Consider the following 50731-nt stretch of genomic DNA (forward strand, 5'->3'; position numbering starts at 1 on the left):
GCTGCCTAAACAGTTCACCACCTTCGGCTTTACGCCAAAAAAATGGGACCCGTTTGATGTGGCGATGGTGTTTGTTGGCACCATGGCGAACCGTTTTTCCGACGCGACCAGCGAAATCGACAACCTGGCGCTGCTGACCGCACTAAAAGATCGGTACGGTGAAAAAGGAATGGCGGTATTTAACCAGCTGAAGTGGCTGGTAAACCCGGCTGCGCCGACCACCATCGCCCCGCAGGAGAGTCAGTATCCGCTTAAGTTCGATCTCAACACCACGCAAACTGCCGCCCTGTTACCGCGTTACGATAAATCCCCGCCAATGCTGGATCGACCGGCGAAGGGCGACGACGGCGGCTTACTGGCATTAACCACAGCGAAAAACCGCGAGACGATCATGGCCCAGTTTGCTCACGGCGGGGCAAATGGTCTGGCGGGCTACCCGACCACCAGCAATATGTGGGTGCTGGGCAAGGGCAAAACGCAGGACGCGAAAGCCGTTATGGTCAATGGCCCGCAGTTCGGCTGGTATGCCCCGGCCTATACCTACGGCATTGGGTTGCATGGTGCGGGCTACGATGTCACGGGCAATACGCCGTTCGCCTATCCGGGGCTGGTATTCGGCCACAATGGCACCATTTCATGGGGAGCTACCGCCGGTTTTGGCGATGATGTCGACATTTTCGCAGAGCAAATCTCGGATAAAAAGCCCGGCCAGTACCTGCATAACGGTGAGTGGAAAAACATGCTTAGCCGCGAAGAGCGCATCGTCGTCAAAGACGGGCAGCCGGAGACCTTTACCGTTTACCGTACCGTGCATGGCAACGTCATTAACATCGACCCGAAAACGCAGACGGCCTATGCCAAAGCGCGTGCCTGGGATGGCAAAGAGGTGGCGTCCCTGCTGGCCTGGACCCATCAGATGAAGGCCAAAAACTGGCCGGAGTGGACGCAGCAGGCGGCGAAGCAGGCTCTGACTATCAACTGGTATTACGCGGATATCGACGGCAATATTGGCTATGTGCATGGCGGCGCTTACCCGCAGCGCCAGCCCGGGCACGATCCGCGTCTGCCCGTGCCGGGCACCGGGAAATGGGACTGGCAGGGTTTACTGCCGTTTGATCTGAATCCGAAGGTCTATAACCCAACATCGGGCTATATCGCCAACTGGAACAACTCTCCTCAGCAGGGATATCCGGCCTCGGATCTGTTTGCCTTCTTATGGGGCAGTGCGGATCGCGTCACCGAGATCGACCAGCTTATCGAGAAACAACCGACCTTCACCTATGAACAGGCCTGGGATCTGATCAAGCACACCAGCCGTCAGGATCTGACCCGTCGACTGTTTTTACCTGCGATGCAAAACGCTACCGCCGGGCTGCCTGCCACGGATCCGCGCCAGCAGCTGGTGAAGCTGTTAAGCGACTGGGATGGGGTGAATCACCTCAATGAGGACGGTAAAACGCTGCAACAGCCGGGCTCGGCGATTTTAAACGCCTGGCTCAGTAGCATGCTGAAAAAGACCGTCGCGGCGGCGGTGCCGGAGCCGTTTAATCAGTGGTATAGCGCCAGCGGCTACGAAACCACTCAGGACGGGCCAACCGGTTCGCTGAATATCAGCGTGGGGGCGAAAGTGCTGTATGAAGCCTTGCAGGGGGATAAATCCGCCATCCCGCAGACGGTGGATCTGTTCGGCGGCAAGCCGCAGCAGGAGGTGATCCTTGCCGCTCTGCAGGACGCCTGGCAGACCCTGTCGAAGCAGTACGGCAACGATATCGCGCAATGGAAAACCCCGGCGATGGCGCTGACCTTCCGGGCAAACAACTTCTTTGGCGTGCCGCAGGCGGCACCGGAAGAGGCCGTCCATCAGGCGGAATACCAGAACCGCGGCACGGAAAACGACATGATTGTCTTCGCGCCAACATCACAGAAAGCGCCCGTCCTGGCGTGGGATGTGATGGCGCCCGGACAGAGCGGTTTTATCGCCCCGGACGGTACGCCGGATAAGCACTATCACGATCAGCTGAAACTGTATGAATCCTTTGGCCGCAAGGCGTTGTGGTTAACCCCACAGGAGGTGGCGGCGCATCAGGAGTCGCAGGAGATTTTGCAGGTGCAGCGGTAAGAACCTGCCATTCCCCGGTGGCGCTGCGCTTACCGGGGCTACATGACTAAGTGGCTTTGTAGGCCTGATCAGCGCAGCGCCATCAGGCTTTACGCAACCCCGCAAACCCCGCCCTGATCTCGTCTTCGGGCAGCTCAATACCGATAAACACCATCACGCTGTGCGGCGTTTCGTCGCCCCACGGGCGATCCCAGTCGGCGCTGTACAGGCGCTGCACGCCCTGGAACAGCAGGCGGTTCGGCTCGCCGTCGATCCACAGCATGCCTTTGTAGCGCAGCAGTTTGTCGGCAAACGACAGCAGCAGGTTCTCCATCACTCGCGACACGTCGCTGATGTCCACCGGATAATCCAGCTCGACCACAATCGACGAGACGTCGTTTTGCTTGTCGGCCATAAAGTGGAAGCGCGGTTTAGACGTGACGTTCTCTTCCAGCATAAAACCGTTGGTGTTGAACAGCTGCGCCAGGTCGATAGCGCCATGAGTGACGGTGTAAATCGGCGCGCGGGCGTTGATCCGCGTCAGGCGCTCGCGCAGCTTTTCGCTGTCGCCCGCCACGTCGGTTTTGGTCAGCAGGATGCGGTCGGCGTAGCCCACCTGCGACTGGGCGATGGTGAACTGGTTCATCTGCTCGTCGGCGTGTACCGCGTCAACCAGGGCGATGACGCCGTCCAGCAGGTAGCGTTGGCAGAGGATTTCGTGGGAGAAAAAGGTCTGAATAATCGGACCGGGGTCGGCCATGCCGGTGCATTCGATCACCAGGCGGTCGAATTCAATGTCCCCACGATCGCGGCTGTCGAGCAGGTCGAGCAGGGCGTCTTCCAGCTCGCTGGAGCGGGTACAGCAGATGCAGCCGTTGGTCAGGGTTTTGATCTGGGTGGCGCGATCGCCAATCAGCTGGTCATCAACGGATACTTCACCGAATTCGTTCTCGATGACGGCGATTTTAAAGCCGTGCTGTTCGTTGAGGATATGGCGCAGCAGGGTGGTTTTGCCCGCGCCAAGAAAACCGGTAAGTAGGGTAACTGCAATCGGTGTCATGGTGTCTCCTTTAGCAGCAGCGCACGCCGCCTTCGCCACTTCCGCCGTAGCGCGCTTCCTGGCGCTCGCGGAAGAATTCGCTGTAGGTCATGTACGGCTTGTCCGGATGGTTGGCCTTCATATGTTCAACGTAGTTGTCATAGTCCGGAATACCAATCAGCATTTTCGCCGCCTGACCGAGGTATTTTTTTGCTTCGCCTAAGTTACCAAACATTGTGCTTTCCAGATAGAAAAAGCCCGGTGGCGCTACGCTTACCGGGCCTACAAGCCCTCTCCCAATGGGAGAGGGGGAAGTGGCAGAGATTAATGGTGTGAAGAGGTCTTCACGCCGCCTTCCGGTATCGGAACGTAAGGTGTTTCGTTATCGGTACGACCGTCGGCGTTACGCACGTTGATCCAGGTTTTGACCCCGTAGTAGATGATGCTGTACACCACCACCAGGAACAGGATGCTTAACGCGGCGTTGGTGTAGTTGTTCACCACGATATGGTTCATGTTGGCAATCTGCTGCGCGGTCAGTTCACCGGTATTTGCAGCAATCTTCTCTTTGTACTGGCTGGCCATATAGAAGAAGCCTTCCAGCTGCGGGTTGGTGCTGAACAGCTTCAGACCCAACGCCCAGGTGGTGCAGAGCAGCAGCCACAGAGCAGGCACCACGGTCACCCAGATGTACTTCGTGCGCTTCATTTTAATCAGCACGACGGTGCCGAGCACCAGCGCCACAGCCGCCAGCATCTGGTTAGATATACCGAACAGCGGCCACAGGCTCTTCACGCCGCCCAGCGGGTCAACAACGCCTTGATACAGCAGGTAGCCCCACAGTCCGACGCAGCCCGCGGTACCCATAATACCGGCCACCAGCGAATCGGTTTTTTTCAGGAACGGTACGAAGTTACCCAGCAGATCCTGCAGCATAAAGCGGCCTGCACGGGTACCGGCATCCAGCGCGGTGAGGATGAACAGCGCTTCAAACAGGATCCCGAAGTGATACCAGAAGCCCATGTCGGCCATCGGCAGCACTTTGTGGAACACGTGGGCGATACCTACCGCGAGGGTCGGTGCGCCGCCGGCACGGTTCAGAACCGACGGTTCGCCGATGTCTTTGGCGGTCTGCATGATCTGTTCAGGCGAGATCACAAAGCCCCAGGAGCTGACGGTCGCCGCCGCATGGGCGCTGACGTCTTTCAGCTGCGCCATGATCATCGCCGCGTTGTCGCCACCCATCTCATGCAGGTTCGGCATGGTAATGCCCAGGCCTGCTGGCGGGGTGTTCATTGCGAAGTACAGACCTGGCTCAATGATGGACGCCGCCACCAGCGCCATGATCGCCACGAACGATTCCATCAGCATTGCGCCATAACCAATGAAGCGCGCGTCGGTTTCGTTGGCCATCAGCTTCGGCGTGGTGCCGGAGGCAATCAGCGCATGGAAGCCAGACACCGCACCACAGGCGATGGTGATGAACAGGAACGGGAACATCGCGCCTTTCCACAGCGGACCGGTGCCGTCAATGTACTGCGTTACCGCAGGCATTTTCAGTTCCGGGTTGATGATCACGATGCCGATCGCCAGACCGACGATCACGCCGATTTTCAGGAAGGTCGCCAGGTAATCACGCGGGGCCAGAATCAGCCACACCGGCAGCAGGGCGGAGATAAAGGCATAGCCAATCAGCGCAAAGGTGATAGTGGTGTCTTTGAAGGTCAGCGCCGGGCCCCAGTACGGGTCGTGGGCGATGATGCCGCCAAAGTAAATGGAGGCCACCAGCAGCACGATGCCAATCACCGACACTTCACCCACGCGGCCAGGCCGCAGGAAGCGCATGTAGATGCCCATAAACAGCGCAATCGGCACCGTCGAGCAGACGGTAAACACGCCCCACGGACTTTCGGCCAGCGCTTTCACCACGATCAGGGCCAGCACCGCGAGGATGATTATCATGATCAGGAAGCAGCCAAACAGGGCGATGGTGCCCGGCACGCGGCCCATCTCTTCTTTGATCATCTCACCCAGAGACGCACCGTTACGGCGAGAAGAGATAAACAGCACCATAAAGTCCTGCACCGCACCCGCCAGCACCACGCCAGCAAGCAGCCACAGGGTACCCGGCAGGTAGCCCATCTGCGCCGCCAGCACCGGCCCCACCAGCGGGCCTGCTCCGGCAATCGCCGCAAAGTGGTGACCAAACAGCACGTAGCGGTTGGTGGGAACGTAGTTCAGGCCGTCATTGTTAATGACCGCCGGAGTGGAGCGCGTCGGGTCAAGCTTCATGACCTTCTGGGCGATATAGAGACTGTAGTAGCGGTACGCCACCAGATAAACCGATACGGAAGCCACGACGATCCACAGGGCACTGACGTGCTCACCGCGGCGCAGGGCCACCACCGACAGGCAGAATGCGCCAAGGATCCCGAGAAGGGCCCAGGGAGCATGTTTAAGAAGTTTTTTCATGTCCATTATAAAACCTGGTTTTTTAGCGGGTAAAAGGGTCAGGGTTCGCTGTGAGAAATGTTGATTAATGCTGAGGCGATCTTGCCAGAGTGGCGCGCGCGTAAAGGAAGGTAAATCTGTGAGAGGTTATATGGCGGGATGAACGGTCAACAGCGACGGCGAGTGGTTCAGGCTCGCCGCCAGCAGGGGGTTTTATGTGATTGAGGTCACGGTCTCAGGGGCGGGCTGCGGCTCCTGTTCGACCACGGTTTCCGGCGTTGTCACGGTGTAAGGGGTATCGAGCCAGTCGGACTTACCGTAAAACACGGCGTTGATCTGCGTGTCGTGCAGCAGGTGAGCGCGAAAACGCTTGAACAGTTTTTTATCCGGGGCGAAGTCAGCCTGCCAGAACTGGGTGAGCGGCCCCTGCCAGGTCAGCCCTTCGATGTCGTACAGCGCTTTGCCCATCACCATCAGCGGCTTGTTGTGGATCAGCGCCGACAGACCTGCGGTGCTGTTCACGGTGATCACTCCCCGGGTGTGGGTCAGCAGCGCGGGCAGATTAACATCGTGCACATAAATCACCCGCCCGGTAATACCGTATTTCTCGGTCAGGGTGTTGATTAAGGTGCCGTAATAGCGGTGACCACGATCCATCGGGTGATGCTTAAACACCAGGTGCCGCGCTTTCGGCGCATGGCGGGCAAAAGAGCGGATCACCGTTTCGATATATTCACGCACGTCTTTATACGGGCTGTGGAACAGGATCTGGCTGTCGTTATAGACCTGCAAAATAGCGAGGTAATATTCGTTATCCAGCGTGCCGGTAATATGGCGCAACATGTTGCGCTGCTGCCAGCGATACCACACCTTGCGCCGTCCGGCGCGCAGCCAGCAGCGCATCTCATACCAGGGCGAGAACGATTTATGGTGACGATAGCCGGGATAGCGATGGCGACCAAACCAGCCCGCCGCGTAATAGAGCATGGCGTGCGCAGAGCGCTTAAAGGTGCTGGGTTTCCACGCCGTTGGCGGCTTCGACTCCGGCAGCGGCTGCTCGAGATAATACTTTGCGCTAGTGGGCATCGAGGAGAATGCGTTCACGCCGCCTTTTTCGAGGGTGATATAAAACGGCCGGAAATAGCCCTCTTCAAACGCCAGGAAATTAATGGATTTGCTGCGCGCCCACTTTTTCGCTTCCATGTGCATCGGGCGACAGTCGCCAAAGCAAATCACGGTGTCGAAGGCATAGTCTTTGTGCAGTTCGCGCAGCCAGTAGGTAAAGTTTTTCACCGAGCCGGTATAGTGCAGCGCACTATTTTTATCGCTATACCAGGCATCGCCCGCATTAAAGCAGACCTGCTTGACCTCACGATGGCTATCCTGCAGCCAGGTCGCCAGACGCGAAAAACAGGGGCCCATAGGTCCTTGTAACAACAGATATCGACGGCCATTCAGTAAATGGCGGATAGCTTGTTCGTCCATTGTATTTCCCAGATCGGTTCTGTTGATGAATCACGCTAATGAGAGGTTTTATTACCGTCTTTCTTTGATAAAGCGGGAAATAGCGGCGTGGGGCTGCAGGGTCTGCGCAAGATAGCTCAGCTTGATTTGCCAGCGCTGCCAGCGGCTCGATTTTTGCGATGAGGCGGTTTTCTGCCCTGCCAGCTGGCGGATCAGCTGCTCCGGGCTCATCCACAGACCGCTTTGCCAGTCGATATACTGCGGATAGGCCACCAGCGTCATATACACCAGCGCCGCCAGCGGCAGGCTACGCTCCCGGCGTGGTGCGGGGTGGATATCTTCAGTCAGTCCCCAGCCGCTGTAGAACGGCTGGCCCCACGTAGTGACCTTCACGCCTTGCACCAGGGCTTCGAAGCCACTGAGCGAGGTCATGGTGTGCAGCTCGTCGACGTGCGGATACAGGCTGGTCAGGCCGAGATCCAGCACCTGACTGTCGACGCACTGCGCCAGGCAGGCGGCGGAAATCGCCCCGGCGCGATTGCCCGCCACTACGTCCGGATGCGGTTTAAACAGGATATGCGCCTCGGGTCTGGCTTCGCGCACCGCCCACAGCAGCTGTTCGTTGCTGCGGATCACCGGGCTGCCGGTCAGGATCGAGGCGTCGCCATCGACCTGACCCACCACCAGCACCAGCGGGCGGCCATCGTCAGGCGGCGTAAACTGCTGCGCGGTGCCGACGTTGTACTTGCTGACGCCGTGCTGCTGGAGCAGTTCCACCAGCGCCGCGCCGCGCGCCAGTACCTCATTCGTCAGCGGCTGGGCGTTGAGCTGCTGCTCGAGCAGGCTCGGCTGACGGCTGTCAAAATAGATCCCCACCGGGTCGATGGAGAGCGACGACGGGCGGCACAGGTTAGAGCCCAGCCCTCGGGATCGGATAAAACCGTCTTCTACCCGAATCGCGTTTGTCAGCTGCGGATGGCGCGCACCCCATACCAGCACCTGCTCGTCTGCCGCAAGTGTTGCAGGCGGCGTACGCACAAAGCACAGCTCGGTAGCCAGCGGGTGGCAGAAGGCGTGCATAAAGGCGCGCTTCCACAGCGAAAAACCGACCAGATACAGGCGGCGATAGCGCGGCGCGGTACGCTGCTGGCGGGCAACAATCGCCAGCACCTCTTCCACTTCGCAACGCTGGCCGAGCACCGGATCCAGATAGCGGGGATAGAGGATCAGCGCGGCGGCCACCAGCTGCGCCAGGCTGACCTGCGCCTCGCGACGCGGGCATTTTTTATGATCGTGGGTCAGCCCCCAGCCGGCATAAAATGGCATCCCGAAGCAGTGCACCGCTTTGCCCAGCAGCAGGGCTTCAAAACCCATCTGTGAAGAGACGGTATACACCGCTTCAACTTCATTCAGCAGGGCGTGGGGATGGCAGTGATCGGCGACCACTTCCACATCGTCCAGCTCCAGACGCGCCAGCACGCCGTTTTTCTTACCGAGGCGCGTGTCCGGGTGAGTGCGCAACAGCAGGCGGGCGGTGGGATGGTCGCGCCGGGCGGCGGCCACCATCGCCACAAAATCGTCTTCCGTCGCCAGCGCGCCGGGAATCGACATATCGCCCGCCACCTGGTCGATCAGCAACACGCGCGGGCGCGGGTCGTTGTGCAGGCGTGCGGCCAGCGCATCGGGCAGGCTGCTGCCAGCGGCATAGCAATTGTATTTGGTGATGCCCAGACGCAGCAGTTCTTCAATCAGCGATTCAGCACGCGCCAGCATTGCGGTGTTGCAGGGCGCGGCAATCAGCTGTTCAAGCTGACTCGGCTGGCGGGCGTCGTAATAAATACCCACCGGGTCGGCGATCAGCGAGACCGGCAGCCCCCCGCGAGCGGGATGGCCGATATAGCCGATAAACCCGTCTTCCAGCTGCCAGTAGGGCAGGCCGAGGTCGTGGGCTTTTTGTTTGATTTTATGCGTATTGGGTTTTTGGCCCCAGCCAACCAGGACATCGTCGTCGGCAAGCCGAAGGCCGGTCTTGAAAAGATGTAGCGGGCGGCCAAGCAGCGGTTCAATCTGCGCTCTTCTGCCCAGGATCCCTGTTGAACCTGTATAAAATTTCATTTTTGCTCTGTGCAGGAGAAATCGCCCCGCGTGGCTGCGGGGCGTGGAACTCAGTTGAAGTACTCTGCGTCCGCGAAGGATTTGGCAATGCTGTCTTTGGCGGAAGTGAGGATCTCGCTGTCGATTTCTGGCCATGCAATAGCAATGGTCTCGTCGTTCCAGCGGATGCCGCGGTCACTTTCCGGCGCATAGTAGTTGGTGGTTTTGTACAGGAATTCTGCGGTGTCGCTCAGGGTCATAAAGCCGTGGGCGAAGCCTTCCGGGATCCACAGCTGGCGCTTGTTTTCGCCAGACAGATGCACGCCCACCCACTGACCAAAGGTCGGGGAGTATTTACGGATATCGACCGCGACGTCGAACACTTCACCGGCCACACAGCGCACCAGTTTGCCCTGCGCATGCGGCGCCAGCTGGTAGTGCAGGCCGCGCAACACGCCTTTAGAAGACTTGGAGTGGTTGTCCTGCACGAAGGTCACGCTGCGGCCAATGGCGGTTTCAAACTGCTGGTGGTTAAAGCTTTCGAAGAAGAAACCTCGGTCATCGCCAAACACTTTTGGCTCAAAAATAAAGACGTCGGGAATTGCGGTCTGAATAACATTCATGATTACGGCCTGATTGAGAAATGGGGCGAGACGCCCCAGGTAAACGGTGACTACTTCAGCATTTTCAGCAGATATTGGCCGTAAGCATTCTTCGCCAGCGGGGCCGCTAATTTGCGCACCTGCTCGGCATCGATGAACTTCAGACGGTAGGCAATCTCTTCCGGACAGGCCACTTTCAGCCCCTGACGGGTTTCGATGGTCTGAATGAAGTTGCTGGCCTCGATCAGGCTTTCGTGGGTACCGGTATCCAGCCAGGCATAGCCGCGGCCCATCATCGCCACCGACAGATCGCCTTGCTCAAGGTAGATACGGTTAACGTCGGTGATCTCCAGCTCGCCGCGTGGCGATGGCTTCAGGCTCTTGGCAATCTCAACGACGCGATTGTCGTAGAAGTAAAGACCGGTCACCGCGTAGTTGCTCTTCGGCTCCAGCGGCTTCTCTTCCAGCGAGATGGCGGTGCCTTCGTGGTTGAACTCCACCACGCCATAGCGCTCAGGATCGTGCACGTGATAGGCAAACACGGTGGCACCCGCTGTTTTAGCAGCAGCATCGACCAGCTGTTTTTGCAGGTCGTGACCGTAGAAAATGTTATCGCCCAGTACCAGCGCACAGTCGTCTTCGCCGATGAACTCTTCACCGAGGATGAAGGCCTGCGCCAGGCCGTCCGGGCTTGGCTGCACGATGTACTGCAGGTTCAGGCCCCACTGGCTGCCGTCGCCGAGCAGTTGCTCAAAGCGCGGTGTATCCTGCGGGGTGCTGATGATTAAGATGTCGCGGATCCCCGCCAGCATCAGGGTGCTGAGCGGGTAGTAGATCATTGGCTTGTCATAAATCGGCAGCAGCTGTTTGCTGACTGCCATCGTGACAGGATACAGACGGGTGCCGGAACCACCGGCCAGGATAATACCTTTACGTTTAGTCATGATGCTTCATTCTTCTGTGTTCATTACAGGGAAGGGTGGCGTGGCCACACCTCGACGTTAGTCCATGTCGGTAAAGCAAGGCTGTCCTTGCTCATCACTTATTTCCCGAGGATCTCGGTCAGCATACGATCAACGCCAACCGTCCAGTCCGGCAGCGTCATCCCGAAGGTGCGCTGGAACTTGCTGGTATCAAGACGTGAGTTATGCGGACGTTTTGCCGGTGTCGGGAAGGCACTGGTCGGCACTGCATTCACCTGGGTCACGGCCAGCTCAACGCCGGCGTCTTTCGCGTTGGCGAACACCCGTTGAGCATAGTCGAACCAGGTGGTGGTGCCTGAGGCGATCAGGTGATAAAGGCCTGCTACCTCTGGCTTATCCTGAGCGATGCGGATCGCATGGGCGGTGCAGTCGGCCAGCAGTTCTGCACCCGTCGGGGCACCAAACTGATCGTTGATGACCGACATCTCGCTGCGCTCTTTACCAAAACGCAGCATGGTTTTGGCAAAGTTGGCGCCACGGGCGGCGTATACCCAGCTGGTGCGGAACACCAGATGACGGGAACAGAGCGCGGCGGCCTGTTCGCCTGCCAGCTTGGTTTCGCCGTACACGTTCAGCGGGGCGGTCTGGTCGGTTTCAACCCAGGCTTTATCGCCGCTGCCATCGAACACATAGTCGGTGGAGTAATGCACCAGCCACGCGCCCAGCGCGTCGGCTTCTTTGGCGATGGCGGCAACGCTTGTGGCGTTAAGCAGCTCAGCAAAGTCGCGCTCGCTTTCGGCTTTGTCGACGGCGGTATGCGCAGCGGCGTTGACGATCACGTCTGGCTTCAGCAGGCGCACGGTCTCGGCTACGCCCGCAGGGTTGCTGAAATCACCGCAGTAGTCGGTAGAGTTGAAGTCCACCGCTGTCACGCGGCCCAGCGGTGCCAGTGCGCGCTGCAGTTCCCAGCCGACCTGGCCATTTTTTCCGAACAGCAGAATATGCATTATTTACGCTCCTGGTAGTTCTGCGCGATCCAGTCCTGGTAACTGCCGCTCTTAACGTTGTTGACCCACTGCTGGTTATCCAGATACCACTGCACGGTTTTACGAATGCCGGACTCGAAGGTCTCCTGCGGCTGCCAGTTGAGCTCGTTGCTCATTTTGCTGGCATCGATCGCATAGCGGCGGTCGTGGCCTGGGCGGTCGGTGACGTAGGTGATCTGGTCGCGGTACGAGCCTTCTTTAGGCACGATTTCATCCAGCAGGTCGCAGATGGTGTGGACCACATCGAGGTTTTGCTTCTCGTTGTGGCCGCCGATGTTGTAGGTCTCGCCGATCACGCCAGTGGTTACCACGGTGTACAGTGCGCGGGCGTGGTCTTCAACATACAGCCAGTCGCGGATCTGATCGCCTTTGCCATAAATAGGCAGCGCTTTACCATCCAGCGCGTTCAGAATAACCAGCGGGATCAGCTTCTCAGGGAAGTGATACGGGCCGTAGTTATTGGAACAGTTGGTGACGACAGTTGGCAGACCATAGGTACGACGCCAGGCGCGAACCAGATGATCGCTGGAGGCTTTGGATGCAGAATACGGGCTGCTCGGCGCGTACGGAGTGGTTTCCGTAAACAGCGGCAGTGCTTCGCCGGTGCTCACCTCATCCGGGTGCGGCAGATCGCCGTAAACTTCATCGGTAGAGATGTGGTGGAAGCGGAACGCCTGCTTGCGGGTTTCATCCAGCTCGCTCCAGTAAGCGCGAGCGGCTTCGAGCAGCGTATAGGTGCCGACGATGTTGGTTTCGATAAAATCGGCCGGGCCGGTGATGGAGCGATCCACGTGGCTCTCGGCGGCGAGGTGCATGACCGCATCCGGCTGATGCGCGGCAAAGACCCGATCCAGCTCGGTACGGTTACAAATATCAACTTGCTCAAAGGCATAACGGTCACTTGCTGCGACGTCGGCCAGCGATTCCAGATTACCTGCATAGGTGAGTTTGTCCAGGTTGATCACGGCATCCTGGGTATCACGAATAATGTGGCGAACCACTGCAGAACCGATGAAACCGGCGCCGCCCGTTACTAAAATTTTCATAAGTGAGAGTGACTTTTTTTATTGGTTAATAGGATCACCCGTACAATACCTTTTTTTGTCCATTCAGGCATTGTTCGGCTGCCGGCAACATGTGAATAGCAGGCCTGAAACACGTTCAGAGTTGACGCTTCCCTGTGCCGTTCTGTTTTAATTCATTAAAGAATAGGTAAATTCTCGGGCATTATTGGCCAACTGCTGACGCCGTTTATCGGAATTAACCAGCAATGATAACGCCTCGATCCACTTCTTCGGATCGTTATTCAGCAGCACGCCATTATTATTTTGTTCGATAAACTCACTGTATGGCGCGCAGTTACTGTAGATCCCCACCGCGCCCATGCGAACAAAATCATAAAATTTTACCGGCCCTCTCGCCAGATTAAATGCTGACTCCAGCAACGGCGCCAGGCCGATATCCACCCGATGATGACGGGTGTAATCGAGATAGTTCTGCCAGCTCATCGGATGCAAAACTGTGACCCGGGGCAGATCGCGATAAAGTTTATAAATCTCGTGTTCGCCAAAGATCTCAAAACTGGCTTGTGGGCACTGCATCAGCACCCCTTCGACCACCTCGCGCAGCCAGTACTTCTCTGCCTGATGCGAGCTGGAACCGTGGTAGGCGATTTTTACAGGTCGTCGCACTTCAAGCAACTCGGAAGTGGGCATCGCGGCCACAACATCCGGGTTGAGGTGCGCATACTTGCTTGCCAGATACGGCGTCGAGACCCAAATGTTATCGCAGTGAGAGGTGATCCAGCGGTGCTGGGCCGCAGAGCGGCGGATGATTTTGGTCCGGTAGGCTTTAGGTAACGCCTCTAACGCTGTCGGATCAAACAGGTCATCATCCATAAAGTAAACCACCTGCGAGAGGTCATCGATGTTGCGCGCAATCTCGCGCTGCCACTGGGTCGAAATAAAGCGGATCACCACCAGCGCGGCACCTTTATCAACGGTAATGGCGGGCGTGGTTAACGTATCCACCAGCTGACATTCAGCTCCGGGAAAACGGTTTTTAATCGCCTCTTCAAAATAGGCCAGCGTCGGCGTGATGCCCTCATGCAAAATCAGGAGCGAGCGACATTCCGCCCAGCTGTCGGGCTGAGTGTCGCTTTGCTTGTTCAACTTCAGATACGGTTTAAAGAGTGCCTTTCTGATCAGTTCGTCCATGGCAACACCACATTAGGAGCATGACTTAATGAGAAATCAGGTCGGTCATAGCTCAGGTTGGGATTGTAGGCAGGATCGTGCTGGAGCCGCTTCGCCCAGCGCTTTTTCATATAGTTCAGTTCACCCTGTGCGCGTGCCAGTTGCTGCGGGGTGATGTCTTTGCCGCGGGATACCGACTCATGGTGGTACAGCTCGGCATACGGGGTCCAGACGATACGCCAGCCCGCTTCACCGACGCGCAGACAATAATCTACATCGTTAAAGGCCACCGGCAGATTGACCTCGTCTAATCCGTTAAGGCGCATATACAGCGCGCGATGGGTCAACAGGCAGGCCGCCGTGACCGCAGACAGCTCCTGGGCGCTTACCGCTCTACGCTGGTAGCCAGGCTCATCGGCAGACAGGCCCGCGTGCAGGTGATCGGCACAGCCCCCTGGCCCGACGGCATCGCCGGCATGTTGCACCCGGCCATCGCCATAAAACAGCCGTGCGCCCACCACGCCAACGCCGGGGCGAAGCAGATGGGCGACCATCTCCTCCAGCCACTGCGGGTTCATCACCTCGGTGTCGTTGTTCAACAGGCAGATAAGCTCGCCCGTGGCTTCGCGCACTGCGGCATTGTTAATGGCCGAGTAGTTAAACGGATGATCCCAGGCGATAACCCGCACCCCGTACTGACGGGTGATGTGGGCGAGATAGGCCAGCGTTTCAGGATCGTCGCTCTGGTTATCCATCACCAGGATCTCCAGATCGGGATAACGGGTTTGCTGCACCAGGCTCTCGACACAGGGCCGCAGATGCGCCAGCCCGTTGCGAGTGGGGATCACCACCGAGACGCGCGGCAATACCGACGGAAGCGGCCAGCGCCAGCGACAAATGCCGTGCGGCGCGGGCTCCAGCGTGACGCCTGCCGGGAGCAGCGGCAGCTGATCCGCGAGGGTGTGATAATCATCCTGCAGTAATCCGGTTTCCGGCACGTGCATCAGCAGGGCAGGGATGTGCGCGATCTGTTTGGCAGCGTGCTGGTGGGCCAGCTGTAACCACCGGCGATGGCACTCGGCCGCGTTCTGTGGCACGTCGACATGCCCTTGTTCCCGCCACAGCCCGCACCAGCCAATGTAGTTCTGGCTGTGGAGCAGGGTTTCATTCCAGTCCGGTTTGAAGTTAGGCGAGTGGCGCTTGCCTTTTTCATCCAGCAGGTCGTGATCGCCATAGATCCATTGCGCATCTGGCGTCTGACGCAGCTGGTGCGCCAGCCACACTAACGCCGCCGGTGCGAGTACGGCTCCGGCAGGGATTGCCCATTGCCACTCCCCGGCGGGTCGCGGAGTCGCGGATTCCACCACGGTGAGATGACTTGCCGGGTAATGCAGGGCCTGGATGCTGGCAAGGGTGCGCTGGCGCGCCGCCGCATCGGTGACGTTGACCAGATGCAGGCAGACGTGAGGCAGATTGTGCCAGCGGGCCAACTGGCGGGCGATCATCCGCTGTTCGCCAGGCTGCACGGCATCAAAATTTGCCAGCCAGTGTTCGTAGGCGTGGAGTGGCCGGTCATCGCGGATCTTGCCGACCAGCTGGTAAGCCTGCTGTAAATCGGTGAGCCACAGATGCCACGCCAGCCCCAGCCGCTTGCGCTTGTGCGCGCTCAGACGCTGATAAAAAGGCCAGACCCGGCGCAGGCGACGCCAGCGACTTTCTCCAGCCGAGACCCGTGCAAAACGCGCGATCGCCAGATCACACTCTACCCCTTCACTGCTGGCGAGCAGCCCCAGTTGGCTTACGCCCATCGGTAGCCAGACCAGCTCCTGCAGCGTGCCGCGACGCGTAACCGGGAGGATCTGCTCGTGCCAGTTCCCCTGGAGGTTCTGCCAGCGCAGCCGGGTTTCTCCCCGCGACTGGCGGGCACGCAGGGTGCCCTGGATCAGAAACCAGCCCGCGCGGAAAGAAGGTGAGTCAGGCAGCGTCAGAGGCTGCCAGTGGCCATTGCTTTGCATAAGAAAATTTACAGCTCACAGGGGCAAACCCGTCCTGGCGTTTGTCGAAAATGATAAGTAGAAGCGAATGTGATGCAGGTCTAGCCGATCAGTTTTTTCACTCGGGAAGCCAGCCAGGAATCGTTTTTCTGCGGGCTTTCTTCTTCTGGCAGGGCATCGAGTTGCGCTTGCAGCGCGGCCATTTCTGCTTTGACTTTGGGCGCGAGAGAAGCAGCCAGCAGGCAGGTCTCGTCGTTGCGGTCATGGGCTTTAAAATAGGCTTTGTGTTTGACCCGGTTAGCGGTGGCGGCACTGCCGCGCAGGTGCTTACCGAGTAAGAACTCTTCGAGCGATTTGACCGCGTAATGGTTAACCCGGACACCGTTCCACAGCACTTCAGCGCTGACGCCATTACCGTGTTTTGGGTGCAGGACCAGATCATTTCCTGAGGCATCGATATAACGGCCAAAACGCAGGTTGGCGTGATGGGGGTTATTAAAATGATTCACGCGTTCAGGTTTCACCACGCTTTTAAAGTTGTGGTGAACATTAAATTTTATCGGTGCTCGTTGGGTGAAGCGCTCGGTAACCAGCCCTTCTTCGGCAAAGAGTTCGCCATTGGAGCCAAAATTAGACCAGTTCAGGGCAATGGCACTGACGCTTTCATCGTTGAAATGCGAGCTTAAGTAATCGACCAGATTCACATCAGAAGACAAAGGTAATAAAAATTCATCAGCATCGATAAAGGCAAGCAGGTCAATGTCGCGAGCACAGCTACGCAAAATGCACTCGTAGGCTGGAAGCTGCGGTTTTTGATTTTCTACATCCGGTTGATCGATAACCATCACAATCCCCAGACGCGCCAGGGAAGAGAGCAACTCACGGGTACCGTCACGACTGCTATTATCTGCAATCACAAATCCTTTTACGCCTAAAACCCGGTGATACGCTATCCACTCAAGCAGGCCTGCATATTCATCTTTTACGATGGCGGCAATATAGAGGTTCAAATTCTTATCCAACCGATTATCAGTGCCCAGTGCCAGGCATAAGCAACGGACACTGGGTGAAACATTTGCCTTATCAGGCTGGGGAGAAGTTCAACTCCGTCAACCAGGTAATCAGACCATCAGACTCCAGTCCGAGGGTGATCTGAGCCGAGAAGGGCACATTGATTTTGAACCCACAGTTTAAACGGGGGTGATTATCCGCTGGCTGCTGCAAGATGGCAGCTATTACATCAGGGCGTTTGACATTGAACGGGTAGCTATAGGTCGCGTAATCATTCTTGATGGCAAGCCGTGGAGAGCGTCCATCTTCTGCCAGCAACCAACCACAAACTTCAACACGGCCGTGGCTCAGCGTGATGGGCTCCTGGTTGGAGGACGAATCAATGTTCCAGCGTAACTGGTCATCAGGCGCAACCAAAGGTCTTGCAGAAAGCGAGTAACGGTTTGTCATTCTGTTTCAGCACTCAAGTTATTATAAGTATCGTTAAGTTGGATAAATCACTTATAAAGTATGCGGCAAAATTATAGAAAACTTTAGAGATTCGAATGCGCTGATTAACGCCCTGTTACATGCTTATTCAGTCAGATCAGCGGTTTAGTGTCACTTAGGGCAAGAAAAACATTGTACTCAGAATGCGTTCCCACAGTACTTTCGATTCTAATATATCTATAAATCAATGAGATGAAACATATATTGTGTGGCGTTTAGCCGTTATATCGCTTAGTTCTCCCGCCATTCGGTTGCACTGCATCCAATCATCAGCGATTAGATAAACCACTTGCAACGCAAGTGGCGGGGAACAAAGTGCAAGTCGAGTGTTGAAAATGATGACGCCGGCAGCAGGGGATTACTTAGGAGCAACCCAATACTTATGGTGCTCTGTTGCCTGGATCTCTTTCACTTCGCTTCCAACAATTCGTTCAGCTTTGCGAACATCAGTCACAAACCGGGTAAAATCGCCATTAACAAGGTCAATCGCTACTTCATCGAAGTGAGACCAGGCGACGTCGCCAAACTTGACGTGCTTCTCAATCATTCGGGCACCCGCTGCGATCGCCATCATAGAACACAGGCTGCCGATATCATGGCTGGAAAAGCCCGGGATAATGCGCGGTTCTTTTTTCGACAGGTTGTAATAGTGTCTAATCACCCCGATCTGGGTATCTTCAGTCGGTGTTGGATAGGCAGAGGTACACTGTAACAGATAGATATTTCGAGCTTTTGTGAAGCTATTAAGAATGAACCCTTCATAAGCCTCATCGGTATAACCGGTCGAAATAACAACATCTTTGGTAAAGTCTGCTGCCACGGCAGCCAGGTAATCTTTATGCTCAGAGATCGTCGACGGTAACTTAATCATGTCTGGCTCAAACTGCCTGATAAAGTCATAAGAAGGCATATCAAGAATCGACGCAAACCAGCCAATGCCAATCTCTTTACAGAACGTATCGACAAAAGCAAATTGCTCTTTATTCAGCTCGATACCATGACGGTATTCACGGAAGGTAGTACCGAAAGGTGAATTGTACGGAGAGTCTAACTTTTCTTTGCTGTAGAAACTTTCAACGTCGCGTTTCTGCAACTTGATGTAATCAGCACCTGCCTGTTTGGCCGCGACAATCATCGACTTCAAGCGGTCCATATCACCGAAGTGGTTGGTGGTGATCTCGGCAATGACTTTTACGTCAAACTTCTGCGCTGAGCTTTGAGCTGAGGTGCTTTGCGGCAAGGTTACGCCACGGTGGCGAGCGGTAAATACCTGGTTAAAAGCATCGACGGAATAGACGCTATAAGGTTTGTTACCCACGTGGCTGATATTAATATTCAGACGTGATTTTTCAGCCAGCAGCATCTTCAGCAGTTGTTCCTGGCTGCTGATGATTCGTTCCTGATATTCAGGTTCAGCGTGCATGGCTGCCGAGGGGATTTTGTTGGTGAAGCCGTCTTTAGTGGTGAAATCAAACCCAAGCAGGTAAACGTTTTTAGTTGCGTTTTCTTGTTTAGCTATTTGGTTTGCAATTTTCAGTGCCGAGACCACGATGGCACTTTCAATATAGATGGTATCTTCGAAGAAACGATGAATCAGGAAGTCCGCTGTTTCTGGAGTATAAGGTACGTACTCAGCAGGTAAATGACCAACACCTTCCGGCAGATAACGATCAGAGATATATAATTTGCACTGAGGTGCTTTCTCATCAAAGATATCGAGCACCCAGCCATGGTGGAAGACTGCGATGTCACCCGGATAAATTAACTCAGAATCATTGGTGTTAATAACGATGCAGTTCTTAAGTAAAGAGAGGTCGATTTTATCGACGCTAGGCCCTTTACCAATAATAACGATGTCACATCCCTTTTTTGATGCGACAACTTGTTGCAATGCCGAATTCATGCAAGAGCCTCATGTCTTTTTTTAATGTTAATTTTATACTTTTGCGTAGGGAAAAGAATTTGCCCTTGGTAAGCAACGCCGTCTACCAATGCTTCGCAGTTGTGCTCCAGTGCGAAGTTCAGACCGGGTAAAATATCCCAGCAGTTCACGCCTTTAACATTTTCAAAGCTTGCATACGCCCCACGGACTGCGGCAAGCATGTTGTACATTGAGCAGCCAATAATTCGGTATTCAAAGCCCTCTTCCAGTTGCAGCAGATCCTGCTTAGTCAGCGAAGAAGAAAGACCACGAATACGTGAACGATGGTGAGTCATTGTCATACCAGTGATATGCAAATCATTCAGTTCAGGCAGGTAGATACAAGACTCTTGATGCAGGCCATGGGTGTAAATACTGATGCCAATACCCCATTCCTTGAGCCCAGAGACGAAATTTTCTGTTCCATCGATTGGATCCAGCACGACATAACTGCCGTTCTGATCCCAAATGACATCTGTGAACGGTGCCAGTTCTTCCGAAATGAGTTGGTGCTCAGGAAGTTCTTGCTGCAAGTAATCTAACACCAGCTTTTGTACTAGCAGATCACCTTCACTGACGTAGCTGTTATCAGGCTTAAGGTTAATATTTCCCCTTAGCGAAACGATACGTTCAAGGTGCTGTTTAATGATTTCAGTAATTTCATAGCAATGCTGTTTCATTATTGATCACTTCTTTTTTTAAGGATGTGAGTATAAACCGCATCGGCAATATCAAAATCTAACGGATTATTTATATCAAGACTCTCAATGCTGGAAACTTCAATGAGATATGGGCGGTCACCGATTCTGGCATTACGCTGAGTTATCAGGTCGTGCGTGTAAATGTACAACCCCGTAGTCTCGATAAATAATGGGTCTAAGTCTTGGGTTCTGGGCACTGCAGCCAGGTCATAGTTCATAGGTTTGCCGTCTTTCCAGACAAATTCCTGCATCTTATGCACGGTTAACGCGGAATCATAGTCGCCTGATTGAACCTTATCGATACCGGTCTGAATACTTTCTGTTTTCAGGAATGGCGCGGTGGCATGTGCCAGAACATATATGTCAGCTTTGACATCTCGCGCAAATGAGCCTAATACTTCATTAATCTTTGTTGTTGAAAGATCGAGTTCAGTCGAACGTTTTAAAAACTTAACGCCCTCCGGTAAGTGTTTAATTACTGAATCATCGCTGCAATAAACATATACATCATCAACACCATTAACTTGTCGTAAGGCACTGAGAATGAGTTCTAATAGAGGTGTGCCATCACTTAATTGTTTAGTATTCTTCTGCGGCAAACGTTCGTTGTTTAATTTTAGCGGGACAAATGCAACTGTTTTTTTCATGCTACCATCTCTTCTGAATAAAATTATGTTGTCCTAAATGCAAAATCATTGCATTGTATATATCTTCCCAATTAATATGGTAGCTTGTAGCATCAATTCTACTATCTTTATCTATGACGTCGGTGACATATTCATCGGCGATATGGTGCGCGTCTTTATGAATATGCTGACTCCTGGCTGGACTAAAACTATTGTTCATGTGAGTAATGCAGGGGCGACCACATATACGTGATATATTCATAGAGCCAGTAGAATAGTTTACTACCGCGCAATCAATCATCGAGCCAATATGAATTTTTTTGTCAATGGTTGCGCCAATTAAATCAATAATCGTAATATCAGATGCTATCCGATTTTTAATCTCACTAATTATTGAGCGATCATTTTCAATTTCTGTTTTATCACGCTGAATTGTTACCAGGGAGGAAGTCCACCCATCAAAAACAACTGCCATTCCAGGGAAGGATTCATATAGTTTATTTATTATATTAGAATACCCTTCTGTTTGTTCTAACCAGGCGCGTTTTTGTCCGGTAACACCTAGCCAGATAATAGGGAAGTGTTTCTTTAACTCAAGAGTTTCAACGTTATTGTCATCATACTTATCTTTAGCATAAGAAATGATTTTTTTATCAAGCTTTTCAAATTTGTCAATAATAGCGGGTTCTTTAGCACCACTACCAAATAAGGCACCGATCTTAATAAATACATTGCCTTCTTGCTCAAGTCGAGTTAAGTCTTTGTTATTAATGAAATTGGCTTCTTGTTTGGGATTGTATACTTTGGGTGCATCAATAAATGCATTGCTTTCTAAGGTATAAAACCGAACGTCAGCATCAATTTCTTTAACGTGATGATGTATAGTTTCAAGGCCTAACATTCCGTCATACATGAAATGATAGGGGCGACCATGACCAATTAGGAACGCTTTTTGTTCTGTTTTTGTAGGTTCGAAATAATTATTTTCGCTTAAAAGCATCTCAATTATTGTGGCTAGTCTATTTTGAGACCCATGGCATAAACTGTAATATATTCCTTTTCTCGGGTAATAAACCCCATCAATTGAAGTGACATGTTGATGAACGATAAATTCTATTCCGCTTTCATCACAACAAAACAGGAAGTTATGGTCATTAAGTGATTTAGAGCTGCATAGCTCAAAATTTAAATCACTTCTAACACAATCTATTTGACCATTCTTTGATTTGTAAAGCGAAACAATAAACTCATCATTACTTACTGCTTTGCGTATTTTTTTTAAATGTGAATGAATTATTGATGGGTGATAAAATTCAAAGTTGTGAGAATGTATTAATTTGGTATTTGAAACAATAGAATCAATGTTGATCTTATTGGTTGGCTTCTCATTGCTTAGATCTAGTTTTTTAATGAAAGTAGTTAAATGATTATCTACTACTACATTTATTTTATACCAGGTTAACTCCTGTCCATCTTTGATGATGATGATTGATGCTGTCGTACTAAGACTAAATGGAATTCTAACTGAGAAACCAACTTGCATTACTGATTCTGGGTACTCAATATCTGATAATTTAGCCTTAAATACATCAGGTCGTTGGACTTTGTTAGTCTGATAATCACGGGGCTTCTGCTTGTCGTCAACTCTGACAATAACTTGAATATCATTATTCAATGGATCTGTAGGCAGAACCCATCCAGCTATCAATATAGTGTTGCCATTATAATATCCACACGCTGGATAATCTAAGCACCCCTTCAGGTCACCTAAATTACTGCAACTTTCCGTATGAATATCTACATATTGTATCATGTTTAATTCTCAATCAAATTGAAAAGTCTTCGCGTTCTTTTGTCAAGTTCCGACTATAGAAGGGATCAATTTCCAGTTGTTTACCCCATTTAGATTGCATAAAGTTCACCTCCCCAGTAAAACGAGCTATTTTCTCTGGTGAATCTTCTGCCCCGCGACTTATCGACTCATAGTGATAAAGTTCTGCATATGGGGTCCAGAGATTGCGATAACCCGCTTCACGAACTTTGAGACAAAAGTCCACATCGTTGAAGGCAACCGCGAGATTTTCTTCATCCAACCCATCTACGGCATCAAAGATTTCTTTACGAATAAGTAAACATGCTGCGGTTACTGCTGAGTAATTCTGTATGCAGATAAGCCTTGCGAAATAACCAGGATGAGATCGAGAGAAATTTTTATGCGAGTGGTTAGCCACTCCGCCAATCCCCAATATTACACCGCCGTGCTGAAGAGTATCGTTACTGTAATAAAGTTTCGCTCCGACGCAGCCAATCTCAGGACGAATACAATGGCTGACCATCTCAGTTAACCACTCGGGGTTAATGACCTCTATGTCATTGTTAACCAAACCAATAATGTTACCTTTGGCATGACGAGCACCAAAGTTGTTAATAGCCGAATAGTTAAATGGATAATCGTAAGCGAGCACTTTTACGCGACGATCCTCCTGCTGAATTTGTTTGAAAAACTCTAAGGTTTCGGCTTCTACACTACCGTTATCCAGAATAAGGATTTCGTAATTTGCATAGGTACTTTTTTCAAGAATACTACGCACCGCAGTCTCGGTCAGGGCGCGTCGGTCACGTGTGGGAATAAGCAAACTCACCAATGGTGCAGGTTCTGGTATCGGATAACGTACACGGTAGGTATTGGGTACTAGTCCGGCTTCAACTTCTGCACCGATTTCCTGGCTTGCAAAATAGTCGCGCAATGATTTTATACCCGCATCGGTAGTATAACTTTTCTCGCCAGATGCCAGTGCTGTCGACCCCTCGACCATACGCCAGTGATATAGCACACGTGGAATATGCACAATTTGATCTGCTTGAACATGTGGCAGGCAACGTAGCAGCAGATCTTGATCCTGACTTCCTTCTACACCCAGACGGAAACCGCCAATTTTTTTTAGCAGGTCGTGATGATATACACCAAGATGAGAGACATAATTTTGTGAAAAGAATAGATCGGGGTTCCAGTCACTTTTGAAATGCGGTTCAAAACGTTCGCCCCTCGCATTCAATTTGTCTTCATCGCTGTATATTATCTTAGTTTCAGGTCGGTTATGGATTGATTGGGCCATAAACAGTAGAGCGTGTTCCGGAAGTGCATCATCATGATCAAGTAATGCAATATACTCACCTGTAGCTAATTCAAGCGCACTATTGGACGCGGCTGAAATATGACCATTTTGTTGGCGATATACGACTTTTATGCGCTGATCTTTAGCCTCATATTCTCGTAACACACGCTGGACATGTTCTTTCGGCGATTTATCATCGGCCATACAAAGCTCCCAGTATGGGTAACTCTGAGCCAATACTGAATTTATGCAAGCACGTAAGTAGATCTCTTCTGGGTTATAAACGGGCATGACTACAGAGATTACTGGTGGTTTATCCATCGTTGCCAGGAAGGCTGCAACATCATCCTTACCTGGTAGGGATGGTAGTTCAACTGTTTCGATCCACTCTTCATAATTCAGTGAAGGTAAACTGAAAGTTTCATTGTAGATAGTAGTCATGCGACTAATTGAAATGCTGCCATTATTATCGGTGAAAGATTCTTTCAGCGAAGACAATGTACTATCACGATAACTTTGATGTTCTTTCTGAATACGCGATAGTAATGCTTGTTCAATTTGAGTATCGCTTATTGCAGTAATGTCAAACTCACTAACTGAAAATGCACATTCTTGATCCAATGGATCGAAACGTAATGCAATGAGAGGAGACTCCAGGTAGAACAAGCGACTAGCAGGGAGTGACTTTCTATAAGGAAGTGTAATGGTTTCACTTTCACTAAACCCTTTCCCGGTATCCAGATAAAATTTTGCTAACCCTTGTTTACCGGGGCAATCCAGCGTCAGGTTAAATTGATACCAGCCTTTTCCTGTCGGTGGTAGTTGCCCTAAATCAATAATAAAATAAGGGTCATTTCCTTCAGACTGCCATCCATGTGAGCGGCTATTATCGACCGAGAGCTGATTCAACGCTAACCAAGGCAAATTAACCGCAGTTGTTTTTGGTGCCTGGACTGTAAATGAGTTAGCACAGGGCTTTCTGCCCAGCAGCGCGCCGTAACGCTTATAATGCTCTTTTGCTGAAATGCCAGTCTGGCTGACATCCTTATAGGTGTGTAGATACCATTGCTCATCAAAATGGATCAGCGAGTCTTCCTCTTCATACTGAACTGTCATTGTTATTTTCTCATATTGTCTGGCAGGCAATGACGTTGCTCTGCCTTTCCGTGCAGGATGTAATGAAGCAACGGGTTGATGGTTCCCTCGGCCACGTCCGCATAAGTTTGTATATACCAACGCGTATCAAATAACTCACTCGGGCTGTACCCTTTATCGGCACCTATCTGAATAAAGTGCTCAATTGCAGAGAGGCCAGAATCCGCAACCTCTGGGTAACGATGCTGATACCAGAGTTCATCAAACAAACCAGACGTAGCGATACGTTCTGCATTGCTCACAGTTGTTAATGTATTTTTTGGACTTTCTTTGAACGGGCGGGCCAGCGCGCGCACAGGCGCGGTCAGTTTCCATGAGACGGTTTGTTTCAGGCTCTGCGCCCGGTCTTTCGCTTTTTGCAATTGCAGTTCTTTCTGTTGCAGCTCACGGGTCAGTTGCTCGGTGTGGCGTGTCATGATCGCCAGCTCACGAAAACGCTCAGCGACATTCGCTTCCATTTCTTCGCTGCGCTGATCCATTTCACTGATATGCACATTGAGTTGAGCTGCTTGCTGCAGGCTCACAGCGAGTTGCTGTTGCAGGTTTGTCTGGTGTTTTACCATCTCAGCCTGTTCAGCGTTCCAGAGCTGCTGATGAGCGTAATGCTCTTCTTGTTGTTTTTGTTTTTCGTTTTCAGCATCGGCCAGGGACTGATCACGTTCTTCCAGCCAGCGGGTCAACATCGCTAACTCGGTAAAGCGTTCATCCAGTGTTTGTTTCAGCCGGCTCAACTGCTCACCATGCTCAGAATGTTCCGCACGGTATTTCTGTTGCAGGGTGGCTAACTGGTCACGGACTTGCCCAAGCTCATCACCCTGTTTCTCACTATTCTGTACGCTTTCAGCCAGCTTCTGATTCAGATTATCGATTTCGACTGAACGTGCATCTAATGCAGTATTCAGGCTTAGTTGGGTTGATTCGTATTGCTCAAGCTCTACCCGACCAGCTTCCAGCTCGGTGGTTAAGAGGTCACATTGCATTTGAAGCTGATGATGCGTTTCAGCCAGCGCCTGCTTTTGTTCCTGCCAGTGAGTGGCTTCCTGCGTTTTATTTGCAAGTGCCCTGGTCAACTCGTCCTGCTGCTGCCGGGCAACCGTCACGGCTGTCACTTGTTCATCAATCTGCTGCTGTAGCAAGCCGAGCTGATGTGATTGCTCAGTTAGCGCCAGGTTACTTTTACTGAGTGCGAGAGTCAGTTGAGCTGCGCGCTGCGTCTCTTCGTTCAGGCTTAGCGCCTGATCGTGAAGCCTCTGCTGCTGCACGTGCTGGTGTTCACCCATCTCTGTTTTTTGCTCAAACAGGGCCTGCTTTTCCTGTGCAATCAGGTCGCGTTCTGCCGCTGTTTGCGTTAATTGTTGGCGGGTGTCTTCCAGTACATTTTCCAGGGTGTGCTGACTTTCCAGACTCTGGTCACGCTGTTGCTCGCATAAAACAAGGGCAGTCTTGCCATCAACAACCTGTTGTTGGCACTGCGCTAATTCAGCAGCAAGCGCATTGGCCCGCTGGTGTTGAGTGGCGAGTTCAACGGCTTGTCCATTGAGCTGTTCAAGTTCACTTTGCAGCGCCGAAAGAGAGTGATGTTGGGCGGTGATTCGCTCCGCCAGACGACCTCTTTCCAGCGCATGTTGCTCCATGGTCTGCTGGGTTTCGGCCTGCAGGTTGCCTTGCTGCACAGCCATCTGGCGCTTTATTTCACCGTTTTCCCAGCTGTCACCGCAGGCTTTACCCAGGCGAGAGAAGACTTCATGTACTTGCTTGGTGGCATGTGCATTTTCTGAAAGACCATACAGACTCAACATCTCAGCGGTCTGCTCACTGCCTACACCAATTACGCCCAGTCCATGACCGTGGGCAAACTCAAAATGGGGATACCGCTGCTTGAGTTCGTCCAGCAACTGAAATACCCCAAAGCCGCGTTCGCGCACATTGGTATCGTGCATGATAACCACGGCTTTATCAGAGAGCTTAGGTAACCAGCTGTCAAAGTCGTGGCGCACCGCTTCAAGGGTATGCAGGCCGTCGATATGCAGTAAATCAATACTGCCCGGCGAGAAGTGTTCCAGCGCCTGGTCGAATGTGCTGCGAACGAGGGTTGAAAAGCTGGAGTAGTGTTGCTGGTTATGTTCAGAAATCTGGCGATAGACCTCTTCACCATATTGACCGGCGTGTTCGTCGCCACCCCAGGTATCCACCGCGTAGCACTGCGTCTCCAGATCTAACTTTGATACGGCCTGGCAGAATGAAAAGTATGAGCTGCCATAGTGGGTGCCCAGCTCAACAATTTTTCGTGGACGCAACGTCGTCATCAGCCAGAAGGCAAACGGAATATGTTCAAGCCACGCTGACTGTGCAATATAGGCTGGGCGCCAAAAAATAGGGCGTTGAAAAATAAAGTCCAGGTCGATGTTGGAGTGCGCCACTGGATGGCTGTTTTGTGGACTGATCATGGAAGATATCCCTTCAGAAATAAATGTATAAGTCAGCGAAAATGGCCCGCAGCGGGCATGCTTTAAAAATCGATGGCGAAAGACCGAAAGCCAGAAATATTCTCACCACAAATGGATGTATTTCTGAAAGTGGGCTGTCAGTCCTGATGTTCTCGTAAGGTTGCCAGGCCCATTACAATCAAGCCGTATAACAAGCACAGAAGTACGCCGGTGGTGATCAGGTTATAAATACGGCGTGGATATTCTGCATCTTCAGCACGTGTCGGTTGGCTGATGACCAGAAGATGCTTAAGCTTCCGATACGCCTCCACTCTGGCTTGTTCAAGGCTGATAAGTCCCGTTTTATAGAGGTCTGCTGCCAGGGTTGCCTGAGTTTGCACATCCATATATCGGGCATTGATCTCGTTCATCGCATCTTTATTCTCACCCGTCAGCCGGCTTTGCTCCTGAGAAAGCTGTTGAGTTAAAGCATCAACTCTAGCCTGCACGGAGATTACGGCAGGTGCGGTTTCTCTCATATAGCTCTGTAATTGTTTCAACTGCGCCTGCTGACGAGCGAGTTCGCCTTCGATCTGGCTGACTACGCCCAGCCGGGCCGAACTGGTTGATTCCGGGCTAATCAGATGGTGGCTGTTTTGAAACTCCAGCACTTTAGTTTTCTCGGTCTGTACGCGTTGGTAGGCACGGTCGACCTCTTTTTCGACAAAGGCCAACTGTTCCAGTGCTACCTGATGTCCTAGTTTATTAATAAAAAGGTCAGACTCTTTGAGCATCAATCCAACAACGCGTTGACCATATTCAGGATCAAACGCTTGCAGCTCAATTGTCAGCACCCCTGATAACTCATCCAGATGTAATGACAAATGTTGGCGGTAATACTTAATGAAGGCTTCCTTGCTTACATCTCCTGGCAGCCGGGAGAAATAGTCCACTTTGTGGCTCTGATAATGAGCTTTTAAACCTAGCTCCTTGTCCAGTTTATCGAGCAGATCCGGTGATTTGAGATAATCCTGGATTATCAGGACATCTTCATGATTGCTTCCACCCAAACCTAACATTGATAGGGCATCGGGTAGCATTTTGATCTGGTCTGCTTTCTTAACGACTAATTCCGCCCGGCTGACGTAGCGGTCTGAAGCAACAAAGCCAAAATAGATAACGGCGATGGCAAAACATGCTACTACCCACATAAAACTGCCGAGCTTCAGGCTTTGTTTCCATGAGCGGTGGGCGAGCTTATAGCCGCTTGAATCGACAATAAAATGTTTAGGTTTGGTTTTTAATTTGTGCAGCTTGCGCATCAAACCGGAGGATTTGTTGGAGCGGATTGGCTGGGTCATGATTTTAGCTTGTTATAGTTTCTGATAAATGCGGATTGCGTCTTCGATGTCATCGAACATTTCGAGGGAGCTGTTACGCAGCAAAATTCCCATGTCGCATTGTTGACGTAAATTCTTCATATCGTGCGAGACCATGATTAAGCTGGCGGTCTCGCGCTTTTGGGTAAAGACATCAATGCACTTCTGTTTAAAGCGGGCATCCCCTACTGACATAATTTCGTCGGTTAGGTAGATTTCAAAATCAAAGGCCATACTCACAGCGAAGGAGAACTTAGACTTCATGCCGCTGGAATAACCTTTAATTGGCAGCTCGAAATGCTGGCCAATCTCAGCAAATTCCTTTACCCACTCTTCGATGGCTTGGGTGTCACGTACGCCATGGATACGACAAACAAAGCGAGTGTTCTCCCGTCCGGTCATGCTCCCCTGAAAACCGCCACCAAGAGCGAGGGGCCAGGAGACGCGACAGTGTCGCGTCAGCTTTCCTTTATTAGGCATATCCATCCCGCCCAATAAGCGCAGCAATGTCGATTTACCGGCTCCGTTAACACCTAAAATACCGATATTGCGGTCACGGGGTAACGTGATACTCACGTCACGTAAAACGTAGTTGCGACCAAATTTTGTGGGGTAATACTTCGATACGTTATCCAGAGTGATCATGCTTCTTCTACTTTAACTGGCAATCAGGCGACGATGGCTCAGGCGATAACAGCTCATCGCAAAGGTCAGGAGTACCAGTGTTACTAACGACAAATAGGCCCCACTGACATCCGGGCTGACATAGCCGGAGATCCAACTGCCTCGGATCAGCTCAACGGCATGCACCAATGGGTTCCACAAAAACCAGTGTTGATACTGTGACGGTATGGTTGCCAGGGGGTACATCACGCAGGAGATAAACATCAAAGGCATCATTAACAAACTTAGGAACTTATCGGCTTCTTTAAATAAATTACCCAATACGCAAAAAATGATGCCAAGTGAAAAGGAAAAGATCATCAAAAGGAAATAGATAAGAACAACTTCTAAGGGATCGTTGGGGATGGCATCAAAACCAAACCACAGTAAGCCTAAGACCAATACACAGCCCACAACCATGCCAATAACCATTTCGAGAATAAAACGGGAAACAAAGGTAGCGAAGGGTGTGACCTGTCGATAGCAAAACAATCCTTTGTTAGCATTAACAGCTGATTGCAGCTTACTCACCACATTCCTGAAAAAGAGAAAAGGAAGGTAACTTGCAGTAATAAACAGGGGTGCAGGCGCTCCGCCAAAGCCACTATGTCCGCGCATGCCAAAAATCAAACTAAAGGCACCAATCATCAACAGCGGATCCAACAGCGCCCAGGCATATCCCAGCCGGTAACTACCAAACCGGGTTTTTAACTCGCGAATAAGCAGGCCAAACGTTACATCGCGCAGCACCTGGAACGGGCTGCGGGGCGTTTGATTGAGAATGGGTTTAAACATGGATAATCGTTACCGTACGTCAGGCTCGCCCGCAGGCGAGCCTGTCTTTAAGGATTAATTCAGGACCACGTTGGCCGCCACGGCAATCTGATAGACCACCTGGGTAATGTCTTTGATCGACTGCATCATTTTGCTGTCGATCTTCGGCATGACCAGAATCTGATCGCCCGGCAATACGCTTCCCCGTTCTGTAAACTCCATCAGCCCGTTGGCATGCACCACCGCAATGCGCTGGTCGTTGGCGCGCTCGGTAAACCCGCCCGCCCAGGCTACATAGTCGTCAAGTTTGGCATTTTCGTTGTAGACCACCGCCTGCGGCATCATCACTTCGCCACCCACCTGAATCAGGTCGGTCTTGTTCGGGATCACAATCTGGTCGCCCTGTTCCAGCAGGATGTTGGCAATCACGCCCTTATCCGACACCACCACTTTACCCAGCGGCTGGATCTTGCGGGCCTTTTCCACAAAGCGCATGACCAGCTCGGCTTCTTTCGAGCGAATGGTCGCTTCGCCATCGGAGTTTGCCGGCGCGGTAAACACGCTGCGCTCCAGACGGTTGAGAGAGTCGTCCAGCATCTCTTTCTGCCGGGCGGCCACGCTCTTACGCATGATGTAAATCGAGCCGTAATCCGCAAGCTTAGGATCAATCGGGATATGGTTGAGCAGCTCGTGCAGGCGAGTGTCTTTACGCACGGTGAAGTAAGACGGCCCACGGTAGCTGCCCATCACCTGCACATCGTAAACCTGCGCATGCATGTCGTCGTTGAACAGGACTTTGTCGCCATCGCTCAGCTGGATGTTGGCGAAATCTTTGTACGGCATATACACCGAGAACGGGCCGGAAGGGCGATCGCCAATCACGCCCACGTGGCTCACCTTGGCGAGCGGCAGGGCATAGTCGATCAGTTCAGAGGCCTGGGTGTTGTTGGCTTTTAACTCGAAGCGGAACGGGTTACGCACTTTACCGGCCACGTTGATCATCGGCCCCTGCGGATCGACCAGAATCACGTCCTGATCTTTCAGCGCGAGCTTCGGCATTTTGCCCTGCTGCATAAACGCATACAGGTCGATCTGCTGGATCACCCGGTTCTGGCGTAGCACCTTAATATGACGATAGCTGCCGCGATCGGAGTCAATACCCCCTGCGCGTTTCAGGAAATAGAGCACGCTGTCGGAAGATTGCCCGGCATATTGCCCTGGGCGGATCACCGGCCCGGTAACAAATACGCTCACCGGCGTGGCGGTAAGTAAATTTACGTAAACATTTACATTATTGGTAAACACTTCGCTGATGTGGCTGGTGACCAGATTATTCACTTTGCTGGCGGCCACATTCTTGACATTAATCGGTCCAACGTCAGGAATAAAAATATTACCCTGATTGTCGACCGTTACCACGTTAGAGAAATTAACCGCGCCCCAGATCCAGATATTCAGCTTATCGCCGGGGGCAATCAGGTAATTGTCGGTCAACCCGTCGCTACGCTCGGTCTCGTAGCCACCGGCAAACAGGTTTGCGCCGTACGGTGGCGGCAGGCCGGACTCGGATTGGGGCAGCAGTTTGCGGACATCGGATTCGCCAGGCAGCAGCATGCCCTGTCGATTTTGCTGGGCAAAAGTGCCGGTGACGGAGGAGGTGTTGGCCTCGCCGCTTAAGGTTGACTGCGCGCCAAGCTGGGGCCGGGCGTTGTCATCCGTGGGGGCATTAAAACCAAATGCCTGCGCCTGTTCTGCGGTTGGCGCGGCGAAAGACGTGCAGGAGAAGCAGGCCAGCAGCAGCAGCGCGGGCAATTGCCGAAATTTCAGTGTGTTCACAACAGTTCTCTTCAATTAGTACGCGGCAAGCAGGTTGCTGGTAGTGGCCTGGCCCAGTTGCGGGATCAGATACCACGTCTCGCCGCTCTTGCAGGTGACGCCCTGCTGGGACTGACTGTAGTTACGTTTCTGGAGCAGTTCGACGCACTCAAGACCAAGGGCAGAGACATAGCGCTGGCCCAGGGTAAAGGTGGTGCCATTAGCACTGATCGCCGCACCCATCGGCAGCGTGTTCAGCGGCTGTTGCAGGGTTGCAGTCATGGCCTGGAGGTCGGTGGAAGCGGCCTGTTCAACGAGCGGGCGTGAGGCTTCTACCTGCTTGGGTGAATATGCGCAACCGCTAAGCGTGATAGCGAGCGAAATCACCAGAAGACGGATGGCGTTGTTCATTTGTAAATATTTTCCATGTATTCAAAACCAGGCATGCAAATATAAAAAACACGCGGGTGCCCCGACGGATTATATTGCCCAAAGAGTGGACCAGAGAGGTAAAGCGCAAAGCAGTATGCTGAGGAAGTGAAGCAAAAAAGGGCAAAAAAAGGGTAGGCTACCGCACGGAAAATGACAATTCCGGTTAAAAAGTGTTCAATTTGGTTTAGGGTCTGCCATAAAAATACTATTCAGTAAACCACTAAATTGTTTTTTAATTATTCACGAAAATGTTTTGTGCGCGAAAGGTTACATAAATTCGCAGATTAAGTCATTCCAAATCGATAGAAAATTCACATGAAATACAGGAAAAATCCTAAAGGCTATTAACTCTGGGGGGTTTACTAAAAGCATATAATTAGCACTAGTTCCCCTTAGTGATTGTTTCATATAGATAGAGTTGAAGAGCGAATAAGTGCCAGTAAAAGAGATCGACCGATTTAGGCTATTAAATGGTCGTTTTTCGTACGATTGGCATAGGGTAGAAATAATGCCTGGTTTGAAAAGCCACCCCTTTCAGAAGACCTCATCCTTCATCAACCTGTGACAGGCACAATAAAGAGGCGATCGGGGCAACTATCAGTACGATTTAGGTAAAGTTTTCGTTTTCCAGGCCGAAAATTCTGTACCTGTCTGGTGGGAAAGAGAAAACATGTTAAATCGTATAAAAATTGTTACCAGCTTACTGCTGGTGTTGGTTATTTTTGGACTATTACAGCTCACATCCGGTGGTCTTTTCTTCAATGCCCTGAAGCATGACAAAGAAAACTTCACTGTTCTGCAAACTATTCGTCAGCAACAATCCACGCTTAACGGCAGCTGGGTGGCATTGCTGCAAACCCGTAACACCCTGAACCGCGCGGGCATCCGCTACATGATGGATCAGAACAATATCGGTAGCGGTGCCACCGTAAATGAACTGATGCAGATTGCGACAGTTTCCCTGAAGCAGGCGGAGAAAAACTGGGCGGACTACGAAGCCCTGCCGCGCGATGCGCGTCAGAGCGAAGGCGCCGCGCTGGAAATCAAACGCAACTACGACATTTACCATGGCGCGCTGGCGGAACTGATCCAGCTGTTGGGGGCAGGCAAGATCAATGAGTTCTTCGATCAGCCGACCCAGAGCTTCCAGGATGGTTTTGAGAAGCCGTACGTGAGCTATCTGCTGCAGAACGACCGTCTGTACCAGACTGCCGTTGATGACAGCAACAGCTCCTACAACCAGGCAATCTGGATCCTGCTCAGCATTCTGATTCTGGTGCTGGTGGTGATTATCGGCGTCTGGTTGGGTATCCGTCAGACCCTGATCTCCCCGCTGAACCGCCTGGTTGACAGCATTCGCCATATCGCCAGCGGCGATCTGGTGAAGCGCATCGAAGTCGAAGGTTCCAACGAGATGGGCCAGCTGGCCGACACGCTGCGTCATATGCAGGGTGAACTGATGCGCACCGTCGGCGACGTGCGTAATGGCGCGAATGCCATTTACAGCGGCGCGAGCGAAATCTCGATGGGCAATAACGATCTCTCTTCACGTACCGAGCAGCAGGCGGCCTCGCTGGAAGAGACCGCAGCCAGCATGGAAGAGCTGACCGCAACCGTGAAGCAGAACGCCGAAAACGCCCGTCAGGCGAGCCATCTGGCGCTGAGCGCGTCGGAAACCGCCCAGAAAGGCGGGAAAGTGGTGGATAACGTGGTGCAGACCATGCGCGACATCGCCGGCAGTTCGCAAAAAATTGCCGACATCATCAGCGTGATCGACGGCATTGCCTTCCAGACCAACATCCTGGCGCTGAACGCGGCGGTAGAAGCGGCGCGTGCCGGTGAACAGGGTCGTGGTTTTGCTGTGGTTGCGGGTGAAGTGCGTAACCTGGCGCAGCGTAGCGCCCAGGCGGCACGTGAGATCAAGAGCCTGATTGAAGACTCCGTCGGTCGCGTCGAACTGGGTTCTACCCTGGTCGAAAGCGCCGGTGAAACCATGGGTGAAATCGTCAGCGCGGTTACCCGCGTGACCGACATTATGGGCGAGATCGCCTCTGCATCTGATGAGCAGAGCCGCGGTATCGACCAGGTGGGTCTGGCGGTGGCCGAGATGGATCGCGTGACGCAGCAGAACGCCTCGCTGGTGGAAGAGTCCGCCGCAGCGGCAGCAGCCCTGGAAGAGCAGGCGAGCCGTCTGACGCAGGCAGTGGCGGTGTTCCGTATTCAGCAGGATCAGCAGAAAGCGCGTGCGCACACGGCGGCGAAAACCGTTGTGACCCCGGCGTTGGGGCGTAAAACCCCTGCTTCTGCATCGGGTGATAACTGGGAAACCTTCTGATGTAAAAAGGCACCCTGTTAATGCAGGGTGCCGGTATTTTTGCCGGGTGGCGCTGCGCTTACCCGGCCTACAAAACCTCCTTGTAGGCCCGTGCAAGCGAAGCGCCGCCGGGCAATGTTACTGCTGGCGAGGATCGCTTATCGGTTGACGCACCAGGAAGATGTACGCCAGCGCCCCCAGCGCCGTGACGCAGCCGCAGATGATCAGCGCCAGGCGGAACGAGTGGGTGGTGTCGAGGATAAAGCCCGTCACAATCGGCGCAAACGAGGCGCAGATAAAGCTGGCGAAGTTTTGAATGCTGCCCACCGAGGCGGTCATGCGCGATGCCACGGCTACGTGGATCAGCCCCCAGCAGGACGTTCCCGCAAAGTGGATGCAGAACAGCGCCATCCCAATCAACAGTACCGCACTCATCGCCGTCGTGGCTTCTGGCACCACAAAGGTAAAGGCCGCGGAACATAACATCCCGCTGATGATACACAGCTTGCGGCTGCGTACCGGTGCCATCCCGCGTTTAACCAGCGCGTCCGTCATGAAGCCATTCACTAACATGCCCGCTGCACCAAACAGGAATGGGATCGCCGCCATCAGGCCGGTGCTTTTGAGATCCAGGTTATACGATGTTTGCAGGTACCCCGGCAGCCAGGCCAGATACAGCCACGCGGTGTAGTTGATGCCGCTAAAGCCCAGCATCATTCCCCACATGGTACGGTTGCGGAACAGGCTGCGCCATTCGGCGAAGCTTAACGGATCGCGTCGGGCGTTGACGCTGCCCGCGTTCAGGTACGCCTGCTCAACGCCGCTCAGGGCAATTTCTTCGCGGTTGCGATAGAGCATGTACCAGCCAATGGCGAGGAAGATACCGAGCACGCCGATGGTGATAAACATCCCCCGCCAGCCCATTACCAGCATCATCGCGGCCAGCAGCGGCGGACTCAGCGCCACGCCAATGGTCGAGGCAGCATTAAAAATGCCCATTGGACGGCCGCGCTCTTTGATATTGAACCAGTCGTTGATCACCTTCACGCCGCACGGGTTCATCGGTGCTTCGCCAATCCCCATTCCGATACGCACCAGTACGAACTGGGTGAAGGTATGCACCATGCCGGACATCGCCTGGAACAGCGACCAAAAAAACATCCCCAGCCCCAGCATCAGGCGCGGGCCTTTACGATCCAGCAGCGGGCCGCAGGGCAGCTGTGCAATGCCGTACGCCAGCGAGAACACCGACAGCAGGGCTCCGATCTCCGTGGCGCTTAGCCCTAACTCCTGGCGGATGGTTAAATTCGCCACCGACAGGGAGCTGCGGTCGAGATAATTAATCACCGCAGCAAAAAATAATAACAACATTGCCGTGGTCTGAATGCGTTTAATTCTTGGGGAACGTTCAATAGCACCGTCTGGCGGTACGGGAATATCTATCGTTTTATCTCTGTCAAAAGTTGTCTGCGGGTCGAGAGTTATATTGCTTTTTTCCACGCCGGACTCCTGAATTATTGTTGGGTTTTTTCTTTATTAGAGAAATATCAATAACTATTAGTGATGGAATAAAGCACGCATCACCGCTCACGAATAATAACTACGAATAGTCGACTCCTCGTGAGCATAGGCAGACGTGATTTTCCCGCGCGAGTCAGATAGCGGAAGCGTGCAGTCAGTACAGATTTGCTGTTTTTAATCGGTACTTAATAGAATACCGTCGCGCTCTGTTTGATGGAGCGGATCATCGACTGCTTGGCAGTATGCAGGTGGTTGCGCATCGCCAGATTGGCATCCAGATCGTTGCGGCAGATAAGCGCGCTGAGGATGGTCATGTGCTCGTCGATGGCGATGATATTGCGCTGCTTCAGGTCGCTCTCGTCCCACTGGTAGTGGAAGTGGAAGATAAACGAGATGATCTCCAGCGACTGGTTGAAGAAGATATTGTTGGCGGCGGAGAGCAGCAGCGAATGGAAGTCGCGATCCAGCCGGGAGAACTTGCGAAAGCTGTCGCCGATGCTGTCGCGCAGGGCGCGGTGCTCCTCCAGCAGGGTTTTGGCCTGCAGCCAGCGCGGGTCGCTGTCAGGCAGGTTCAGAAAATGCTGCAGGGCGTGGGTTTCGAGCATTTCGCGCAGCTCAAACAGCTGCTCGGCCCACGACTGGTCGAACTGCTTCATCCGCCACTGGCCGCGTTTTTCGCTCTCGATCAGGTTGTAGCGGCTGAATTTAAGTAAGTACTCCCTTACCACCACAGGACTGACACCGGCCGCACGGGCCAGCTCCAGCTCGGAGAAGGCTTCTCCTGCGCGCAGCACGCGCTGGTTGATCATCATGAGAAAGCTCTGTTCAAACAGCCGGGTCTGCTCGGCCAGGGGCGCGATTTCGCAGGTGAAGCCGTCATCCACAACGGGCTTGCGATCCATCACGTAATCACTGTTCACCCGCGTCAGAACGCCGCAGTCGCACAGGTGAGCCAGAATATGGCGCACGGTGGTGCGGCTGATGTTGTACATCTCCGCCAGCGCGCTTTGCGACGGCAGCGGCGAGGGGATGTGGCCCCGGGACATATCGTCGATGACCTGGTTAATCACGTTATGACGTAAGTTTTGTGAGCGGCTCATGGGGGTTCCTTTTGACCAATTCAGGGCATTAAAACCGTATTTAAAACGGCTTTATGCGGGGCTATTCACAATTTCAGTTTTTGCCTGACCGTTATTTCGCATTTTCATCAATATCTGAAACCACTAAAGAACAGGAGAACGAAAAAATGACGACGATGAATGCACTGGTGTGTCAGGAACCGAAAAAACTGATCTGGACGATACGCGATATCCCCGCACCGAAAGAAAACGAAGCGCTGATAAAAATAAAGGCGGTCGGTATCTGTGGTACCGATATACATGCCTGGGGCGGCAATCAACCTTTTTTTAATTATCCCCGGGTGCTCGGGCATGAAATATGTGGCGAGGTGGTGGTGCTGGGTAAAAATATCCGCACGCTGCATCAAGGACAACAGGTGGCCGTTATTCCCTACGTCGCTTGCCAGCAGTGTCCGGCCTGCCTGAGCGGCAAAACCAACTGCTGCGAAGCCATCTCGGTGATCGGCGTGCATCAGGACGGCGGGTTCAGCGAGTACCTGTCGGTGCCGGTCAGCAACCTGCTGCCTGCCGACGGCATCGATCCGGAGGCCGCGGCGCTGATTGAGCCGTTTGCCATCAGCGCCCATGCGGTACGGCGGGCCGCTATTCAGCCTGCGGATCAGCTGCTGGTGGTGGGCGCGGGGCCGATTGGTCTGGGGGCGGCGGCGATTGCCCACGCCGACGGTGCCCACGTGGTAATGGCCGACACCAGTCCCGCCCGGCGCGAACATGTCCAACACTGCCTGGGCGTTACCGCGCTGGATCCGTCAGCCGCAGACTTTACAGACCAACTCAGGGCGCAATTTGGCGGGGCGCTGGCGCAAAAAGTGATTGATGCCACCGGCAATCCGCAGGCGATGAACAATACCGTCAACCTGATCCGTCACGGCGGGGTCATTGTCTTTGTCGGTTTGCATAAAGGTGAGCTGCAGATCCCCGACCCGGAGTTCCACAAAAAAGAGACCACCCTGATGGGCAGCCGCAACGCCACGGAAGAGGATTTTGCCAAAGTCGGACGCCTGATGGCCGAAGGCAAACTTAACGCCACTATGATGCTGACGCACCGCTATGCGTTTCGCGAGCTGGCGGAGGTTTACGAGCCCGAGGTGATCAATAACCGCGGGCTGATTAAAGGGGTGATTGCGTTCTAAGCTTGCCATACAGCGCCCGGGGAAGTGTTGGGCGCTGTTTTTTTTATTACGACTCGCCTTCGGCGCCGATCACTTTGATCTCCACCATGCCGATCCCCAACTGACGCGGAGAGTGGCCGAGGATGTTGCCCTCGTTAGTGGATTCCGGTGCCGGAGGCACAATCACCAGCGTGCTGCTGTGCGATGGGTTGTCGAAATGCAGCGTGGTGGTGGTCACGTCATTGCCCAGCGTCAGGGTCTGCTCTTGATCGCCCACGCGCACCGGAATTGGCTGGTTGGCATTCGGCCCCCAGGCTTTGGCGGTGATCACCAGGTCAAACTTCGCCGGGAGCGGCCTGGCGTATTCGATTTTCACCTCGTCGCCGAGCTGGGCGTTAGACCAGCGTCCCCAGCTTTCTGGCCGCGAGATACCGCTGAACTGCTTCACCTCTTCCGGTGCCCCGGCCACGTTAAAGACAAAGCTGTCGGCTTTATAGCGAATGTTGTTATCGGCTACTTTCAGCATCTCGACGTTGCGCTGATAGCGGTCGGTACTGATGACGGTATCTTTAAACGCAGTTTTGCCTTTCCACTGCGCTTTATCGACGCGCTGCACGGTCTGCTCACCGCCCAACTGACCCTGAGAGACGCACCAGTCGGTAGAGAGCGACAGCGGCTGCGACCACAGCTGGCCCATCTTGAAGCAGCGATCGACCCAGACAAAATTATCCCGTGGGGCAAAATCCGCCAGCTGGTAGCGCAGCGGCGCGGAGTATTCACTTTCCGGCAGCGGTTCGACCCGTTTGTCGGAGACGCGCAGCAGCAGCGGCAGACGGAAATGGCTGCCCGAGAACGCCATCATGTTTTTCTGGCTATCGATGGTGAAGTCTTTCAGCTCTTTCGGGAAATTCCACAGGCGGATAACGTCCGGTTTCCATGCCAGCACTTTTTCTTTCATGTTGAGGAACACTTCCGACAGCGACTGCCCGGAGAGGCTGCTGCGACCGAGGCCAATAAAGTTATCCCCGCCGAGAATATCCAGCACCGTCGCGCCGTTATCCATGGTGTTGCGCTTGATGGCCATCACCTCCTGTTGCGGTTTGTCGCCGCGCAGGACGAAGAACAGGTTGCTGCGATCCAGTTTGTTCAGCGCATCCCAGGCGCTGTTTTTCATCGCCAGATGATCCGACGAGACCACAATCACCGTGTTTTTATAGTACGGCGAGGCTTTGATTTTCGCGATCAGCGCCGCGATATGTTCCTGGCTACAGCTGACGGCGCTGAAAGACTGGTTCTTTTTGCCGTTGATGTCGTAGCTTTTACGCTGGCAGGTGCGGGAGATAAATCCGTCCGGGTGATGGGTATCGACCGTCAGGGCAAACAGCGAGAAGCGTTGACCGGACTGCGACAGGGCTTCGAACTTTTTCCAGGCTTCGTCCAGCACGGTATCGTCATAGAAGCCCCAGTCGTTGCGGTAAGTCGGGTCCGCAACGGTGGCTTTTAACTCTTCGGCACCGTACAGATGATCAAAACCGTGGGCCTGCAGGAACACGTCTTTGCCTGCAAAACGCAGGTTAGCGCCCTGCACAAAATAGTTCTGGTAGCCGGAGTTTTTCAGGATATCGCCGAGGCAGATATTCTGCGGGAAGAAGCTGGAGACCGATGCGGAGGCATTGCCTTCAAACGGCGCGAACAGTGGGATACCGCACTGCGAAGCGACCATCCCGGCGATGGTGTAATCGGTGCCGGGCAGCTGCGCGGTGTGGCTGAAATCGATCCCTTCGTCTTTGAGCGCGCCCAGTTCAGGGGCCAGATCCGGGAAGGCGTCGTTATCGAAGTAGGTGCGTTCCAGGCTCTCGCCATAGATATAGACGAGGTTGAGCTTCGGGTTCGGAATGGTTTTGCCCGGCTCTTTGTAATACGCCGTGAAGTCCGGATCGCCATCGCGTGACTGGGATTTCATCAGCTCGGTAATCTGGTGAAACGCCGGACTGGCATCCACCGAGCCCAGCGCCAGCATCAGGGCCAGCAGGCTGTAGCCGAGGTGATGCGGATGATGACGGCGACGGCGCAGGATCCAGCCCAGCAGGCCAAACACGGCAACCAGCGCCACCACAACACCAACGCCAGGAAGTATGTACTTACTAACACCTGCGCCGGTAAGGCTGTTGGTCAGGGTATAGAGCACCGCGTCGTTGATGCCGTCGCCGGTAAAGTAGTCGCTGGCGTACAGGGTAATGTTTAAGACGACAAAAAGTCCCAGCACCAGCAGCGTGACGGCGAACCACCAGGTGTTACGACCGGCTTTGCGGGCGTAAATCACCACCGAGGCGAGAAACAGGGCAACAGAAATAAACTCTGACAACAGCTTATCCTCAACAGGCGCAGCCGCGTTAGCGCGGACTCATTGTTTAATTTTTGGGTCATACAATGTAATGGCGTTGCCATCTAGCTGCAATTGTAGTGTTACCTAATTGTGCTGTTGTTAGGATTTGGTTTAGAAACAGGAAGGTTTGACGGGCGTCGCGTTTCCGCTTTGAAGGCAGACGCCGCGGCAATCGCGCGGCGTCTTAAGGGGGTCAGGAGATAAAGCTCATGCCTTGTTTGAGGACAAAATCACAGGCTTTGGTTTTGACCTGTTTCGCCAGCGGCGAGTTGCCGATGGTTTCCAGATTCAGCTGTTGGCCATTATCGGCATTCAGCAGGCCCTGGATCCCTTCCAGATAGTTGGTGTCCTGCTGCTGCTCTTGCGGGGTATCAAGCCCCAGCTTGCCCAGCACCTGATTTTTGATATTGGTGGCATCGGTCATCGAGGCCAACTTCTCTTTGGCACAGTACCCGAGGATCCCGGCGGCATTGTTCATGTTGCTGGCGCTCAGCGACGAGGTGCCGTTGTTCAACAGGCCGGTGAGGGCCGACATCGACAGGCCGCCGCTCTGCGTAGAGGTGCTGCCCGCGCTGAGCTGGTCGGCAGCGCTGGAGAGCGAATCCTGCCAGGAGGCCGCGTGTGCGCTACCCATCACCAGCAGGGCGCTCAAGGCAGAGCTAAGAAGGAATTGTGTTTTCATGGACGCTACTCATCAGTTGCCCGCAGGGGCGGAAGTGCGGCCAGTATAAACCCCGCAGCAGCGGGCTTTCAGGGTAAATATCCTAATACTCTTTCCCGGTAACCCGGCTGCGGAAGCTTTCCCAGTCAAAAATGACATACAGGCTGTTACCGAGCTTCATGCGGTCCATCACGCGCTCGCCCAGCAGGCGCGTCATCTCATCGATATTGTGGTTGGTGAGCATCCCGGTCGGGCGCTTCGAAGAGGAGCGGCGATCGACAATCTGATTGATGATCACTTTTTCATAGCGCGACTCGGTCTGGACGCCGATCTCGTCGATCACCAGCAGATCAACGTTACTCAGATCGTTCAGCAGTTGCTCTTCGCTGGTTTCGCGGTTGCTGAAGGTATCTTTCATGGCCGACATGATGTCTGCCACGGTGATGATCAGCACCGATTTGCCGCGCAGCAGCAGTTCGTTGCAGATCGCTGCCGCGAGATGGTTTTTACCGGTGCCCGGCTTGCCGCTGAAGATAAAGCTGGCGATGTTGTTATCGAACTCTTCCACGTACTGGCGCGCCAGATTCAGGGCTTTCAGCTGGCCCTGACTCTCCACTTTGTAATTATCAAAAGAACAGTTCTGATGCAGCGGACGGATCCCGGAGCGGTTAAAGGTACGCTGCATTTTCATGGCGCGGTTTTCCCGGGCCAGCGCTGCTGCGCGGATCTCGCCTTGCTCTTTTTGCCACGCCAGGAGTTCTTCGCCGGTGGTAAAAGCCGGTTTAACGTTGGCTGGCATCATCTTCTGCAAACGCTTCATTAGTTCGCCGAACTCTTTCATTTGGCACCTCGGAATCCGTCAGGGATCTGTTTATCCGGTTCTGAAAATGAATTCACATCGCGCTTTTGTTGCCCGGCGCTGCTGGCCCGGTTGATCTGCACGCTGCGCGCCAGCTTCTGTTGCCACTGAACGTGGTGGAAGACTTTCCCTTCTGCCTGCCAGTAGGCGGTGAAAGCGGCCAGCTCTTCCGGGGCCACACGCTGGGTAAGGGCAATGCCCCACAGCGCCGCCTGACGTTGAAAATCTGCGTCCGGCTGCCAGCCTGCGTACATGGCGAATTTGCCCATCGGGACGGCAACCGGCATGTTGGTGGGCTCGTCAAAAAATTGCGTATCCAGAGTGACATCGCTCGCCGGGCGCGTTAGCCGCGCTTCGGTCTCCAGCAGCTGGGCCAGACGTTGCGGGGTGATCGCGTAAAAAGCCGGGGCGTTGTCGGCGAACACGGCAACAGTACCGCCTTCAGCATTCGCCAGTACGCTGCGGGGATCGCGCATAAAGGCATCAATGCCAGCAATGCTGGGGGTCAGGATTCTGGAGGACATAACACTTCTCTACTGGATTACGGCACACGAGACAGGGGCTTATGGTAGCACAGAGAGGAGGGGGCAGGCAGGGATCTGATCCTCTCTCTGCCCCCGACGCGCTACGCAATAATGTTCAGTGTAACGTCAATATTGTTGCGGGTGGCGTTGGAATACGGACAGACAATGTGGGCCGCATCGACCAGCTTTTTCGCCTCGGCAGCATCCATTCCCGGCAGGTGAATATTCAGCTTCGCTTCGATACCAAACCCGGTTGGCAGCGGACCGATCCCGACTTCGCCCTCAATAAAGGCGTCTTTCGGCATGCTGATTTTGTCGCGTCCGGCGACAAACTTCATCGCGCCCAGGAAGCAGGCCGAGTAGCCTGCGGCAAACAGCTGTTCCGGGTTGGTGACGTCACCGCCCGCACCGCCCATCTCTTTGGGCACGCCCAGTTTGACATCCAGCACGCCGTCGGACGAGGTGGCACGGCCATCACGGCCCCCGGTGGCTTTGGCTTTGGCGGTATAAACAACTTTCTCTAAAGACATGGTGGATTCCTTAATTCACGGTTGTGTACGAACGTTAAGGACAGGTATAACGCAAGGCCACCTGAACCGCCATTTTTCGGTAGTGCTGGCGCTGGGCCTGTTCATCGGCACCGTCTTCAAACAGCAGGGTAAAGGTGTAGCTGTTGGCCACATAGTGAAAGCTGAAGCTGCTGATTAAGCGGTGCAAATCGCGGGCATTGACCGTCTGGTTAAACAATTGCTTCGCTTTGCCGCGTTCGAGGATAGTCTCCAGCAGATCCAGCGCGCTGCGGTTAACCTGGCGTAACAGAGCAGACTGCTGCATAAAACGCCCGCGCTGCATATTCTCCATGCAGATAATGCGGATGTAATCCGGATGGTCGGCGTGATAATCAAATGTGGTTTCAACCAGTTGCACCAGCGCTTCCACTGGCGGCATGTCGTCGAGACTGAGCTGCTTTTCGCTGGCGCGGATCTGCGTATAGACGTACTCCAGCACCAGCAGGTACAGGTTCTCTTTATTCCTGAAGTGATAAACGACCATGCGTTTGGTCGTACCTGCCTTTTCGGCAATTTGCTCCATGCGGGCACCGTTAAGCCCATACTCGGCAAACAGCGCCAGCGCGCTGAGGAATATTTTGTCCTTCAGGCTGGATCCGTCGGGGTTGTCGGAGAGTTCGCTGCCAGGGTTAGACACATCCGTTCCTTACTGAGCCAAAGAAGACCGGATTATCGCCATGGCAGCGGGATAACACAATGTTCAAACCCGTGGACGTTTGCGGTAGAGCCAAAGACCGGGTATCGACAGGCCAATCGACAGCGCCCCGACAATCGAGGAGGCTTTCAGGAAATTGGTCAGCAGCAGGATCATTTGCGGCTCGCTGTAGCCGAAATGGCTGATCTTCACCGCCGAGATCATCGCAGTGTAAGCCGAGATGCCAGGGAACATTGGGATCACCGCCGCGACGGTAAAGACCTTCGGATGGGCCAGATACCAGCGCGACCACTGGATGCCGATACTGCCGACCAGCATTGAGGCCATAAAGGTTGACCATTCGATGTTCAGCCCGGCGCTCATCATCGCCATCCGCGAGCCGTGACCGATAGCGCCCAGCAGCGCACACCAGGGCAGGGCGCGGTGCGGCACGTTAAACACCATCGCAAACCCGACCGCCGGGATGGCCGACAGCACCATGTCCTGCGCCAGTGCCCACAGAAAATCGATTACGCCCATCCGCGAAGTCCCCACAAGGTCATGGCCATCACCACCCCGATACAGGTGGCGAGCGTCAGCAAGCTGGCAATCGCCCAGCGCGCCAGTCCGGTATTGATGTGCCCTTTAAACATATCCGCCACCGCATTGATCAGCGGAAAGCCCGGTACCAGCAGCAGTACGCTGGCGGCCATGGCAATGGTTGGGGTTTCGGCGAAGGTCGGCAGCCGAAGCAATAAGCCGGAAACCGTGGTGGCGACAAAGGCGGTGATGCAGAAATTGATCTGAGGATGCAAGTGCCGGTGCGTCAGCATCTGGCGTACATACATCGCAAGGGTGCTGGCGACAAAGGTGACGACCGCGCCATCCCAGCCGCCATTGTTCAGCTTGCAGAAGCAGGCGCATGACAGTCCCACCATCAATACCACCAGCCAGCGCGGATAGCGCAGCGGTTTGATGTGGTTAAAGCGTTTTTCGACTCCCTGCGCATCGAGCAGCTTGTGCTCGACCATAATGACGATGTGCTGGACCTCGGTCACCACGTGCATATTGATCCCACGATCGTGATTTTTACGCGTTGAGGTCAGACACTGACCCTCTTTAATGGTGGTGAGTACAATCGCATTCGATGAGATCGCGCTTTCAACGCTGTCCATACCCAGCGCCAACCCCAGTCGGGTAGAGAGCTCCTCGACGAGGGCGCTTTCTGCACCGTGTTGTAATAAAAAAAGCCCACACTGAATACACAACCGCGTTGCGACGCGTTGTGACGACCGTTCTGCCTGCATTGGTTGCCTTGAAGAAAAATGCTGTTACATGACCCGGAATATTTACTTTTAGCACATAACCCGGTAGCGCTTGCCTTGGGTCAGATCAAGGTTTAGGTTGATCGCAGCTATGATTTATTAATGAAGTATATAAAGAAAGGATCAACTAATTATTAATTCTTATGTTTTAAATATTTTATATTTTCATGTGTTTTGTATTTAGATTATCTAACGTCTGCTTTTGTAAATCATTATGAATAAGCAATTAACAATTAATGCTATATTAACGTCGGTTTTGGCGGTGTCTAAATCTGTTCTGCGATGCTGATTGTATTCGCTCTCTCATTTAACTCAGCTAACAACAAGGATAATACATTACGTTTTACTGCGCCCCGGTAAAGGTACGGGTAATTCAAGTGAATGAATGGCGTGGGAAGAGCGTAGAATGGATTCGGAGCGCATATGCCGCCAATAAGTTGTAAGCATGCAATTATCATCAGTAAATTACCGATAATTCAAACCGGCCTGGGTGGCATAATGTCACACTATTTTCCGGGGTATGAATGTTCATTTTATCGTTCCCATGAAGAGCTGACCCTTCTTCAGTTACGCCGCGCCACCTTAGTTATTGCTGATTTTTCAGGTGACCTGCACAACCCACGCAAGGTCTGTGAACAATATTATTCACTGCAAAATCAGTATCGGGATATCCACTGGATATTTATGATCCCTCGCGCCCTTTACCCCCTTGCCGTCGAGTTCTTAATGCGGCCAGAAAGTACGTTACTTTCCGAAATGGAAGGCGTTGATGTGATGGTCAACGTAATCCAGGCCGGCAGCAGAAGCGCCGAACGAATCAGCCTGACGCTGCTAAAACCTGAGACCGAAGAGCCCTATGACGATCGGGATGACGTCATGCTGACGTTTTCGGAACGGAAGGTATTACGACTGCTGGGAAAAGGCTGGGGAATTAACCAGATCGCCGCATTGCTCAAGAAGAGTAATAAAACGGTGAGCGCGCAAAAAAATAGTGCGATGAGAAGGCTCTCGTTGCGCAGTAATGCCGAAATGTACGCGTGGATAAACAGCACCAAGGGAATGAAAGAGCTGAGTTTATTCTCAGCCTATGGAGAGCAAGACGAATGGAAAAGAGCGCCGCTACGAGACATATCGCTATCGTCGAAAAGTGCATAATGAGTGCCGTCGGACTGGAACATCTCTTTGCCAGACCGTTACTGAATACTTTCACGTTACACCTTTTTAAAGACATCAAGAGTTTCCAGGCTTCACTCAATTCAGTTTCATATTCTTCGTTAATTTACTCATTATCTGATGAGCGAGAAGAGCGCCGTAATTGCCTGGTCTGTATTAAAGAGTTGGCGATGTCACACGGTACCGTTCAGCGTATTGTTCTGGCTTCGGATACAAAAGAAGCGAGCCTGATTGAACAGCTTTCCCCTTCGCGCCTGCACGGGCTTATCCTGAAATCGGATTCGCTGACAACCTTGCAGGAGCATCTCAGCAGATTGCTGAACGAAAACCGTCGGGTGAATGACAGTATGAGCAACCACTGGAATATACATCGTGGGCGCTTGCTGAGCCCAACGGAGCGCGCCATCTTACAGTTTATGTCGTGCGGTTTTTCTATCCCGGAAATTGCGACCCGTCTGGATCGGAATATCAAAACCATTCGTGCGCATAAGTTTAACGCCATGGTGAAACTCGGCGTACGCTCCGATGTAGGGCTGCTGGATGCAGCAGATATACTGACGCACTTCCCGGTGCCGGATCACCGCATGCCGCGCTTTTTTGGGGCGCTGCATTCGTAACGCGATATAAAAGTGCTGCGCCAGAGGTTCTGGCGCAGCACTTACAGACAGACATCTACCCATTTTGCATCGGTAATTTCCGCCATTCTTTCCGGGGAAATCCGTACCGCACTGTGAGTCCCCCCAGCCGCAGGCAGCACCTCGTCGTACTCTTTCAATGAAATATCGCAATACACCGCCAGAGGATTTTCCAGCCCGAACGGGCAGACGCCGCCCACAGGGTGACCTGTCACCGTGACCACCTCATCGCTGCTCAACATTCGGGCTTTTGCGCCAAAAGTTTGCTTCAGCTTTTTGTTATCGAGACGGGCATCCCCTTTGGCGACCACGAGGATCACCTTATCTTTAATTTTCAGCGACAGCGTTTTTGCTATCTGACCGGGTGCGACGTTGTGTGCCTCGGCCGCCAACGCAACGGTGGCGGTACTCTGGCTAAGCTCTATCACTTCAACGTCCGGGGCATGGTCGCCAAAAAACTGTCGCACAGACTGCAAACTCATTGTTTCCTCCACAAAAATTCTCTGCGTAATCTGTCATATGAAATTATGCTCGCCTAATATCCCTTAAGTAAAAAATATCCAGTATCAGTGATTTCTGGATCCTCTTCACATTCACGGAAACCGGTTACAGTAACCGGTTGCAGAACCGCTGAGCAGGGATTAATACTGATTACGTCATTTCCCCTGTATCCAATAATAAGAGTCGACTATGAAACCTGGCCGTTTAAGCAGTACCGCTGGTAAGCAAACCAGCAAGGTGTTGAAAGTGGTAAATGGAACAACGTACGGCGTGACTGCGCCCGAAACGATCGTCTGACAGGAGAGCCGTTATGTCTACCAACCATGCTGCGTTTAACCTGATATTCCGTTTTGTCGAAAATTATGTCAGCCCCATTGCCGGACGTATCTCTTCTCAGCGTCACGTGATGGCGATCCGCGACGGCTTTATCTCCGCGATGCCGTTTATGATTGTCGGTTCGTTCTTGTTAGTGTTTGCCTACCCGCCGTTTTCGCCGGACACCACCCTGGGCTTTGCCCGCGCCTGGCTGGATATGGCGAAGCAGTTTGAAGGTCAGATTCTGACCCCGTTTGATATGACGATGGGCGTCATGTCCCTCTATATTTGTGCGGCGATCGCCTATAACCTGGGCAAGCATTACGTCAAGTCACATCAACTCGATCCCTTCATGTGTGCCATGCTGTCTCTGATGGCGTTTCTGCTGGTGGCGGCGCCAAAAACTAAAGGCACCCTCCCGGTCGATAGCCTGGGCGGAACGGGGATCTTCACCGCGATTCTGGTGGCGATCTACTGTGTGGAGATGATGCGTTTTCTGAAAGCGCACAACATTGGTATTCGCCTGCCTGAACAGGTGCCGCCGATGATTAAAAACTCCTTCGATCTGCTGATCCCGGTGCTGGTGGTGGTGCTCACGCTGTATCCGCTGAGCCTGTTTATTCAGTCAGAGTTTGACATGCTGATCCCGCAGGCGATTATGTCGATCTTTAAACCGCTGGTCTCTGCGGCTGACTCGCTGCCGGCCATTCTGCTGGCGGTACTGATCGGCCACCTGCTGTGGTTTGCGGGGATCCACGGGGCGGCGATTGTCTCTGGCATGCTGCAAATGTTCTGGCTGACCAACCTGGGGATGAACCAGACGGCGCTGGCGCAGAGCGCACCGCTGCCGCATATCTTTATGGAGGCATTCTGGACGTTCTTTATCGTCATTGGCGGTTCCGGGGCGACGATGGGGCTGGTGTTCTGCTATCTGCGTAGCCGGTCAGCGCACCTGCGAGCGATTGGTCGACTGAGCGTCGTGCCGAGTATCTTCAACATCAACGAGCCGGTGATCTTTGGTACGCCAATCGTAATGAACCCGGTGTTCTTTATTCCGTTCCTGCTGGCCCCGATGGTGAATGCGGTTCTGGCATGGGCGGCGATGAAGCTGGATCTTATTGGTCGCGTGATTTCCGTAGTGCCGTGGACGGCACCTGCACCGGTGGGTGCGGCGTGGGCGCTGGGTTGGGACTTCCGCGCGGCGGTATTGGTTGTGCTGTTAGCGCTGGTTTCTGCCATCATCTACTACCCGTTCTTTAAAGTGTACGAGAAGCAGCTGTTGGAGCAGGAAGCCGAAGAAGCGCAACGCGCCGAAGAGGAAAGCCAGCAGGTTGCATAGATAAATGCAAAACGGCAACCCAGAGGTTAATGCTGGTCACTTAAGGTGACCAGCATTTTTTTATCCGGATATTTCCTGTTTTTTACCCTGAGTTCTCTCGGATAACTTCGCTCCCGCCTCCCCGGTAATACCAGCCATTTTGCTTTCTCGTACAACGTTGGCAGTTCTCCCGGCATGTTGCCCGGCGATGCCCATGGCAGCGTTATCAGCAGCCGGCTTATCTCACTTATCGACCCACTGAAGCTGGCAGATAATCCCCCTTCAGGGCGAACGCCATTTTTACCATCTGGTATCTCACCAGGTTTTAGGTCAGCAGCACTCCCCACAACTCCTGTCTCACCAGCTCCGGCAGACGGCTCCGCAGCAGGGTGATACTATTATCCGGCACTTTCTCTGTCAGTTTTCCGGCAAGCCGCATCTCACTGACATTCTCACTGTCAAAGGCGCTGGCATTTATAAGATGACTGCTCAGTTCCATCAGACAGACCATCCGGACCTGCGGATAGCCTCCTTCTCCGTTCTGGTTCTGATGCTTGCTGAATGCAGCCCGGTTCTCCAGAGTATCGGGAGTTCGCCAGACCACACCATCCACCGCGAAAAGATTCAGCCCGTGCCACTGCGGATGTGCTGCCTGCTGGTTCCAGTGCCGTTGGGTGATATCGAACAGTCCGCGGACGGCGTCAACTGATCGGCATTACAACCCTGAGGTTGCCGTTTTAGTGTTTATTCCCTCTCCCGGTGGGAGAGGGATCCCCAGTAATTTTTTTATTCTTAAAGCAATGGAACAATTACAGAATAATAAGAGACTTATAGCGACCGACTGGTCCGGCTGAAAATCGCCGAAGCGTTTCCTGTAGGCCGGGACGAGGCGCATGGATGCGCCGAGAGGGCGTGACCTACAGGGATGTAGGATCACGCCCGGCCCGAAAGCTGAAAGGAATAAGCTGAGGGTATCGCGTAGCGACGATTTTCTTGCCGGGAGCCCGGGTTGCCAGGGCGGCGGCGATTGAGCCGCCATGGCACGTTCACCGGTTCGGTCATTCCAGAGAAGCAATGAACGTAAAGTGAACGGAACTACCACCGAAGCCGTATGCTCCCCCTCACCCCAGCCCTCTCCCTGTGTACAGACCGGGGACATGGTAAACAGGTGTTCGGGGACATGGTGAACACTTTTTAACACCCTTTCCCCATGGTGATCGACTTTTTCTTCAGGTCGATCACCCCCACTTTCGTGCTGTACCACCACACCTCGTAGTTCCCGTCCGTCTGCGTTTCGCGCAGCCCAAGCCGCTCGCCCCTGAACGCCTTGCCTG

General features: G+C 53.2%; 41 protein-coding genes and 2 pseudogenes (1 of these 43 only partly in view). 6 read left to right on the top strand and 37 right to left on the bottom strand.

Features of this window, described 5'->3' with window-relative positions; all coding sequences use genetic code 11:
• Positions 1 to 2119, top strand: the 3' portion of a protein-coding gene (locus M8013_RS12140; RefSeq protein WP_271268056.1) for a penicillin acylase family protein. 419 nt of this gene lie to the left of the window's left edge; the window shows 2119 of its 2538 coding nt (coding positions 420-2538); the start codon falls outside the window, past its left edge; it ends in the stop codon at positions 2117 to 2119.
• 82 nt (positions 2120 to 2201) lie between these two features.
• Here the strand turns inward: M8013_RS12140 and yjiA are convergent, their stop codons facing one another.
• The 24 genes from yjiA to M8013_RS12260 all read right to left on the bottom strand — a co-directional run bounded on the left by yjiA (position 2202) and on the right by M8013_RS12260 (position 32393).
• Positions 2202 to 3158: a GTPase gene (gene yjiA / locus M8013_RS12145; protein ID WP_271268057.1), complete on the bottom strand. Its 957-nt coding sequence runs from the start codon at positions 3156 to 3158 to the stop codon at positions 2202 to 2204.
• Between the two features lie 10 nt (positions 3159 to 3168).
• Positions 3169 to 3372, bottom strand: coding sequence for a YbdD/YjiX family protein (locus tag M8013_RS12150; RefSeq protein WP_271268058.1), 204 nt, complete (start codon positions 3370 to 3372; stop codon positions 3169 to 3171).
• A gap of 89 nt (positions 3373 to 3461) precedes the next feature.
• On the bottom strand, positions 3462 to 5615 hold the full coding sequence (locus M8013_RS12155; RefSeq protein ID WP_271268059.1) for a carbon starvation CstA family protein: 2154 nt from the start codon (positions 5613 to 5615) through the stop codon (positions 3462 to 3464).
• Between the two features lie 186 nt (positions 5616 to 5801).
• A complete protein-coding gene (locus tag M8013_RS12160) occupies positions 5802 to 7073 on the bottom strand; it encodes a capsule biosynthesis protein (protein WP_271268060.1) in 1272 nt (423 codons plus the stop codon).
• 51 nt (positions 7074 to 7124) lie between these two features.
• Positions 7125 to 9167, bottom strand: coding sequence for a capsular polysaccharide biosynthesis protein (locus M8013_RS12165; protein ID WP_271268061.1), 2043 nt, complete (start codon positions 9165 to 9167; stop codon positions 7125 to 7127).
• Between the two features lie 50 nt (positions 9168 to 9217).
• A complete protein-coding gene (gene rfbC / locus M8013_RS12170; RefSeq protein ID WP_271268062.1) occupies positions 9218 to 9769 on the bottom strand; it encodes a dTDP-4-dehydrorhamnose 3,5-epimerase in 552 nt (183 codons plus the stop codon).
• A 50-nt stretch (positions 9770 to 9819) separates the two neighbouring features.
• The gene (gene rfbA / locus M8013_RS12175; protein WP_271268063.1) at positions 9820 to 10692 is read right to left on the bottom strand and encodes a glucose-1-phosphate thymidylyltransferase RfbA; all 873 of its coding nucleotides are present in this window, start codon (positions 10690 to 10692) and stop codon (positions 9820 to 9822) included.
• 98 nt (positions 10693 to 10790) lie between these two features.
• Positions 10791 to 11678 carry a dTDP-4-dehydrorhamnose reductase gene (gene rfbD / locus M8013_RS12180; RefSeq protein WP_271268064.1) on the bottom strand — a complete coding sequence of 296 codons (888 nt, stop codon included), beginning with the start codon at positions 11676 to 11678 and terminating at the stop codon, positions 10791 to 10793.
• A complete protein-coding gene (gene rfbB, locus M8013_RS12185; protein ID WP_271268065.1) occupies positions 11678 to 12763 on the bottom strand; it encodes a dTDP-glucose 4,6-dehydratase in 1086 nt (361 codons plus the stop codon). The genes rfbD and rfbB overlap by 1 nt, the downstream gene beginning before the upstream one ends.
• A 147-nt stretch (positions 12764 to 12910) precedes the next feature.
• Entirely contained in the window at positions 12911 to 13933 is a 1023-nt protein-coding gene (locus M8013_RS12190; RefSeq protein ID WP_271268066.1) for a glycosyltransferase family protein, read from the bottom strand.
• Entirely contained in the window at positions 13921 to 15927 is a 2007-nt protein-coding gene (locus tag M8013_RS12195) for a glycosyltransferase family 2 protein (RefSeq protein WP_271268067.1), read from the bottom strand. The genes M8013_RS12190 and M8013_RS12195 overlap by 13 nt, the downstream gene beginning before the upstream one ends.
• 80 nt (positions 15928 to 16007) lie before the next feature.
• Complete coding sequence (locus M8013_RS12200) at positions 16008 to 16916, bottom strand: glycosyltransferase family 92 protein (protein ID WP_336264249.1); 909 nt, start codon at positions 16914 to 16916, stop codon at positions 16008 to 16010.
• A gap of 73 nt (positions 16917 to 16989) precedes the next feature.
• Positions 16990 to 17367, bottom strand: coding sequence for a hypothetical protein (locus M8013_RS12205; protein ID WP_271268069.1), 378 nt, complete (start codon positions 17365 to 17367; stop codon positions 16990 to 16992).
• A gap of 397 nt (positions 17368 to 17764) precedes the next feature.
• Complete coding sequence (locus tag M8013_RS12210; RefSeq protein WP_271268070.1) at positions 17765 to 19309, bottom strand: N-acetylneuraminate synthase family protein; 1545 nt, start codon at positions 19307 to 19309, stop codon at positions 17765 to 17767.
• Positions 19306 to 20007, bottom strand: coding sequence for an inositol monophosphatase family protein (locus M8013_RS12215; protein WP_271268071.1), 702 nt, complete (start codon positions 20005 to 20007; stop codon positions 19306 to 19308). Before M8013_RS12215 ends, M8013_RS12210 begins: the two co-directional genes overlap by 4 nt.
• Positions 20007 to 20675, bottom strand: a complete 669-nt coding sequence (locus M8013_RS12220) for an acylneuraminate cytidylyltransferase family protein (protein ID WP_271268072.1) — start codon at positions 20673 to 20675, stop codon at positions 20007 to 20009. The genes M8013_RS12215 and M8013_RS12220 overlap by 1 nt, the downstream gene beginning before the upstream one ends.
• Position 20676: 1 nt before the next feature.
• On the bottom strand, positions 20677 to 22467 hold the full coding sequence (locus M8013_RS12225) for a hypothetical protein (RefSeq protein ID WP_271268073.1): 1791 nt from the start codon (positions 22465 to 22467) through the stop codon (positions 20677 to 20679).
• Between the two features lie 13 nt (positions 22468 to 22480).
• Positions 22481 to 24886: a glycosyltransferase family 2 protein gene (locus M8013_RS12230; RefSeq protein WP_271268074.1), complete on the bottom strand. Its 2406-nt coding sequence runs from the start codon at positions 24884 to 24886 to the stop codon at positions 22481 to 22483.
• 2 nt (positions 24887 to 24888) lie between these two features.
• The gene (locus tag M8013_RS12235) at positions 24889 to 27372 is read right to left on the bottom strand and encodes a class I SAM-dependent methyltransferase (protein ID WP_271268075.1); all 2484 of its coding nucleotides are present in this window, start codon (positions 27370 to 27372) and stop codon (positions 24889 to 24891) included.
• A gap of 137 nt (positions 27373 to 27509) precedes the next feature.
• Entirely contained in the window at positions 27510 to 28712 is a 1203-nt protein-coding gene (locus tag M8013_RS12240; protein ID WP_271268076.1) for a sugar transporter, read from the bottom strand.
• 12 nt (positions 28713 to 28724) lie between these two features.
• Positions 28725 to 29375, bottom strand: a complete 651-nt coding sequence (locus M8013_RS12245) for an ABC transporter ATP-binding protein (RefSeq protein ID WP_271268077.1) — start codon at positions 29373 to 29375, stop codon at positions 28725 to 28727.
• A gap of 12 nt (positions 29376 to 29387) precedes the next feature.
• Complete coding sequence (locus M8013_RS12250) at positions 29388 to 30188, bottom strand: ABC transporter permease (RefSeq protein WP_271268078.1); 801 nt, start codon at positions 30186 to 30188, stop codon at positions 29388 to 29390.
• 54 nt (positions 30189 to 30242) lie between these two features.
• Positions 30243 to 32003, bottom strand: coding sequence for a polysaccharide biosynthesis/export family protein (locus tag M8013_RS12255; RefSeq protein ID WP_271268079.1), 1761 nt, complete (start codon positions 32001 to 32003; stop codon positions 30243 to 30245).
• Positions 32004 to 32018: 15 nt separating this feature from the next.
• The gene (locus M8013_RS12260) at positions 32019 to 32393 is read right to left on the bottom strand and encodes a hypothetical protein (RefSeq protein ID WP_271268080.1); all 375 of its coding nucleotides are present in this window, start codon (positions 32391 to 32393) and stop codon (positions 32019 to 32021) included.
• 691 nt (positions 32394 to 33084) lie between these two features.
• On the opposite strand from M8013_RS12260, the gene tsr reads away from it, so the two are divergent.
• Positions 33085 to 34749, top strand: coding sequence for a methyl-accepting chemotaxis protein (gene tsr, locus M8013_RS12265; protein WP_271268081.1), 1665 nt, complete (start codon positions 33085 to 33087; stop codon positions 34747 to 34749).
• 117 nt (positions 34750 to 34866) lie between these two features.
• Here the strand turns inward: tsr and M8013_RS12270 are convergent, their stop codons facing one another.
• Together M8013_RS12270 and M8013_RS12275 are read right to left on the bottom strand one after the other, a co-directional pair.
• Positions 34867 to 36228, bottom strand: coding sequence for an MFS transporter (locus M8013_RS12270; protein ID WP_271268082.1), 1362 nt, complete (start codon positions 36226 to 36228; stop codon positions 34867 to 34869).
• Between the two features lie 206 nt (positions 36229 to 36434).
• Positions 36435 to 37349: a GntR family transcriptional regulator gene (locus M8013_RS12275; protein WP_271268083.1), complete on the bottom strand. Its 915-nt coding sequence runs from the start codon at positions 37347 to 37349 to the stop codon at positions 36435 to 36437.
• A gap of 146 nt (positions 37350 to 37495) precedes the next feature.
• On the opposite strand from M8013_RS12275, the gene M8013_RS12280 reads away from it, so the two are divergent.
• The gene (locus M8013_RS12280) at positions 37496 to 38518 is read left to right on the top strand and encodes a zinc-binding alcohol dehydrogenase family protein (protein ID WP_271268084.1); all 1023 of its coding nucleotides are present in this window, start codon (positions 37496 to 37498) and stop codon (positions 38516 to 38518) included.
• A 46-nt stretch (positions 38519 to 38564) separates the two neighbouring features.
• Here the strand turns inward: M8013_RS12280 and opgB are convergent, their stop codons facing one another.
• From opgB to M8013_RS12320, 8 genes are all read right to left on the bottom strand, one after another.
• Positions 38565 to 40862 (bottom strand): phosphatidylglycerol--membrane-oligosaccharide glycerophosphotransferase, encoded by a 2298-nt coding sequence (gene opgB, locus M8013_RS12285; protein WP_271268085.1) that lies wholly within the window; start codon positions 40860 to 40862, stop codon positions 38565 to 38567.
• A gap of 214 nt (positions 40863 to 41076) precedes the next feature.
• Entirely contained in the window at positions 41077 to 41565 is a 489-nt protein-coding gene (locus M8013_RS12290; protein WP_271268086.1) for a YjjA family protein, read from the bottom strand.
• Between the two features lie 82 nt (positions 41566 to 41647).
• The gene (dnaC, locus tag M8013_RS12295) at positions 41648 to 42385 is read right to left on the bottom strand and encodes a replicative helicase loader DnaC (protein ID WP_271268087.1); all 738 of its coding nucleotides are present in this window, start codon (positions 42383 to 42385) and stop codon (positions 41648 to 41650) included.
• Complete coding sequence (dnaT, locus tag M8013_RS12300) at positions 42382 to 42927, bottom strand: primosomal protein DnaT (RefSeq protein ID WP_271268088.1); 546 nt, start codon at positions 42925 to 42927, stop codon at positions 42382 to 42384. The genes dnaC and dnaT overlap by 4 nt, the downstream gene beginning before the upstream one ends.
• A gap of 101 nt (positions 42928 to 43028) precedes the next feature.
• The gene (locus M8013_RS12305; RefSeq protein ID WP_271268089.1) at positions 43029 to 43457 is read right to left on the bottom strand and encodes an organic hydroperoxide resistance protein; all 429 of its coding nucleotides are present in this window, start codon (positions 43455 to 43457) and stop codon (positions 43029 to 43031) included.
• A gap of 34 nt (positions 43458 to 43491) precedes the next feature.
• Positions 43492 to 44133: a TetR family transcriptional regulator gene (locus M8013_RS12310; RefSeq protein ID WP_271268090.1), complete on the bottom strand. Its 642-nt coding sequence runs from the start codon at positions 44131 to 44133 to the stop codon at positions 43492 to 43494.
• Positions 44134 to 44196: 63 nt separating this feature from the next.
• Positions 44197 to 44670 (bottom strand): threonine/serine exporter, encoded by a 474-nt coding sequence (locus tag M8013_RS12315; protein WP_271268091.1) that lies wholly within the window; start codon positions 44668 to 44670, stop codon positions 44197 to 44199.
• On the bottom strand, positions 44661 to 45437 hold the full coding sequence (locus M8013_RS12320) for a threonine/serine exporter family protein (RefSeq protein WP_271268092.1): 777 nt from the start codon (positions 45435 to 45437) through the stop codon (positions 44661 to 44663). Before M8013_RS12320 ends, M8013_RS12315 begins: the two co-directional genes overlap by 10 nt.
• A 441-nt stretch (positions 45438 to 45878) precedes the next feature.
• On the opposite strand from M8013_RS12320, the gene M8013_RS12325 reads away from it, so the two are divergent.
• Together M8013_RS12325 and bglJ are read left to right on the top strand one after the other, a co-directional pair.
• Complete coding sequence (locus tag M8013_RS12325; protein ID WP_271268093.1) at positions 45879 to 46610, top strand: helix-turn-helix transcriptional regulator; 732 nt, start codon at positions 45879 to 45881, stop codon at positions 46608 to 46610.
• Positions 46610 to 47245 carry a DNA-binding transcriptional activator BglJ gene (bglJ, locus tag M8013_RS12330; RefSeq protein WP_271268103.1) on the top strand — a complete coding sequence of 212 codons (636 nt, stop codon included), beginning with the start codon at positions 46610 to 46612 and terminating at the stop codon, positions 47243 to 47245. Before M8013_RS12325 ends, bglJ begins: the two co-directional genes overlap by 1 nt.
• 41 nt (positions 47246 to 47286) lie before the next feature.
• Here bglJ and M8013_RS12335 read toward each other — a convergent pair whose 3' ends face one another.
• Positions 47287 to 47745 carry a YbaK/EbsC family protein gene (locus M8013_RS12335; protein ID WP_271268094.1) on the bottom strand — a complete coding sequence of 153 codons (459 nt, stop codon included), beginning with the start codon at positions 47743 to 47745 and terminating at the stop codon, positions 47287 to 47289.
• A gap of 329 nt (positions 47746 to 48074) precedes the next feature.
• On the opposite strand from M8013_RS12335, the gene M8013_RS12340 reads away from it, so the two are divergent.
• Positions 48075 to 49418 (top strand): PTS sugar transporter subunit IIC, encoded by a 1344-nt coding sequence (locus tag M8013_RS12340; RefSeq protein WP_271268095.1) that lies wholly within the window; start codon positions 48075 to 48077, stop codon positions 49416 to 49418.
• 36 nt (positions 49419 to 49454) lie between these two features.
• On the opposite strand, the pseudogene M8013_RS12345 reads toward M8013_RS12340, so the two are convergent.
• Positions 49455 to 50031, bottom strand: a pseudogene (locus tag M8013_RS12345) (transposase); the annotation flags it as partial.
• Positions 50032 to 50591: 560 nt separating this feature from the next.
• Positions 50592 to 50731 (bottom strand): annotated as a pseudogene (locus M8013_RS12350) (IS481 family transposase); the annotation flags it as partial.

The organism is Silvania confinis (genome assembly GCF_025564085.1).
GTDB lineage: Bacteria > Pseudomonadota > Gammaproteobacteria > Enterobacterales > Enterobacteriaceae > Enterobacter > Enterobacter confinis.

Coding starts and splice junctions, on each gene's coding strand:
- rfbC (WP_271268062.1), bottom strand. CDS start 9,769: ATGAATGTTATTCAGACCGCAATTCCCGACGTCTTTATTTTTGAGCCA.
- M8013_RS12155 (WP_271268059.1), bottom strand. CDS start 5,615: ATGGACATGAAAAAACTTCTTAAACATGCTCCCTGGGCCCTTCTCGGG.
- rfbA (WP_271268063.1), bottom strand. CDS start 10,692: ATGACTAAACGTAAAGGTATTATCCTGGCCGGTGGTTCCGGCACCCGT.
- M8013_RS12280 (WP_271268084.1), top strand. CDS start 37,496: ATGACGACGATGAATGCACTGGTGTGTCAGGAACCGAAAAAACTGATC.
- dnaT (WP_271268088.1), bottom strand. CDS start 42,927: ATGTCCTCCAGAATCCTGACCCCCAGCATTGCTGGCATTGATGCCTTT.
- M8013_RS12320 (WP_271268092.1), bottom strand. CDS start 45,437: ATGCAGGCAGAACGGTCGTCACAACGCGTCGCAACGCGGTTGTGTATT.
- M8013_RS12205 (WP_271268069.1), bottom strand. CDS start 17,367: ATGACAAACCGTTACTCGCTTTCTGCAAGACCTTTGGTTGCGCCTGAT.
- M8013_RS12160 (WP_271268060.1), bottom strand. CDS start 7,073: ATGGACGAACAAGCTATCCGCCATTTACTGAATGGCCGTCGATATCTG.
- M8013_RS12250 (WP_271268078.1), bottom strand. CDS start 30,188: ATGTTTAAACCCATTCTCAATCAAACGCCCCGCAGCCCGTTCCAGGTG.
- M8013_RS12290 (WP_271268086.1), bottom strand. CDS start 41,565: ATGAAAACACAATTCCTTCTTAGCTCTGCCTTGAGCGCCCTGCTGGTG.
- M8013_RS12195 (WP_271268067.1), bottom strand. CDS start 15,927: ATGCAAAGCAATGGCCACTGGCAGCCTCTGACGCTGCCTGACTCACCT.
- M8013_RS12215 (WP_271268071.1), bottom strand. CDS start 20,007: ATGAAACAGCATTGCTATGAAATTACTGAAATCATTAAACAGCACCTT.
- dnaC (WP_271268087.1), bottom strand. CDS start 42,385: ATGAAAGAGTTCGGCGAACTAATGAAGCGTTTGCAGAAGATGATGCCA.
- M8013_RS12245 (WP_271268077.1), bottom strand. CDS start 29,375: ATGATCACTCTGGATAACGTATCGAAGTATTACCCCACAAAATTTGGT.
- M8013_RS12220 (WP_271268072.1), bottom strand. CDS start 20,675: ATGAAAAAAACAGTTGCATTTGTCCCGCTAAAATTAAACAACGAACGT.
- M8013_RS12260 (WP_271268080.1), bottom strand. CDS start 32,393: ATGAACAACGCCATCCGTCTTCTGGTGATTTCGCTCGCTATCACGCTT.
- yjiA (WP_271268057.1), bottom strand. CDS start 3,158: ATGACACCGATTGCAGTTACCCTACTTACCGGTTTTCTTGGCGCGGGC.
- M8013_RS12335 (WP_271268094.1), bottom strand. CDS start 47,745: ATGAGTTTGCAGTCTGTGCGACAGTTTTTTGGCGACCATGCCCCGGAC.
- M8013_RS12315 (WP_271268091.1), bottom strand. CDS start 44,670: ATGGGCGTAATCGATTTTCTGTGGGCACTGGCGCAGGACATGGTGCTG.
- M8013_RS12190 (WP_271268066.1), bottom strand. CDS start 13,933: ATGGACGAACTGATCAGAAAGGCACTCTTTAAACCGTATCTGAAGTTG.
- M8013_RS12230 (WP_271268074.1), bottom strand. CDS start 24,886: ATGACAGTTCAGTATGAAGAGGAAGACTCGCTGATCCATTTTGATGAG.
- M8013_RS12240 (WP_271268076.1), bottom strand. CDS start 28,712: ATGACCCAGCCAATCCGCTCCAACAAATCCTCCGGTTTGATGCGCAAG.
- M8013_RS12210 (WP_271268070.1), bottom strand. CDS start 19,309: ATGAATTCGGCATTGCAACAAGTTGTCGCATCAAAAAAGGGATGTGAC.
- M8013_RS12340 (WP_271268095.1), top strand. CDS start 48,075: ATGTCTACCAACCATGCTGCGTTTAACCTGATATTCCGTTTTGTCGAA.
- M8013_RS12165 (WP_271268061.1), bottom strand. CDS start 9,167: ATGAAATTTTATACAGGTTCAACAGGGATCCTGGGCAGAAGAGCGCAG.
- M8013_RS12225 (WP_271268073.1), bottom strand. CDS start 22,467: ATGATACAATATGTAGATATTCATACGGAAAGTTGCAGTAATTTAGGT.
- bglJ (WP_271268103.1), top strand. CDS start 46,610: ATGAGTGCCGTCGGACTGGAACATCTCTTTGCCAGACCGTTACTGAAT.
- M8013_RS12235 (WP_271268075.1), bottom strand. CDS start 27,372: ATGATCAGTCCACAAAACAGCCATCCAGTGGCGCACTCCAACATCGAC.
- M8013_RS12275 (WP_271268083.1), bottom strand. CDS start 37,349: ATGAGCCGCTCACAAAACTTACGTCATAACGTGATTAACCAGGTCATC.
- tsr (WP_271268081.1), top strand. CDS start 33,085: ATGTTAAATCGTATAAAAATTGTTACCAGCTTACTGCTGGTGTTGGTT.
- M8013_RS12325 (WP_271268093.1), top strand. CDS start 45,879: ATGCCGCCAATAAGTTGTAAGCATGCAATTATCATCAGTAAATTACCG.
- rfbD (WP_271268064.1), bottom strand. CDS start 11,678: ATGCATATTCTGCTGTTCGGAAAAAATGGCCAGGTCGGCTGGGAACTG.
- M8013_RS12150 (WP_271268058.1), bottom strand. CDS start 3,372: ATGTTTGGTAACTTAGGCGAAGCAAAAAAATACCTCGGTCAGGCGGCG.
- M8013_RS12305 (WP_271268089.1), bottom strand. CDS start 43,457: ATGTCTTTAGAGAAAGTTGTTTATACCGCCAAAGCCAAAGCCACCGGG.
- rfbB (WP_271268065.1), bottom strand. CDS start 12,763: ATGAAAATTTTAGTAACGGGCGGCGCCGGTTTCATCGGTTCTGCAGTG.